General features: G+C 67.8%; 52 protein-coding genes (1 of these 52 running past the window's edge). 27 read left to right on the forward strand and 25 right to left on the reverse strand.

Translation table 11 applies throughout. The features are described from left to right. Positions 1–84: 84 nt before the first annotated feature. Entirely contained in the window at positions 85–1,233 is a 1,149-nt protein-coding gene (locus tag TMO_RS28515) for a sel1 repeat family protein (protein ID WP_145978537.1), read from the forward strand. A gap of 41 nt (positions 1,234–1,274) precedes the next feature. On the opposite strand, the gene arr is transcribed toward TMO_RS28515, so the two are convergent. Genes arr through TMO_RS28530 form a run of 3 tightly spaced genes read right to left on the reverse strand, consistent with a single transcriptional unit; the run spans position 1,275 to position 3,391 of the window. Next, on the reverse strand, positions 1,275–1,691 hold the full coding sequence (gene arr, locus TMO_RS28520; protein WP_041608237.1) for an NAD(+)--rifampin ADP-ribosyltransferase: 417 nt from the start codon (positions 1,689–1,691) through the stop codon (positions 1,275–1,277). A 10-nt stretch (positions 1,692–1,701) separates the two neighbouring features. Then, positions 1,702–2,205: a VOC family protein gene (locus TMO_RS28525; RefSeq protein ID WP_014748544.1), complete on the reverse strand. Its 504-nt coding sequence runs from the start codon at positions 2,203–2,205 to the stop codon at positions 1,702–1,704. Positions 2,206–2,254: 49 nt separating this feature from the next. Next, positions 2,255–3,391 carry a DJ-1/PfpI family protein gene (locus TMO_RS28530; protein WP_014748545.1) on the reverse strand — a complete coding sequence of 379 codons (1,137 nt, stop codon included), beginning with the start codon at positions 3,389–3,391 and terminating at the stop codon, positions 2,255–2,257. A 103-nt stretch (positions 3,392–3,494) separates the two neighbouring features. On the opposite strand from TMO_RS28530, the gene TMO_RS28535 reads away from it, so the two are divergent. Continuing rightward, the gene (locus TMO_RS28535; protein ID WP_014748546.1) at positions 3,495–4,505 is read left to right on the forward strand and encodes a GlxA family transcriptional regulator; all 1,011 of its coding nucleotides are present in this window, start codon (positions 3,495–3,497) and stop codon (positions 4,503–4,505) included. A gap of 191 nt (positions 4,506–4,696) precedes the next feature. Here the strand turns inward: TMO_RS28535 and TMO_RS30125 are convergent, their stop codons facing one another. After that, positions 4,697–6,703 (reverse strand): sensor histidine kinase, encoded by a 2,007-nt coding sequence (locus TMO_RS30125; RefSeq protein WP_014748547.1) that lies wholly within the window; start codon positions 6,701–6,703, stop codon positions 4,697–4,699. 119 nt (positions 6,704–6,822) lie between these two features. Beyond that, a complete protein-coding gene (gene ruvX / locus TMO_RS28545; RefSeq protein ID WP_014748548.1) occupies positions 6,823–7,431 on the reverse strand; it encodes a Holliday junction resolvase RuvX in 609 nt (202 codons plus the stop codon). Between the two features lie 215 nt (positions 7,432–7,646). On the opposite strand from ruvX, the gene gatC reads away from it, so the two are divergent. The 7 genes from gatC (at position 7,647) to TMO_RS28580 (ending at position 12,803) form a co-directional block, all read left to right on the forward strand. Then, entirely contained in the window at positions 7,647–7,934 is a 288-nt protein-coding gene (gene gatC, locus TMO_RS28550; RefSeq protein WP_014748549.1) for an Asp-tRNA(Asn)/Glu-tRNA(Gln) amidotransferase subunit GatC, read from the forward strand. A 5-nt stretch (positions 7,935–7,939) separates the two neighbouring features. Next, positions 7,940–9,433 (forward strand): Asp-tRNA(Asn)/Glu-tRNA(Gln) amidotransferase subunit GatA, encoded by a 1,494-nt coding sequence (gene gatA / locus TMO_RS28555; protein ID WP_041608239.1) that lies wholly within the window; start codon positions 7,940–7,942, stop codon positions 9,431–9,433. After that, on the forward strand, positions 9,430–10,881 hold the full coding sequence (gene gatB / locus TMO_RS28560) for an Asp-tRNA(Asn)/Glu-tRNA(Gln) amidotransferase subunit GatB (protein WP_014748551.1): 1,452 nt from the start codon (positions 9,430–9,432) through the stop codon (positions 10,879–10,881). Before gatA ends, gatB begins: the two co-directional genes overlap by 4 nt. A 230-nt stretch (positions 10,882–11,111) precedes the next feature. Then, positions 11,112–11,450, forward strand: a complete 339-nt coding sequence (locus TMO_RS28565; RefSeq protein WP_014748552.1) for a hypothetical protein — start codon at positions 11,112–11,114, stop codon at positions 11,448–11,450. A 54-nt stretch (positions 11,451–11,504) separates the two neighbouring features. Continuing rightward, positions 11,505–12,014, forward strand: coding sequence for a copper chaperone PCu(A)C (locus TMO_RS28570; RefSeq protein WP_014748553.1), 510 nt, complete (start codon positions 11,505–11,507; stop codon positions 12,012–12,014). A 27-nt stretch (positions 12,015–12,041) separates the two neighbouring features. Continuing rightward, positions 12,042–12,503: a GNAT family N-acetyltransferase gene (locus TMO_RS28575; RefSeq protein WP_014748554.1), complete on the forward strand. Its 462-nt coding sequence runs from the start codon at positions 12,042–12,044 to the stop codon at positions 12,501–12,503. Between the two features lie 24 nt (positions 12,504–12,527). Next, entirely contained in the window at positions 12,528–12,803 is a 276-nt protein-coding gene (locus TMO_RS28580; protein ID WP_014748555.1) for a type II toxin-antitoxin system HicB family antitoxin, read from the forward strand. Between the two features lie 167 nt (positions 12,804–12,970). Here the strand turns inward: TMO_RS28580 and TMO_RS31465 are convergent, their stop codons facing one another. Then, positions 12,971–13,165 carry a hypothetical protein gene (locus TMO_RS31465; RefSeq protein WP_145978538.1) on the reverse strand — a complete coding sequence of 65 codons (195 nt, stop codon included), beginning with the start codon at positions 13,163–13,165 and terminating at the stop codon, positions 12,971–12,973. 31 nt (positions 13,166–13,196) lie between these two features. Here TMO_RS31465 and TMO_RS28585 point away from each other — a divergent pair, with 31 nt between their 5' ends. Further along, entirely contained in the window at positions 13,197–20,768 is a 7,572-nt protein-coding gene (locus tag TMO_RS28585; RefSeq protein ID WP_416069017.1) for a neuraminidase-like domain-containing protein, read from the forward strand. A 59-nt stretch (positions 20,769–20,827) separates the two neighbouring features. On the opposite strand, the gene TMO_RS28590 is transcribed toward TMO_RS28585, so the two are convergent. Both TMO_RS28590 and TMO_RS28595 read right to left on the reverse strand, forming a co-directional pair. Then, the gene (locus tag TMO_RS28590) at positions 20,828–21,511 is read right to left on the reverse strand and encodes a methionine ABC transporter permease (protein WP_014748558.1); all 684 of its coding nucleotides are present in this window, start codon (positions 21,509–21,511) and stop codon (positions 20,828–20,830) included. Beyond that, positions 21,495–22,547 (reverse strand): methionine ABC transporter ATP-binding protein, encoded by a 1,053-nt coding sequence (locus tag TMO_RS28595; protein ID WP_145978544.1) that lies wholly within the window; start codon positions 22,545–22,547, stop codon positions 21,495–21,497. The genes TMO_RS28590 and TMO_RS28595 overlap by 17 nt, the downstream gene beginning before the upstream one ends. Positions 22,548–22,910: 363 nt before the next feature. On the opposite strand from TMO_RS28595, the gene queE reads away from it, so the two are divergent. From queE to TMO_RS28615, 4 genes are read left to right on the forward strand one after another with little or no spacing between them, the layout of a single operon-like run. Then, positions 22,911–23,543: a 7-carboxy-7-deazaguanine synthase gene (gene queE / locus TMO_RS28600; protein WP_041608277.1), complete on the forward strand. Its 633-nt coding sequence runs from the start codon at positions 22,911–22,913 to the stop codon at positions 23,541–23,543. Then, entirely contained in the window at positions 23,543–23,929 is a 387-nt protein-coding gene (locus tag TMO_RS28605; protein WP_014748561.1) for a 6-pyruvoyl trahydropterin synthase family protein, read from the forward strand. Before queE ends, TMO_RS28605 begins: the two co-directional genes overlap by 1 nt. Then, complete coding sequence (gene queC / locus TMO_RS28610) at positions 23,926–24,669, forward strand: 7-cyano-7-deazaguanine synthase QueC (protein WP_014748562.1); 744 nt, start codon at positions 23,926–23,928, stop codon at positions 24,667–24,669. Before TMO_RS28605 ends, queC begins: the two co-directional genes overlap by 4 nt. A 31-nt stretch (positions 24,670–24,700) precedes the next feature. Continuing rightward, entirely contained in the window at positions 24,701–25,204 is a 504-nt protein-coding gene (locus TMO_RS28615; RefSeq protein ID WP_187297903.1) for a TrmH family RNA methyltransferase, read from the forward strand. Between the two features lie 275 nt (positions 25,205–25,479). On the opposite strand, the gene TMO_RS28620 is transcribed toward TMO_RS28615, so the two are convergent. After that, entirely contained in the window at positions 25,480–26,973 is a 1,494-nt protein-coding gene (locus TMO_RS28620) for a class I adenylate-forming enzyme family protein (protein ID WP_014748564.1), read from the reverse strand. A gap of 79 nt (positions 26,974–27,052) precedes the next feature. Further along, the gene (locus TMO_RS28625) at positions 27,053–27,631 is read right to left on the reverse strand and encodes a TetR/AcrR family transcriptional regulator (RefSeq protein WP_267021811.1); all 579 of its coding nucleotides are present in this window, start codon (positions 27,629–27,631) and stop codon (positions 27,053–27,055) included. A gap of 383 nt (positions 27,632–28,014) precedes the next feature. Between TMO_RS28625 and TMO_RS28630 the strand changes: the two genes are divergently transcribed. After that, positions 28,015–28,827 carry a thioesterase family protein gene (locus TMO_RS28630; RefSeq protein ID WP_145978540.1) on the forward strand — a complete coding sequence of 271 codons (813 nt, stop codon included), beginning with the start codon at positions 28,015–28,017 and terminating at the stop codon, positions 28,825–28,827. A gap of 26 nt (positions 28,828–28,853) precedes the next feature. Here TMO_RS28630 and TMO_RS28635 read toward each other — a convergent pair whose 3' ends face one another. Further along, the gene (locus TMO_RS28635; protein ID WP_187297904.1) at positions 28,854–29,663 is read right to left on the reverse strand and encodes a DeoR/GlpR family DNA-binding transcription regulator; all 810 of its coding nucleotides are present in this window, start codon (positions 29,661–29,663) and stop codon (positions 28,854–28,856) included. A gap of 120 nt (positions 29,664–29,783) precedes the next feature. On the opposite strand from TMO_RS28635, the gene TMO_RS28640 reads away from it, so the two are divergent. From TMO_RS28640 to TMO_RS28660, 5 genes are all read left to right on the forward strand, one after another. Beyond that, positions 29,784–30,428: a DNA-binding protein gene (locus tag TMO_RS28640; RefSeq protein ID WP_014748568.1), complete on the forward strand. Its 645-nt coding sequence runs from the start codon at positions 29,784–29,786 to the stop codon at positions 30,426–30,428. A 170-nt stretch (positions 30,429–30,598) separates the two neighbouring features. Next, positions 30,599–31,381 (forward strand): ABC transporter permease, encoded by a 783-nt coding sequence (locus TMO_RS28645; protein ID WP_014748569.1) that lies wholly within the window; start codon positions 30,599–30,601, stop codon positions 31,379–31,381. Between the two features lie 4 nt (positions 31,382–31,385). Beyond that, positions 31,386–32,417: an ABC transporter ATP-binding protein gene (locus TMO_RS28650; RefSeq protein WP_041608245.1), complete on the forward strand. Its 1,032-nt coding sequence runs from the start codon at positions 31,386–31,388 to the stop codon at positions 32,415–32,417. 77 nt (positions 32,418–32,494) lie between these two features. Then, positions 32,495–33,592: an extracellular solute-binding protein gene (locus TMO_RS28655; RefSeq protein WP_014748571.1), complete on the forward strand. Its 1,098-nt coding sequence runs from the start codon at positions 32,495–32,497 to the stop codon at positions 33,590–33,592. Positions 33,593–33,704: 112 nt separating this feature from the next. Next, positions 33,705–34,526, forward strand: coding sequence for an ABC transporter permease (locus tag TMO_RS28660; protein ID WP_014748572.1), 822 nt, complete (start codon positions 33,705–33,707; stop codon positions 34,524–34,526). Positions 34,527–34,625: 99 nt separating this feature from the next. On the opposite strand, the gene TMO_RS28665 is transcribed toward TMO_RS28660, so the two are convergent. From TMO_RS28665 to TMO_RS28680, 4 genes are all read right to left on the reverse strand, one after another. Continuing rightward, positions 34,626–35,714 carry a TRAP transporter substrate-binding protein gene (locus TMO_RS28665; protein ID WP_041608248.1) on the reverse strand — a complete coding sequence of 363 codons (1,089 nt, stop codon included), beginning with the start codon at positions 35,712–35,714 and terminating at the stop codon, positions 34,626–34,628. Positions 35,715–35,790: 76 nt separating this feature from the next. Next, positions 35,791–37,113, reverse strand: coding sequence for a TRAP transporter large permease (locus tag TMO_RS28670; RefSeq protein WP_014748574.1), 1,323 nt, complete (start codon positions 37,111–37,113; stop codon positions 35,791–35,793). Then, positions 37,110–37,622, reverse strand: a complete 513-nt coding sequence (locus TMO_RS28675) for a TRAP transporter small permease subunit (RefSeq protein WP_041608250.1) — start codon at positions 37,620–37,622, stop codon at positions 37,110–37,112. Before TMO_RS28675 ends, TMO_RS28670 begins: the two co-directional genes overlap by 4 nt. Before the next feature lie 67 nt (positions 37,623–37,689). Continuing rightward, the gene (locus TMO_RS28680; protein ID WP_014748576.1) at positions 37,690–38,445 is read right to left on the reverse strand and encodes a DeoR/GlpR family DNA-binding transcription regulator; all 756 of its coding nucleotides are present in this window, start codon (positions 38,443–38,445) and stop codon (positions 37,690–37,692) included. A 188-nt stretch (positions 38,446–38,633) separates the two neighbouring features. On the opposite strand from TMO_RS28680, the gene TMO_RS28685 reads away from it, so the two are divergent. From TMO_RS28685 to TMO_RS28695, 3 genes are read left to right on the forward strand one after another with little or no spacing between them, the layout of a single operon-like run. After that, a complete protein-coding gene (locus TMO_RS28685) occupies positions 38,634–40,082 on the forward strand; it encodes an NAD(P)/FAD-dependent oxidoreductase (protein WP_014748577.1) in 1,449 nt (482 codons plus the stop codon). Further along, positions 40,079–41,329 carry an NAD(P)/FAD-dependent oxidoreductase gene (locus TMO_RS28690; RefSeq protein ID WP_041608252.1) on the forward strand — a complete coding sequence of 417 codons (1,251 nt, stop codon included), beginning with the start codon at positions 40,079–40,081 and terminating at the stop codon, positions 41,327–41,329. The genes TMO_RS28685 and TMO_RS28690 overlap by 4 nt, the downstream gene beginning before the upstream one ends. Further along, a complete protein-coding gene (locus TMO_RS28695; RefSeq protein WP_041608254.1) occupies positions 41,329–42,756 on the forward strand; it encodes an FGGY family carbohydrate kinase in 1,428 nt (475 codons plus the stop codon). Before TMO_RS28690 ends, TMO_RS28695 begins: the two co-directional genes overlap by 1 nt. On the opposite strand, the gene TMO_RS28700 is transcribed toward TMO_RS28695, so the two are convergent. The 4 genes from TMO_RS28700 to TMO_RS31470 all read right to left on the reverse strand — a co-directional run bounded on the left by TMO_RS28700 (position 42,732) and on the right by TMO_RS31470 (position 45,871). Then, positions 42,732–43,607, reverse strand: coding sequence for a DMT family transporter (locus TMO_RS28700; RefSeq protein WP_014748580.1), 876 nt, complete (start codon positions 43,605–43,607; stop codon positions 42,732–42,734). The genes TMO_RS28695 and TMO_RS28700 overlap by 25 nt on opposite strands. Positions 43,608–43,917: 310 nt before the next feature. Beyond that, the gene (locus TMO_RS28705) at positions 43,918–44,778 is read right to left on the reverse strand and encodes an HpcH/HpaI aldolase/citrate lyase family protein (protein WP_041608256.1); all 861 of its coding nucleotides are present in this window, start codon (positions 44,776–44,778) and stop codon (positions 43,918–43,920) included. A gap of 104 nt (positions 44,779–44,882) precedes the next feature. Then, positions 44,883–45,512 (reverse strand): helix-turn-helix domain-containing protein, encoded by a 630-nt coding sequence (locus tag TMO_RS28710; protein ID WP_228382396.1) that lies wholly within the window; start codon positions 45,510–45,512, stop codon positions 44,883–44,885. 146 nt (positions 45,513–45,658) lie between these two features. Further along, on the reverse strand, positions 45,659–45,871 hold the full coding sequence (locus TMO_RS31470; RefSeq protein WP_145978541.1) for a hypothetical protein: 213 nt from the start codon (positions 45,869–45,871) through the stop codon (positions 45,659–45,661). Here TMO_RS31470 and TMO_RS28715 point away from each other — a divergent pair. The 4 genes from TMO_RS28715 (at position 45,870) to TMO_RS28730 (ending at position 49,658) form a co-directional block, all read left to right on the forward strand. Continuing rightward, entirely contained in the window at positions 45,870–46,616 is a 747-nt protein-coding gene (locus TMO_RS28715; RefSeq protein WP_014748584.1) for a substrate-binding periplasmic protein, read from the forward strand. The two genes, TMO_RS31470 and TMO_RS28715, sit on opposite strands and share 2 nt — an antisense overlap. A 127-nt stretch (positions 46,617–46,743) precedes the next feature. Next, positions 46,744–47,400 carry an amino acid ABC transporter permease gene (locus tag TMO_RS28720; RefSeq protein ID WP_041608259.1) on the forward strand — a complete coding sequence of 219 codons (657 nt, stop codon included), beginning with the start codon at positions 46,744–46,746 and terminating at the stop codon, positions 47,398–47,400. Beyond that, positions 47,397–48,128 (forward strand): amino acid ABC transporter ATP-binding protein, encoded by a 732-nt coding sequence (locus tag TMO_RS28725; protein WP_014748586.1) that lies wholly within the window; start codon positions 47,397–47,399, stop codon positions 48,126–48,128. The genes TMO_RS28720 and TMO_RS28725 overlap by 4 nt, the downstream gene beginning before the upstream one ends. 258 nt (positions 48,129–48,386) lie before the next feature. Further along, on the forward strand, positions 48,387–49,658 hold the full coding sequence (locus TMO_RS28730) for an NAD(P)/FAD-dependent oxidoreductase (RefSeq protein WP_041608260.1): 1,272 nt from the start codon (positions 48,387–48,389) through the stop codon (positions 49,656–49,658). Here TMO_RS28730 and TMO_RS28735 read toward each other — a convergent pair whose 3' ends face one another. The 6 genes in view from TMO_RS28735 to TMO_RS28760 are tightly spaced (at most 44 nt apart) and all read right to left on the reverse strand, a layout consistent with a single transcriptional unit that may run on beyond the window. Next, complete coding sequence (locus tag TMO_RS28735; RefSeq protein ID WP_014748588.1) at positions 49,659–50,018, reverse strand: bleomycin resistance protein; 360 nt, start codon at positions 50,016–50,018, stop codon at positions 49,659–49,661. Positions 50,019–50,062: 44 nt separating this feature from the next. After that, complete coding sequence (locus tag TMO_RS28740) at positions 50,063–50,845, reverse strand: ABC transporter ATP-binding protein (protein WP_014748589.1); 783 nt, start codon at positions 50,843–50,845, stop codon at positions 50,063–50,065. After that, positions 50,845–52,485: a cyclic peptide export ABC transporter gene (locus tag TMO_RS28745; protein WP_014748590.1), complete on the reverse strand. Its 1,641-nt coding sequence runs from the start codon at positions 52,483–52,485 to the stop codon at positions 50,845–50,847. The genes TMO_RS28740 and TMO_RS28745 overlap by 1 nt, the downstream gene beginning before the upstream one ends. Next, the gene (locus TMO_RS28750) at positions 52,482–53,240 is read right to left on the reverse strand and encodes a siderophore-interacting protein (RefSeq protein ID WP_014748591.1); all 759 of its coding nucleotides are present in this window, start codon (positions 53,238–53,240) and stop codon (positions 52,482–52,484) included. The genes TMO_RS28745 and TMO_RS28750 overlap by 4 nt, the downstream gene beginning before the upstream one ends. Then, positions 53,237–55,216 carry a Fe(3+)-hydroxamate ABC transporter permease FhuB gene (fhuB, locus tag TMO_RS28755; RefSeq protein ID WP_014748592.1) on the reverse strand — a complete coding sequence of 660 codons (1,980 nt, stop codon included), beginning with the start codon at positions 55,214–55,216 and terminating at the stop codon, positions 53,237–53,239. The genes TMO_RS28750 and fhuB overlap by 4 nt, the downstream gene beginning before the upstream one ends. Further along, on the reverse strand, positions 55,213–55,742 hold the 3' portion of the coding sequence (locus TMO_RS28760; protein ID WP_014748593.1) for an ABC transporter substrate-binding protein. Its footprint extends 361 nt past the window's final position; 530 of the gene's 891 nt are visible here — the last part of the coding sequence; its start codon lies beyond the right edge, outside the window; its stop codon occupies positions 55,213–55,215. Before TMO_RS28760 ends, fhuB begins: the two co-directional genes overlap by 4 nt.

The following is a 55,742-nucleotide window of genomic DNA, read 5'->3' on the forward strand; positions in this document are numbered from 1 at the left end:
ATGACACGCCAGCTTCTCGCAATCCTTGTTGCGATGACATGCCTCTTTGCGGTGCAGCCCGTGGATGCGCGGGCTGAGGAGACTGTGCTGACATGCCGGATCGAGGGGCATGATCGCGAGGCTTCGGTAGCCATTGCCGGGGACAGCGCCGTCTATCGCTACGGCCCGCCCGGCGGGCAGGCCGAGCTGACCCTCACCACGCCGCTGGCCGATCTCGACTACCGCCGCAATAGCGGGGCCGGCGACACGATCGACGAAGTCGTGACCTTCAACAACGGCAACACCGCCTATCGTGTCGCCGCCGGCTTCCGGGACGGGCTGGCGCCGGATCCGTCTGCCCTTGTTCCTTTCGGCAGGCTGACCGTCTTCCGCAACGGCAAGAGCCTTGCCCGGCTGACATGTCGCCCCGACAGCGTCAGGCGCACGCACGATCTGTTGCTCTCCCGCATGCGGGCCATCGGGCGGGAGCAGACCTCGGATGGCGAACCCTTTCCGAACTATCCGATCGACTATCCGGCCCCTGCCGACCAGTCGCCCCCCTGCGAGGCGCAGTCCAATGTCGACAGCTGCTGGAGCAGGGGGGTGGCGGCCGCGCGCGGCGGGGATCTGCGTGCGGCGCTCGGCCATTACGACATGTCGTGCGATGCCGGCTTCAACGATCTCGGCTGCTACGAGGCCGGGAAGATCTATCTTCACAGCCGGGCGCTGCGCGATTACGCCCGCGCCACGGCGCGATTGACGCGGGTCTGCGAGGGGGATGATCCGGGACAGGGGCCCTATGCCTGCAAATATCTGGGCTGGATGTCTCTGACCGGCACCGGCACGGCGCGCGATCTGGATGGCGCCTGGGACAGGCTGGCGAAAGCGTGCTTTCTGCACAACGGCATGATCACCATCGACCCCGAAGGCTGCCATTTCCTGGCCGAGACCATCCGTGCCGTGCAGAAGACCCCCGTGCCGGGATTGCCCGACAGCGATTTCCTGGCCTATGTCGCCCTTGCCCAAGGCTGCACCGACGATGCCGAAACCGTCTGCGACGAGGCCCGGACGTTCTACGCCACCGCAGCCGCGCGCGGCGCGACATGGATTACCAGCTGCGACGAAATCGTGCGCGCCCGCAATCTCTTTGACTCCTGCAGGCAGATGACGGCGGCACCGGCGGATTACGAGGAGATGATGGCGTTGCGCCGCAAGCTTGTGGCGGTCTTCCGCGAGGAACTCGACGTGGAGTGATCGGGGGAGAGTAATCGGGAGGTGGCGGGGCGGCGGAGGTTTCAGTCCTCGATCGCCTCAATCCCGCGATGCTTGAGGTCTTCAAGGTGATCTTTCATTGCCTGGAGCCGATCGGCTGGATGACCGCTCCAGGTTGCAACCTCTCCGGTCACGCGCAAGGGGGCGCGGGTGCGGTACGACCTGGTCGGATTGCCCGGAAATTTCTGGTCGGTGAGGTTGGGATCGTCCTCGAACGGTCCTGTCGGCTCGACCGTACAGATCCGGCCGGGCCCGTCTCCAATCGCCAGCTCCGCACCCCAGATGGCCGCGTCCAGCGTGGCGGTCATATAGACAAAGGCCGCTGTCCTGCGCTGCCCGAAGTTCGACGCAAAACCTGGCCTGATCAGGTCGCCCGGTTTCAGATCGACCTTCGTCCCGTGATAGAGCACCGGCACCGGGCCGGTCTTGTCGATGGTCATCGGCTGGGGCTCACCCGGGTTGTTCATCCGCACCGCCGGCGGATGCGGCAGCTTCGAGTGTCGCAATGTCGATCTTCTTCATCGTCATCATCGCCTCGAAGGCGCGCTTCGCCGTCCGGGCGTTCGAACCGGTGGTGAGCTCCAGCAGCAGCCGGGGCGTGATCTGCCAGGAATGCCCCCAGAGATCCTTGCACCAGCCACAGGCGCTTTCCTGCCCGCCATTGTCGAGGATGGCATTCCAATATCGGTCGGTTTCCTCCTGATCCTCGGTGATGACCATGAAGGACACGGATTCGTTGGGTGTGAAGATCGGGCCGCCGTTGAGGCCGACGAATTTACGGCCGAGCACGGTGAACTCCACCGTCAGCTCGGTGCCTTCCCTGCCACCCGGATAATCGGCGGCGGCCAGGTTTATCCGGTCGATATGGCTGTCGGGAAATGTCGCGGCGTAAAACGCCGCGGCCTTCCGGGCCTCGCCATGGTCGTACCAAAGACAGGTCACGAGACTGGTCATGTCGGGTCTCCTTCATTCCGGCCCTGCCGGGGTTCAGGCGGGGACGTCGTTATCTCGGATATTCCAGCTGCATCGCGACGACATTGGCCGTCGCCTCCCCGTAGCGGTCGGTGATGGTCTCGAGCGCCCGGTCGAGTGCGTCGGCGGGGCGCTCGTCCGGGCTGATCGGGAGCCGGCGCTCTGCCGGCCAGCCGTCATGCCCGCTGTCCGGCAGGATATGGATGCCGTTCAAGCTTTCGACGGCCGCGGTGTTCCCCGACAGCGTGACCGCCTGCGAGCGGTAGGTGCGCGACCAGGCATCGGCTACCAGGGCGAGCGAGACCTCGTCCAAGCCCGGCAGCAGGTCGATCCCCCAGCTGTCGCGGTTCCACATCGCCAGACGGTTGGCGAGCACGGTGATCGCGAAGGGGCGGGTCATGGCGAACGCCGCGCTTGCATGGCGGGCGTCCCAGCCGTCCACCCCAAGATCGCGGGCGACGGCTTCCGCCTTCGACCGGCCGCCGATGGCCTCGATCAATGTCAGCATCATCGGCATGACTGCGGTGATGCCGGTGGTGGTGACGACCTTACCGTCGAAGACCATGCGCCGGTTCGCGGCATAGTCGATGCCCGGGTTGCGTTCAAGCATCTCGGCCCGATAGTACCAGTGCGTCGTGGCGCGCCTGCCGTCGAGCAGACCCGCGGCCGCGACCACCTTGGCGCCGGCGCAGACTGCTATGATCCGGGCGCCCTTGCGGAACTGATCCTGCAACCATGCCATCACCACCGGGTCGTCGTCGCGGCTCATCGCCGGCACGATGACGTAATCGGCTCCTTGTGGATGGTCGGCGTCGAATGCGGCGATGGTCGCATCGGGCTGCACCCGAAGGGCGGGATAGAGCCGGACAGCGCCCGGGCCGGTCGCCAGCATGACGACATCGGCGATATCCGCGCGCCGCAGGATGCCGGTCGTCGCGATGTAGTCGTTGGTTTCTGTGGCGTCGTTGAGCCCGACCACGGCGATGACGGGCCGGTCGTCGCCTTCCTGGCGCAGAACGGCCAGCATGGCGGCGGCTTCTTCCGGCGGGACCGCCGGCGCTTCGGCTGTGAGCGTGGCGGCAGGAAGACTGAAGATCCAGCCCGAAAAACCTGCCAGACCGAGCAGGGCGAGGGCAAGACCGCCCCGGATGGCACCGGATATCGACATGGCTGCTGCCTCCAATGCACATGACCGGTTGCGGCGCGCGACAGATGAACCCTATCTGTGCTCCGGCCTGGCAGACATGACAAAAAGGCGGTAATTTCTGCCAATGCATCATGTGGTCTTCATCACCTATCCCGGCTTCGAACTGCTCGATGTGTCGGGGCCGGCATCGGTGTTCAACGGCGCCAATCATGCTCTTGGCCGGCAGGGACGGTCTGCCTTCTACAAGGTCGGTCTGGTCTCGGCCAAAGGAGGCGGCATCGAAAGCAGCAGCGGCATCGTCGTCGACACGATGCCGATCGCCGATCTGCGGCCCGGTGACAATCAGCAAAAGGGGGACGATCAGACGATCCTGGTTGCGGGGGCGGAACGGGCGCCGCTGCTGGCCGCCCTGGCCGATCCGGCCTTGCGGTCGGCGCTTCCGGCCTGTGTGGCGACGGCCGGGCGTTTCGGCTCGGTTTGCTCCGGCGGCTTTCTGCTCGCCACGCTGGGGCTTCTCGATGGCCATCGCGTTGCCAGCCATTGGGACGCCTGCAAGCCGCTGGCCGAGAGCTTTCCAGCGGTCACCGTCGATCCCGATGCGCTTTACGTGGTCGACGGGCGGCTTTGGACATCGGCCGGTGTCACCACCGGCATCGACATGGCGCTGGCCATGATCGCCTGCGATCTGGACAGGATGATTGCCGGGGACGTCGCGAAGCGGCTGATCCTTTATGCGCGCCGCCCCGGCTATCAGTCGCAGTTCAGCCCGGTATTGCAGGCGCAGGTCAGGGGCGACAGCCCGTTTGCCGAACTGATCGGCTGGATTCAGGCCAATCTCGACGCACCGCTGGACGTCCCCTCTCTGGCCGAACGCGCCGGGTTGAGCGAGCGCAGCTTCCACCGGAAGTTCGTGGCGGCGACGGGCGAGACGCCGGCCCGCTTCGTGGAGACGGTGCGGCTCGATACCGCGCGCCTGTTGTTGTCGCGTGGCTTGCCGCTTAAATTGGTTGCGGCAAAGGTGGGCCTCACTCCGGTTGCGCGCCTGTCGGACGCCTTTGGGCGACGGTTCGGCATGGCGCCGAGGCTGTTCCGCTATATGCATGCCGGGACGCCCGGGCACGACGTTGCGTCATGAAGACGTGCAGCATTCAAAGGGCATTTGAAATTCTGGTGGAGCGTTTCGGAGTCCGGATTCCCCCCCTCGGCCAGGTCAACTTCCGGCGTGTCGCAGGGGCTGAGAACGAAGCAGATCCTCATGCCGGATCAAAAGCCTGAGCGGCGTCCGGACATCCTGTACAACGATGAAGGGTTTAAGAGGCGCTCGCCTCATTGACGATTGCCATCGCCAGCACTCATGGATGAGACCGAATCGACGAGGACAGTTCTCCGGGCAGGCAGATGGCAAGTGACGCGCGTGCCGTCGCCGGGACGGCTTGCGATGTCGAGCGTGCCGTCGTGCAGGCGGATGAACGAGGCCACGATCGCGAGACCCAGACCGGTGCCCTCCTTCCGCCGGACCAGCGGGTCGCTCTCCACCCGGCGGAACGGCTTCAGGGCCTCGGGGATCTCCTCGGGGCGCATTCCCGGGCCGTTATCCGTGACCGTGAAGGTCAGCGACCGGTCGGGCATCAGCCGCACCACCAGAGAGATGCGGCCACCATCGGGCGTGAACTTGACCGCATTGGTCAGCAGATTGATCAGCACCTGACGCATCTTGCGGCTGTCGCACGAGACCGCGACCGGCCGGGAGGGCGTCATCAGGTGAAGCACATGGCCGGCCTTGCGGGCGCGGGCCGAGACGATCGCGATTACCGGACGGACGATGTCGTCCACTGATACGGTCTCTTCGTCGAGCGTCGCTTCACCGGCCTCGATCCGGGCCAGATCCAGCAGGTCGTTGATCAGCTCCAGCAGGTGACTGCCGGCACCTGCGATATCGCCCGCATATTCCATCTGCTTAGGCCCGAGCGGACCGAACACCTCCGCCTTCAGCGTCTCGGCCATGCCGATGACCGCGTTCAGCGGCGTGCGCAGTTCATGGCTCATATGGGCCAGGAAGGCGGTTTTGGCGAGATTGGCGGCCTCGGCCTCGTCGCGTGCCGCGGCCAGATCCTGCCGTGCCCGGTCCAGCTCCTCGACGCGGAGCGCCAGTGCCGTGCGGTGGTGGCTCAACCGACGGAGCATCCGGCGATGCGATTCGAAAGCGCCCAGGATCATCATCAGCAGCAGGGTGGCGAGGGCCTCGGGCCACATGGCCGTCAGCACGGTGGTCTTCAGCCCCGACATCGCGTCGATATGGATCAGCGACCAGGGCGTGCCGGCGATGCGGGTGTGGAAAAGCGCAGCCGCGCCTGCCGGCTTCAGAACGCCGCGGGCCTGCGCGTCCATCCGTGCCGCAAGGTCGCCGGTCCCGCCGGCCGCCTGCCAGATCCGGTCGGGCATCCCGGTATCGTCCACGGCCGGCAGATCGCCGTCGCGGGCCGACAGGGCGATCACATGGCCGGCCTCGTCAATCAGCATCTGGGTGCCGTCGGGCAGGTCCATGTCGTCCAGCATCCGGGCGAGCGCCTGTTCGGTCAGGTCGATGCCGATGACGCCGCGAAACCCCGCCGGTAATGTCGCGCCGGCGGCGATCACCGGCCGCACGATCGACACGATCCGCCCCTTGCCCCCCAAGTCTTCATAAGGCGCGGTCCAGAAGGTCCGACCGGTCGGGTTGGTGTCGGGCCGCGCGCGCACCATCAGCTCGGCCGACATCAGCGCGTCGCTGTAGCGGGCAGCATCTCCGGCACCGAAGGGATAGAGCAGCAGAAAGCGCCGCGCAGACATGTAGTAGATCCAGGCGCTTTCCGGCAGCTGGCGCAGGGCGCCGAGCACGAAAGGCTCGATCGTCGCCACCGCCGCCATTTCGTCGAGCAGGGCGGGCATCGTCGACGGATCGTCGGGCAGGCGTCCCGTCAGGCGACCGGTCATGCCGGGGCCGGGCGGCACCTCGAAACGGTCGTTCTCGCGCAGGAAGGGCAGGCGGAGCACCGGTGGGCGGTCCATGGCTTGCGCCGCCGCCGTGCCCAGGGCATCGATCTCGGCCGCCGCCACCCGGGCCGTGGTCGTAATCACGTCGCCACCGGTCCGCAGACGGGCCTGGCGCAGGTCGATCTGATGGTTCAGCCGGTCCTGATACTGAACCATCAGCCCGGCGCCGGCCGCCCCCAGAACCAGGGCATAGGCGGTCAGCGCCACCCAGCCGGTCATCGGCCGTCGCAGCCGCCGGATCGGGGGGACTGCCGGCCCTGCGGCCGGCGGGTCGATGTCGCTGGACGTCTCGCTCGCCATGCCGAGACGCTACACGACACCCGGGTTCCCGTCATCGGAAATGGCGGAGAACAGCCGGTGTCCGCAGCCTTTGCGCCACTTCGCGCACCGGGTGTCGCAATGCTGCCGCAGTCGCGGGCTCAGGTGTCGCCGGCGTCCTCGTCCTCCTCGCGCGCCCAGATCGGCGGCGGGCGGTTCATGGCGTCGAGCGCGCCGTCCAGGATGTAGCCGGCGGCGGCCTTGTCGACCAGTTCGGCACGGCGCTTGCGCGACATGTCGGCATCGATCATGTAGCGCTGCACGGCGGCGGTCGACCAGCGCTCGTCCCAGAACATCATCGGCAGGTCGATGCCGTCTGCGGTCAGGAACTGGGCCAGATTCTCGCGGAACTGGCGGATCGACTGGCAGCGCGGGCCTTCGGTGCCGTCCATGTTGACCGGCAGGCCCAGCACCACCGCCACCACGCCGCGTTCGCGCACGATCGCGGCCATGCGCGCGGCATCGACCCGGAACTTGGTGCGGCGGATCAGCTCGATCGGCGTCGCCACCCGGCGCAGTTCGTCGGAGACCGCGATGCCGACCGTCTTGGTGCCGACGTCCAGACCCATGATCCGGCCCTTCGCGGGCAGCATCCGGGCCAGCTGCCAGGGGGTGAGATCGGGCTTGGGGGCGGGCTTGGACGGCGCCTCCGGTCCGGCCCCCGAATCTGCCTCGGAATCGGCCTCTGAGGCGGGGTTGCGGTTCGTCATAACGGGTGTTACCTTGCGGCCTCGCTGCCGCTGAACGGGTGTGTCGAGAGCCGCCATCTGGCCGCTTTTCCGCCAGGAATGTCAAGCACGGGGACCTGTGCCTGCGCGAAGGTGCACGGGGTGCCCGTCGACCGGCCCGGGAAGCGGCCGTCGTCAGATTGACTGCCGGTTCTCGCGAAACCGGCCGCCGGAACCATTGGAGTGGGGCAGCGACGATGACGCTCGATCGAGCCGCCGTCAGGAAGATCGCCACCCTCGCCCGTCTGGATGTGCCCGAAGACGAACTCGACGGCTATGCCCGCGAGCTGGGCGGCATTCTCGACTGGGTGGAGCAGCTGCGCGAGGTCGACACGCAAGGGGTGGCGCCGATGACCGGTGCCGCCGACAAGGGGCTGCCGCAGCGCCCCGACGTCGTGACCGACGGCAATTGCCGCGACAAGGTGATGGCCAACAATCCGGCCGGCGACCCCGTCTTCTTCGTCGTCCCCAAGGTCGTGGAGTGATCGACATGACCACCAGACCGACGGATTTCACCATCGCCGGTGCCGCCGAGGCACTGGCGAAGGGCGATATCTCTTCGCGCGAACTGACCCGGGCGCATCTGGATGCGATGGCGGCGACCCGGTCGCTCAACGCCTTCGTCGTCGAGACGCCCGAGATTGCGCTCGCCCGTGCCGACGAGGCCGATGCCCGTCGCGTGCGCGGCGAGGCCCTGGGCCCGATGGACGGCGTGCCGGTCGCGATCAAGGATCTGTTCTGCACCGAGGGCGTGGCCACCACCGCATCCTCGAAGATCCTCGACGGCTTCGTGCCGCCCTATGAATCGACCGTCAGCGCGAACCTGAAGGCCGCGGGTGCGGTGATGCTGGGCAAGACCAGCATGGACGAGTTCGCGATGGGCTCGGCCAACATCACCGCGGCGACCGGGCCGGTGCGCAACCCCTGGGGCCCCGAGGGCGATGCCTTCCTGGTGCCGGGCGGCTCGTCCGGCGGTTCGGCCGCGGCCGTCGCCGCCCGCAGCGCGATCGCGGCCACCGGCTCCGACACCGGCGGCTCCATCCGCCAGCCGGCCGCCTATTGCGGCCTGGTCGGCCTCAAGCCCACCTATGGCCGCTGCTCGCGCTGGGGCATGATCGCCTTTGCAAGCTCGCTCGATCAGGCGGGGCCGATCACCCGCACGGTCGAAGATGCGGCGATCATGCTGGGGACCATGGCCGGTCATGACCCGAAGGATTCGACCTCGGCCGATATCGCCGTGCCGGATTTCCGCGCTGCGGTGAACCGGGGCGTGAAGGGGCTGAAGATCGGTATCCCGAAAGAGTACCGGGTCGACGGCATGCCGGCCGAGATCGAGAAGCTCTGGGCCGACGGCGTCGCCATGCTGAAGGCGGCCGGTGCCGAGATCGTCGATATCAGCCTGCCGCATACGAAATACGCGCTCGCCACCTATTACATCGTGGCGCCGGCCGAGGCCTCGTCGAACCTCGCCCGCTATGACGGCGTGCGCTATGGCCACCGCACCAAGGCCAATGTGTCGAGCCTGGCCGAGATGTACGAGAAGACCCGCGCCGAGGGTTTCGGCCGCGAGGTCAAGCGCCGGATCATGATCGGCACCTATGTGCTCTCGGCCGGCTATTACGATGCCTACTACCTGAAGGCCCAGCAGGTCCGCACCCGCATCGCGGCGGATTTCGCGGCGGCCTTCGATCAGGTCGATGCGATCCTGGCACCGACCGCGCCGTCTGCCGCCTTCCGCTTCGGCGAGAAGATGGACGATCCGGTGCAGATGTATCTGACCGACGTGTTCACCGTGCCGGCGAGCCTGGCCGGTCTGCCGGCGATTTCGGTCCCCGGCGGCATCGGCGAGAGCGGGCTGCCGCTCGGCCTTCAGGTGATCGGCCGGTCCTTCGACGAAGAGACGGTGCTGGCCGTCGGCCGCGCGATCGAGGAAGCCTCGGGCTTCGACGGCGTGCCGGCCATGGTGCGGGAGATGCGGGGATGAGCCTGATCCGCGGCAACACGGGTGACTGGGAGATCGTGATCGGTCTCGAGGTCCATGCCCAGGTGTCGAGCAACGCCAAGCTGTTCTCGGGCGCTGCCACCGCCTATGGCGCCGAGCCCAATACCCAGGTCTCGCTGATCGATGCGGCCATGCCGGGCATGCTGCCGGTGATCAACGAATGGTGCGTGGCCCAGGCCGTGCGCACCGGCATCGCGCTGAATGCGCAGATCAACCGGCACTCGGTCTTCGACCGGAAGAACTATTTCTATCCGGACCTGCCGCAGGGCTATCAGATCTCGCAGTTCAAGCAGCCGATCGTCGGCGAGGGCCGGATGGTCATCGATCTCGACGACGGCGAGACCATGACCGTCGGCATCGAACGCCTGCATCTGGAACAGGATGCCGGCAAGTCGATGCACGATCAGCGCCCCGGCGAGACCCTGATCGACCTGAACCGGTCGGGTGTGGCGCTGATGGAGATCGTGTCGAAGCCCGACATGCGCTCGCCCGAGCAGGCCGGCGCCTATATGCGCAAGCTGCGCACGATCCTGCGTTATATCGGCTCGTGCGACGGCAACATGGAAGAGGGGTCGCTGCGCTGCGACGCCAATGTGTCCGTGCGCCGTCCGGGCGGGCCGCTCGGCACGCGCTGCGAGATCAAGAACCTGAACTCGATCCGCCACATCATGCGGGCGATCGAGTTCGAGGCGCATCGCCAGATCGGCATCATCGAGGATGGCGGCTCCATCTCGCAGGAGACCCGGCTCTACGACGTCAACAAGGGCGAGACCCGGACCATGCGCTCCAAGGAAGAGGCGCATGACTACCGCTACTTCCCGGATCCGGATCTGCTGCCGCTGAAATTCGACGAGGCCTTCGTCGAGACCCAGCGCGCGGCGCTCCCCGAACTGCCCGATGCCAAGAAGGCCCGCTTCCAGGATCAGTACGGGCTGTCGGCCTATGATGCCGGCGTGCTGGTGGGTGAGCAGGTCTCGGCCGATTTCTTCGAGACCGCGGCGAAGGGCCGCGATGCCAAGCTGGTCGCCAACTGGATGAGCACCGAGCTGTTCGGCGCGCTCAACCGGCTGTCGAAGGGCATCGAAGAGAGCCCGGTTTCGGCCGAGGCGCTGGGCGGTCTGGTCGATCTGATCCAGGACGGCACCATCTCGGGCCGCATCGCGAAGGAAGTCTTCGCCGAGATGCTCGAGACGGGCGAGACCGCCGGCCAGGTGGTCGAGCGCAAGGGGCTGAAGCAGGTCTCGGACGAAGGCGCGATCGCCGCCGCCATCGATCAGGTCATCGCCGCCAACCCGGACAAGCTGGCCGAGTACAAGGGCGGCAAGACCAAGCTGGCGGGCTTCTTCGTCGGCCAGGTGATGAAGGCGACCGGCGGCAAGGCGAACCCGCAGGTGGTCAACAAGCTGCTGAACGACAAGCTGAACGCCTGAGCCCAGGATCGTTCGGCACGCCGGCGCATGATCAGGGCCCGGTCTCCCCAGGGAGGCCGGGCCTTCATTCTGCGCGACCGATGCGCGCGGGGCGGCACTGCCGCTTGCCAACGCCGCCGTGACGGGCGATGGTCCTGATCCAGGTCATCCCAACCGCAGGGCACCGCCCCCGACTGCTCCGCCATTCGCCCCGTACAGCCCCCCGTCGATCGCGCCGCAGAGCGGCGGCGGTGACGGTGCTGCTCTGTGCGGCGCTGGCCCAGGTGCTGGGGCTGATCGTGCATCTGCCCATGGCGATCGCCATGGAGCTGGCGCCAGGGCAGGTGCAGGAGATCTGCTCGCCCACCGCCCCCGACACCCGGCGGGATGATCGCGGGCCCCTGCCGGGCATGGTCTGTCACGATTGCCTGGCGGCGCAGATGGCGATGCCGCCGGCCGATGTCCCGCCGGTGCCGCTGCGCATCGGCAGCTTCATCCTGCCCTCCATGCTGCCGCCGGCGGGGCTGCCCGCCGTGACGGCCGCGGTCTCGCCGGTGCCGGCCCGCGCACCGCCCCTGTCCGAAAGCTGATCCCGACAGGCTTCCCCCACAGGATTCCATGCTTTCGAACAAGGACCAATCTCCATGTCGATCATCTCGCGCACGCTCCGCACCGGCCTTGCCGCCGCCGCGCTGATCATTGCCGCCGGCACCGCCTCCGCCCATGAATACAAGCTGGGCGAGCTGCATATCGGCCATCCCTGGGCCCGCGCCTCGGTCAATGTCGGCGGCACCGCCGGCGCCTTCCTGACCGTCGAGAACAACGGCAGCACCTCCGACCGGCTGGTCGCGGTCTCGACCCCCGTCGCCGAGGTGGCCGAGATCCACGAGAGCTTCGAGGACAAGGGCGTGATGCGCATGCGCCGGGTCGAGGGCATCGAGATCCCGGCCGGCGGCGAGGCCAAGCTCGCCCCCGGCGGCTATCACATCATGCTGATCAAGCTGAAGCAGGCGATCATGCCGGGCGAGAAGGTCCCCGCCACCCTGACCTTCGAAAAGGCCGGCACCATCGACGTCGAACTGGCGATCGAAAAGCCGGGCGCCGGTGCCGATATGGGCCATGACCATAAGAAGATGGATCATTCGGCGCATTGATCCGATCGCGACGGCACGGAGGAGATCATGACTGCTGATGCGCTGACAATCCGGCAGGCCGGTGCCGGCGACGCCGAAGCGATATCCGCGGTCATCCTCCGGGCCCTGTGGGAAACCAATGCGGCTGACTATACGCCCGAGATCATCTCAGCCGTGGCCGCCGGGTTTTCGCCTGAGGCGATCACCCGGCTCATGGCCGGGCGCCGGGTTCTGGTTGCCGTATATGCCGCCGACGTCGTCGGCACGGCCAGCCTTGATGGCAATGTGGTGCGCAGCGTCTTCGTATCGCCTGATTGTCAACGGCGTGGTATCGGGATGGCCCTGATGACCGCCGTTGAGGCGCTTGCGCGGGCGGTGGCATCTCCCCGATTGCTCGTGCCCTCGTCGGTCACGGCGGAAGGCTTCTACGCCAGGCTGGGCTTCATTGCCTTGCGCGACGAATGGCATGGCGCGGAACGCACGATCGTCATGGAGAAACCACTGGCCTGATCACATTCCCCGGAAAGGCGCGCCATGCAGTATCCGGTTCTGATCGAAGACGGTTCGGAGACCACGGCCTTCGGTGTCGTGTTTCCGGATCTGCCCGGCTGTTTTTCCGCCGGGGATACGTTGGGGTCAGCTCTTCTGGCGGCGAGAGAGGCGGCGGCAGCCTGGATCGAAGCGGCGGTGGAGGCGGGTACCGCCATCCCGGCGCCCTCCGGCCCTGGTGACGTTCGGAACCTGGCGGACGGCAAGGGCTGGACGCTTCACCTGATCGATCTCGACCGGCCTGACGACGGTGTCCGATAAAAGGGGCAGGCGTTGGAGCCGGCCTGTCACGCGTCTTCAGCGGAGAGTGATCCGAAGGACCACTCTCCGCCCCCGACGCCCGGCCCTTGCCGATGCCGCTTGTTTATTCACCGCTTGCGCGATCCGGTCGCCGGCCGACCCGGATGATGGTCGTCTGCGCCTTATGCTCAGACCGAGGTGATCGACCCATCACCCGGACGACAATATTCGTTGATGTCGTCGTCATCCGGCTTGGAAAGTGATTGCCGCTTCGCAGCAGTCTTGTTGAAATTTCTGTCCAAAATGACTTCTGCCGTGAAATTCTGCAACCATTGCATTAGGCTTGATCCATCATAATCGCCTGAAAGCGGATGGATTGCCATGAACAGCCCGATCGGGACTCCCGAGCGCCATATGGCGCGTTCGGCCGTCGAGACTGCGTCGTCGCCTCGGCGATATCAGAGCCGGGCGGCCAGGGTCGCCGAGAAACGGGCGCTGCGCCAGAGCGGTCTGAAGGTCTCGCAGGCAATTCCTTTCGCCGAGATGGCCACGGATCCGCTCTATCAGCGGATCGCCGCGGCCACCTGTCCGGAGGCTCTGAAGGCAGATCTCGCACGGTTCGGCCTGGAGAACGCGGCCGAGGTCGCGGCCTGCACCTCGCTCCCCGGCCTCAACAGGCTTCTGTCGCGCCGGGCTGGCAAGGGAGAGGTGCCGGCCAAGGGAGAGGTGCCGGGCGCGGCGACGCAGGCGTTTTTCGACCGGGCCCGAGGCGAGGCGATCCGCAGCTATCGGCTGATGCGGCATATCCTGGCGGTCAAGGACCCGATGAACCTGGGGCTGCGCCATACCGGCTCCGATCTGCCGGTGGAGATGGAGCAGGTGGTGCGGTCGGCGGGCGGGCAGGTTTATGCCAGGCCGTCGAGCCTGCAATCGAGCCAGTCACCCGCTGCCTATCTGCGCTATCTCTATCGCATCGCTATGGGGCTGAATCAGGAGATCGGCATCACGCCGCCGGAGCGGGGCGCCCGCCGGCTGGAGATGCGGCGGCCGGATCTTGCCCGGCTCGTGCTGAGCGAAACCAGCCTCAAGCAGGAAATCGCCACCATCGAGCTGGTCGACGAGGTGTTGGCGGCGGGGCTGGGCGCGATCGATATCCGCATGACCTTTTATCCGATCGCGCTGCCCTTCGATGAACCGGCATCGGCGACGCGGGCGGCGCTCGGCCAGATCGGCGGCACGACGCTCAACGACATTGCCGCGCGGACGTCCCGAAGCGTATTCCCGCTCCGCGCCGATCTCTGCCTCGCCAGCGATCAGGCGGGGCTTCTGGGGTTGACCGGTGCTGTGGACGAGGCATCGGGCGGCGGCAGCGAAATCGCCCTGCTCACCGAGGATACCGGCATTCCTCCTGAGAGCCACCCGACCACTCTGAGCGGCCTCTACGGCGTGACGAACGAGTTGGAAACCAGTACGGCCGTCAAGCTGATGGCGCGTCTCGATCTGGATTTCGACCGGCTCGTTCAGTTGCTGGGGCTTTATGTCGTTCACCAGGAAAATGGTCGGCCGGTTGCCCAGAAGGATTATGCGACATCATTTTTCGACAACAAGGCGCCGTTCCAGCTCATCACCCGGGGCGGCCATACCTATGTCTATCTGAGCAGCATCGATGTGGCACCGCCCGAACTGCGCGGGTTCAACTATCTCGCGCGCCTGCATCACGCGACCGGGCTGGAGTTTCATCACCTCAACTGGCTGCTGGCCTGTCCGGGTGTGAGCGAGGCGGGCAATCCCGGAGCGGCGTGGGACAGGGCCGCCCGCCGGCATCTCACCGCGACCGGCCTGCGGGTGCTGGCCGGCTGGCGGCTCTACCGGGATGCCTTCGATCTGGGGCCGGAGGCTTATGCGGCGCTCTTCGGCGAGATCTGCCCCTTCTGGCGGGCAGACATGGTGGTCGCCGGCGCCGAGGGCGTGACCCCCGGGCTGGAGCAGACCGAAATTTCGTTCCTGCGCACGCTGTTCGGGGAGGACGCGCCCGCCCTGCATCAGACGATCACCGAGGCAGCGACCCCGATCGACGACACCGGCCTTGCCGATATGGTGTGCCGCGGGCTCAGGCTTTCCGCGGTCGAGCTGGACGCGCTGGCCGATGCGCTCGACGCCGATTTCGCCCTGAAAACGGTCGTCGACGCCCGTGGCCTGGGCGCGCTGTATCGGCTTGCGACGGTCTTTCGCATGGTCGGATGGCCGCTGCTGTCCGGTCTGCGGCTGGTGACGCTGGTGAGCGGGCAATCGACCCCGGACAACCAGCTCCTGCGCGGCCTGACGGTCAGGAACGAGACCGCCGACGGGACCGCGCGTCTGTGTACGGCCCTTGACCAGATCATCGAACTGGCCCGCTGGATGACGGAAGCGGAGCTGTCGCCGGATGCGCTGCTGGCGCTGCTGACGCCGGCCACCACCGGCGGCCCGCGGGCGAGCGAGGCCGACCGCAGGTGGCTTGACGATCTGGCCGCGGCGGTCGCGCCGGTGCTCGGGCGCGCCGACAGCTTTCGTGGCTTCGAGACCTGGGACAGCAGGGATGCGCCCGCGGTCACCATCCCCGGCGAGGCCTGGCACGAGCACATGCGGACGGCGGGCGCCCTCTATCGGGAGGCGGGCGTGTTTTATCCCGACATGGACCGCGCGGCCATGTCGGCGATCTGCCGCGATTTTCTGCGAGACGGTCACGCCGTCGATCCCGATCTGGACGGTAACATCGTCCGGCTGGACCGGCTGCTCACGCGTCTTGAGAAGGCCCGTGACGCGCAGGCCCTGACCCTTGAGCGTGCCCTCAGAACGTTCGGCACCACGCTGACCGCTTCGGGCGCCGGCGCCCTGGTGATCTGGGCGCAGACAACGTCGCTGGATGCCCTTGATGCTCTGCTGGCCGGTGCCGACGACATCAACGCGCAGCTCCGGCTGCGGGAATTGCAGCGCCACGCCGCGGCGGTCGATGCCCTGGCGCTGGGCGATGTCGACTTGCAGATCCTCGCCTGGCGGCCGGATTGGCTGGCGCCCAAGGCGGCTGAGAGCGGAGCTGACCGGCAGCGCCCCCGGGCGCTCTGCCTTGAACAGCTCGTGGCATGTCACCGCTTCGCCACGCTTCAGGTCGGTGCCGCGACGGATGATGCCTGGCTCGGCTATCTGACGGTCGCGCGTGACGGCCGGCCAGGGCCTGAGGCCACGGCCGAGGATATTGCGATCTGGCGCACGGCCTGCAACGACATGCTCGCGATCCTGCTCGGCTGCCCGGCCGTGGATGTCCTGGACTATCTGGCGGTCCTCGCCGGCCCGGACGGCGTGGCCGACGACCTGGAGACCGTCGACGCCGTGGCGCGACACGCCCGTCTGGCCGAGGATCTCCGCATCGGCGGCGCCGATCTGGTCGTGTTCAGGGAGGTGGGCAGCCCGCGCGCATGCGGCGACTGGATGGCGGCCGCGACCGCAGCGCAGGCCGGACTGGCGCGCTTCAAGGGCGGCAGCCAGATGGCCGGCTTTCGCCGGGCCCTTGCCGAGGTCAAGCGCGATGCGCTGGTCGCGGCCTATATGTGCACCACGATCGCCGCCGATCCCGACCTTGCGGCGGAGGTCACCGACCGCGAGGCCCTCTACGGCCATCTGTTGCTCGATGTGCAGGTGACCAGTGCCGTCCCGACCAGCCGGCTCGTCGAGGCGACCAGTGCCTTGCAGCTCTATATCAGTCGCGCGCTCAACGGGCTTGAGCGTGGGGTCGGCTTCGTCGACCGTCCGGCCCTGGCCGCAGAATGGCGCCTGAACAGGTATTACCGGCAATGGGAGGCCAACCAGAAGCTGCTGCTCTATCCGCAGAACTATATCGAGCCGGAGTTGCGTCAGATCACTTCACCGGAATTCGACGATCTGTTGCGCGCCATTTCGGGCGGCGATGTCAGTGAGGACGGTGTCGAGGCGGCGGTGACCGCCTACATGACGGGGCTTGCCGACTGTTGCGATCTGAGCCTGTGCAGCATCTATGTCGAGCGCGGGGGCGGAAGCACATCAGGGCATGCCATCTATCATTTTCTCGCCACGGCCCATTGGGAATCGGGGCGCTTCTTCTATCGCAAGCTTACGGTGGATTACACGGCAATCGCCGCATTGGCGGGGCCGTCGCAGTATCTCAAGGCACTCGACTGGACATTCTGGCAGGAAGTCACCGTTCCGAAGACCCATGATCTTCTCTCCGATGTGACACTTTGCTTCTTCCTGAACAGGTATTACCTATTCTGGCTGGAGATTGAGGAACGGAAAGGCGAGGCCAGCGACAGCGATGCGGTTTCCTGGCGGATACACCCGCGCTACATGCGGTGCGATGCGAATGCCCTGACCGGCGTGACCCATGCGCCGGGTCTTTTCATCGACGGTGACACAGCCGGCGGCACCGAGCTGCTGATCATCGACGGCGCGTTCCACTGGCAGGGCCAGAAGCCCGGGCTCAACGGCACCTATCAGCCGCTGGGCCTGCCCAACGTGTTCTCCTATGGCGTCCTGGCGGCCGAGGCCGTCGATGGCGAGAGTGGCGCGATTCTGGTCAGCTTCGGTGTCAGCCTTGCGGATGACCCGATGTCGGACGCCCCGCAGACTGTCCGGCAGACCGTGCTTCACATGCGCCTGACCGAGAAATGGGCGGATGCCATTCTCGTTCTGGACGATGACATCGATACGATGTTTCAGGATGCGGCACCCGCCGGATATAAGAGTATCTATCCCCGCATCGCTGCCGAAGATCCGGTGGTCGCCGATCAATATACTGTGACGAACACCTATGAGGGCGCTCAGTTTCTTGGTAATTATTATGAATATAACAGACCTGCCGGACAGCCTGTCGCTCTTGGCGTGGTCATTAATTACGGTGGATCGAAAGATGTCATCGTAACCACGAATTTTTCACCAGCCCCGCTGGGCAGCTCGACGCTCGGCACGGTCAGGGTGAGTGCTTATCTGGGGCACCGCAGATATCTGAGGCGGGTCTACAACTCGACGGCGCAGGACAGCAGCTGGACGGCGCTGCGGGAAACGCGTCCGGCCGAGATCCACATGAAAATGACGATGACATATGAGGTTCCGGGGGCGCCGCCAAAGACGTTTGAGAGCGACTGGCTGGGCGGACCCACGGCGCTCTACAAAGATGATTTCCCCGACATGCCGTTCAAGGACATGGCGACGGCGGAAACCGAGCATGTCCGCGACGAGACGATTGAGGGCATCGCGGCGCTGCCTTCCGAATGGTCGTTCGAGACTGCGACGAACGCCGTGCTGACCGTGAATGTGACGATCAGAATAATACCCGCTGACCTGGTGTTTTCGCTGCTTGTGAAGGGGGAGCCGGTCAATCTCGTTCGTTCACCCTCATCGGAATTCTCGTATCTCGACGTCTCTGCCGGAAAATTCAACCTTCGTCCGGCCGAGGGCAAATCAAACACCGGCTGGGCGCTCGGTGACGCCCATGGCGGCCACAACTTTGTCCATATCATGGATCGGGAAGACACGCCGAACGCCGGGACACTGCTTCTTCTGAACGCATCGCCGGCGCTCCGTTCCCTGGCGGAGACGATGCCCCGGCCCGGCGGCTGTGCCAGCCTGTTCACCGCCGGCAATCAGGCGCTTTCGGAAGACCTCGGATCCTTTGTCGAGGCGTTCGGCCAGACCCTGCGAGAGGCCTATCCCAAGGACGCGACGTCACTTGATCCGGCCCGCACGCCCGCGCCCCTGTTCGACTTCGACGGCGCCTATGGCGGCTATGGCTGGGAAATCTTCTACCATATTCCGTCGGCCCTGGCCGCCGGCTATGTGAACGACGGACAATATGACAAGGCCATCGGCTGGCTGGAAAAGATCTTCGATCCTGGCGCGGGCCAGCCCTGGAGAGTGGCACCACTGATCGGTGCCTCCATGCCAGCTGATCATTCAGCCTTCGACACCGGTGATGTCATCGTCGATCCGGATCGGATCGCCACCGATTATCCGTTTTATTATCAGCAGGCGGCGATCCGCCATTACCTGGAGGCCATGCTTGCCGACGGTGATGCGGCCTATGAGCAGCAAAGTCAGGAGACCCTGCAACAGGCAAAGGCTATCTATGTCGCGGCGAAGCAGCTCTTCAACGAGAGGCTGCCCGAGATCCTGGATGCCGTGACGAACAAGCCATGGACCAATCCGACCCTGGGCGAGGTTTCGGTCAATGGCTATGGTGGTTTCCTGCCGCCGTATAATCAGGCGCTTCGCGACCTCTATGACGCGATCGAGGCGCGCCTCGCCAATCTCAGACAGTGGCTCGACATCGACGGCAATCCGCTGAACGTCCCCCTGCTGTCGGCGCCGATCGACCCCCGGGCGCTTCAGAAGGCGGCGAAAGCCGCGCTGACCCTGGGCCAGCGCGACAGCCAGGAGGAGGCGGAGCAGGACCCTCGCGTCGACTTCACCACCCTCGCCAGATCGGCCAAGCTGTATATCGGCAATCTGCAAACCACCAGCAATCGCCTGCTGGCCGCGCTGGAGAAGCTCGATGGCGCGACGGTCGGCCGGGCCGAGAAGGATGTCGAAGAGAAGAAGATCCTCAGATCCGCCGCCATACAGGATCTGACGCTGGCGGCGGCAGAGAAGGAGGTTCAGATAAAGCAGGCCAATCTGGGCGGCGCCAACAGTGCGCTCGCCTTTCATCTGGGATCGGTTCTGGTGTCATTGGGGGCGCTGAATTCCTTCGCGGCCATCGATGCGGGGAAGAAGAGCGTCGAATTCGTCTACGGCAAGGCAAAACTTCGATACGACATGATCAGGGCGGTGGTGTTTTCAAATTTTCCGAATATCTATGGAACGGCAGCCGGCGGGCGACGGGCTGAACAGGGGGCGATCGCGAATATACTCGGGATGCTGACGAGCGAGATATTGTACGACTCGAAAAAATCGGCCATCGATAAATACAAGGAGAGCAGTCAGAAAATCATCGACCAGGTGAAAAATACCACCGATCTGACCACGAAGGTAGCTTCCGCTTCCCTGGAGCTTCAGAAGGCGAAGGATGCTCGTGATGAGCAGAGCAAGAAGCGAGAGGCGCTGGATGCCGACCTTGCCGACCTCGAGGATATCCGGACGGTGAAGGCGAATAGTTTCGCCAATCTCGATTTCTACAAATGGCTGGTCGACGACCTTAAATCACTCTTCGAGGAGGAATGGGCGACGACACAGGATTTCTGCAAGCTGCTGGTGAGGCTCTACGAATATGAGACCGGAGAGACCAACGGCCCCAGCTTCATCAAGACGACGAGTTTCGGCGGCGACTATCAGCGCCTGAATGCCCCCTATTGGCTGGCCCTTGATGTCGAGCGGCTTGAGGCCGCCTATTTCCGCTCGATCCTGGATCAGCAGAGCCAGAGTGCCACGATGCGCATCGCGATCAGCGAGCTTCCGGCGCCTGGCGGCGATGGATCGGCGTTGACCACGCTGATCGAACAGGGCGAGACCTATTTCGAGCTCACCGACGAGATGTTCGACGCGCTCTATCCAGGCCAGTATGACCGCCGTATCCAGAGCCTGCGCGTGCGCTTTCCGGGGCTTGAGAGCGCCGGCCTCAGCCCGCATGCCCGGCTGACCCAGATCGCCAACACACGCTATGCCACCCGGGAGCGCGACCCGAGGCGCGGGGGCCGGATCCGCAAGGACAGATATGCCTTGCAGAGCATCGTGATCAGCACGCCCACCATCGACACGGCGACGCTGGATTACCCCGAAGGCAGCCTGAAGCGCTTTCAGAACACCGGGGTCGAATCGCGCTGGCATCTCGTGCTGCCGGCGGTGCTTGAACTGAGGCGCCACAAGAACGGCGCCGGCCGGACCAGGGCGTGGCATGAGGCTGCGAGCCGGCATGTCCAGGCCCTGAGGCCGCATCTGGACGATGTCGTGTTCGAGGTGACCTTCTCGGGCCGCTGGTAGGCGGTTGCGAACGCCCGGCCCGGTCAGGAGTGGCCACCTGACCAGGCGGGGCGTGCCCGTTACCGGTGCCGCTTGTTCACCGCCCGCGCGATCCGGTCACCCACCGACTGCACCAGCTGGACCAGCACGATCAGCAGCACCACCACCGCGATCATCATCTCGGGCATGAAGCGCTGATAGCCATAGCGGATGCCCAGATCACCGAGCCCACCGCCGCCGACCGCGCCGACCATGGCCGAATAGCCGATCAGCGACACCACCGCCAGCGTCAGCCCGTGCACGATGCCGGGCATGGCCTCGGGCAGCAGCACCTTCAGCACGATCTGGATCGGCTTCGCCCCCATCGCCTGTGCCGCCTCGATCAGGCCGCGATCGACCTCGCGGATGGCACCCTCGACCAGTCGGGCGATGAAGGGGATGGCGGCCACCGTCAGCGGCACGATCGCGGCCGAGGTGCCGATCGAGGTGCCGGCGACCAGCCGGGTGAAGGGGATGATGGCGACCGCCAGAATGATGAACGGGATGGAGCGGGTGGCATTGACCACCGCGCCCGCGATCCGGTTCCAGGCCGGTGCGCCGTAAAGTTCGCCCCGGCCGGTGACCGCCACCGACACGCCGATCGGCAGGCCGATCGCAGTGCCGATCAGGGTCGCGACCGCCACCATATAGGCGGTCTCGCCGGTCGCGCGCAGCAGCAGGTCGATGAGCTGGGGCGGGAAGAGCTGATCAAGCCACTGGAACATGAGCCGTAATCCGTGCATCGAGGCCGAGGCCGTTGATGAAATCCACCACCGAGGCGCCGGCGGCCTCGCCGCCCGGCACCTCGACCAGCATCAGGCCGAAGGGCTTGCCCTGGATGTATTCGATGCGGCCATGGAGGATGTTGACCGCCACCCCGCGTTCGGTCGCGAGCCGGGCGATCGCCGGCTCGAAGGCGGCAGCCCCCTTGAACACGATCCGCACCACCGCATTGCGGTCGCCACCCGTGGCGGCGCCCTCGTCGAACCGGCGCTTCAGCCCTGAGGGGATGGCAAGGTCCACTTCGCTCGACACGAAGCTGCGGGTGGTCGGGTGTTCGGGCGCGGTGAACACGTCGTAGACCGGGCCCTGTTCGATCACCCGGCCGGCTTCCATCACCGCCACGCGGTCGCAGATTTCGCGGATCACCCCCATTTCATGGGTGATCGCCACCACCGTCAGCCCCAGCCGCCGCTTCAGATCGGCGATCAGGGTCAGGATCTGCTGGGTGGTCTCGGGGTCGAGCGCCGAGGTGATCTCGTCGCAGAGCAGCAGCCGGGGCTCGTTCGACAGGGCGCGGGCGATGCCGACCCGCTGCTTCTGGCCGCCCGACAGTTCCGACGGGTAGCGCCCGGCCTTGTCGGCCAGACCCACCAGCTCCAGCAGCGGCTCCACCTTGCGGCGCCGCTCGGCCCTGCCGACTCCGGCGAGTTCCAGCGGCAGCGCCACATTGTCGAACACGGTGCGCGACGAGAGCAGGTTGAAATGCTGGAAGACCATGCCGATCCGCCGCCGGGCCTTGATCAGCCCGGCATCGTCGAGCGCGGTCATATCGGTGCCGTCGACCGTCACCCGGCCCGTGCTCGGCCGCTCCAGCAGGTTGATGCAGCGCACCAGCGTGCTCTTGCCGGCACCGCTGCGCCCGATGATGCCGAAGATTTCTCCGGGCTCGACCCGAAGATCGATCCCGTCCAGGGCTGAAACGGCGGTCGCGGTGCCGCGGGCGGCATAGGTCTTCGCGACAGCTTCCAGCGTGACCATGGCGGTCATGCGCGCATGTCCTTCCGTCATCCGTTGCGCGGATCGGACGGCAGGCGGCCGCAATGCCCGCGACAGGATACGGAAAACCCGCGGGCGGAGCGGCTGCCGGCGGGTCGATCCGCCTCTCTTTAGCGGCATTTGTATGGGCGCCCCGCAAGCTGAAGCCTCAAATCGGCGCCATTGGCCGGAGGATAATCAGCGTTCTTCGATGTTGAAAGGAAAGAATGCGCATGAGCGGCATGTGAATGCCGCATGGTGGACCGCGGGGGCCGGATGTGCTTCAACTCCGCCCATGGGCAGCCGGAGTCACCGGCGCGCGATCCAGAGGATCGCATCGCTGACGCCCGCAGCAACGAGGACAAGATGAGTTACACGGTCAAGGAGCTGTTCCTGACCCTGCAGGGCGAAGGCGCACAGGCGGGTCGGACCGCCGTGTTCTGCCGCTTCGCGGGGTGCAATCTGTGGTCGGGGCGGGAACGGGACAGGGCAGGGGCCCTCTGCCGGTTCTGCGACACCGATTTCGTGGGAACCGACGGCGACGGGGGCGGACGCTTCCGCGACGCACAGGATCTGGCGGCGGCCATCGAGGGCTGCTGGGGCGGCGGCCGGGCGCGCCGCTATGTCGTCTTCACCGGCGGCGAGCCGCTGCTGCAGCTGGACGAGGCGCTGATCCACGCGGTCAAGGCCCGGGGTTTCGAGATCGCGGTGGAGACCAACGGCACCATCGCGGCCCCCGAGGGCATCGACTGGATCTGCGTCAGTCCCAAGGCGGGAACCGAGCTGGTTCAGCGCCGCGGCCACGAGCTGAAGCTGGTCCACCCGCAGGCGGGGCTCGATCCCGCCGCGCTGGAAGCGCTCGATTTCGGGGTGATGTGGGTGCAGCCCATGGACGGGCCGGACCGGGCGGTCAACACCGAAGCCGCGGTCGCCTGGTGTCTCGCCCATCCGCGCTGGCGCCTCAGCCTCCAGACCCACAAGCTCATCGGAATCCCCTGATGTTCGAGCTTTCCAAGCAGTTCCGCTTCGAGGCGGCGCACACCCTGCATCGCGTGATCGATGCCGAGCCCAGCCGCCGCATTCACGGCCATTCCTACCGCGCCGAGGTGGTCATCCGCGGCCGCCCCGACCCTGTGACCGGCATGGTGCTGGATCTGGGCCTGTTCGAACGCGCCCTGGCCGGCGCCCGCGACGGGTTGGATCATCGCCTGCTCGACGAGGTGCCGGATCTGGGGCCGGCGACCATGGAGAACCTGGCCGCCTGGATCTGGCGCCGTCTCGCCGGCCAGCTGCCCGGCCTCGCCCGGGTGACCGTCCACCGCGACAGCACCGGCGACATCTGCACCTGTTTCGGCCCGGATGCCGGCAGCGGGGTGGCGGCATGACCGGGTCTCCGCGGAATGCCGGCGCGCTGGTCCTGTTCTCGGGCGGGCAGGACAGCGCCACATGCCTCGCCTGGGCGCTGGACCGGTTCGACCGGGTGGAGACGCTGGGCTTCGACTATGGCCAGCGCCACCGGGTCGAACTCGATTGCCGCGGCACCCTGCGCGAGCGGATGGCCGCACTCGACCCGCGTTGGGCGGCACGGCTCGGCCCCGATCACACCCTCGATCTGGGCGTGCTGGGCGCGATGTCGGAAACCAGCCTGACCCGCGAGGTGGAGATCGGCCTGCGGGAGGACGGCCTGCCCGACACCTTCGTGCCCGGCCGCAATCTGCTCTTCCTCACCTTCGCGGCCGCCCTCGGCTTCCGGCGCGGGCTCGACCATGTCGTCGGCGGCATGTGCGAGACCGATTATTCGGGCTATCCCGACTGCCGCGACGATACGATCAAGGCGCTGCAGGTGGCGCTGAACCTGGGCATGGCGAAACAATTCGTCCTGCACACGCCGCTGATGTGGCTGGACAAGGCGGAAACCTGGGCCTTGGCCCAGCGGCTGGGCGGTGCGGCGCTGGTCGATCTGATCGTCGCCGAGAGCCATACCTGCTATCTGGGCACGCGCGGCGAGTTGCATGACTGGGGCCATGGCTGCGGCAGCTGCCCGGCCTGCCGCTTGCGCGCCCATGGCCATGCGCGCTATCGGGAGGCCCTGACTTTGGATGGCCGGATGCCGGCCGCAGGATGACGGAACGACCGGAAGGGTGACGGAGATGGAGATGCGGGGCTTCTTCGCGATCGGGCTGGAGGCGGTGACGCGGCCGATGAATGCCGGCACGCTGTTCCGCGCCGCCCATGCCTTCGGTGCCTCCTATGCCTTCGCCCTCTCGGACGACCGCCTGGGAAGGCGGGCCGCCCAGGCCGACACCTCGGCCTCGGCCCGTCATCTGCCCTTTTTCCGCTTTGCCTCGATCGACGCTCTGCCGATGCCCGAAGGCGCGCTGCTGATCGGGTTCGAGATCGACGACGCGCTCGACACCATGCCCTACATCCCCCATCCCGATCAGGCGGTCTATCTGATCGCGCCGGAAGTGGACGGGCTTTCGGCGGCCGCGCGCAGCCGCGCCTCGGCCGTCATCCGCCTGCCCGGCCGCCTCGCCCTCAACCCGGCCATGGCCGGCGCGCTGGTCATGTACGACCGGATGCTGATCCACGGCCGCTCGGCCCCCCGCCCGGTGGCATCGAGCGCGGTGCCGGGGCGGCATGGGCCGCGTCGAGAGTGATGGCTGTCCGCATGCAGGGCCTTCCTCTCCTTCCATCCTCCTGATGTTCTTGGTATGTTTTCGATCTAACGTAAAACGTTCATTTTGTCCGGAGGCATCGCCCATGTCGGAAGCGGAATGGCGCAGGGCAGCGGTGAAGGACTGCCGCACCAGACTGGCAGCCGCCATAGAAGAGGGGCTGGAGGACGAGCGCCTCGGCCGCCTGTACGATATTGAGGAGGTTCTTGAGGAATTGCTGGCACACTACGACGCCATGATCGCCGCTCGCATCCCCCTCACACCCCCTCCCGCAACAGAAACTTCTGCAGCTTCCCCGTCGGCGTCCGTGGCAGGCTGTCGACCAGGCGGATAATCCGCGGGATCTTGTAGCGGGCGAGGGCGGCGGTGCAGTGGGCGGTGACCGCCGCTTCGTCGAGGGCGGTGTCGGCCTTGGGCACGATGAAGGCGGTCACCGTCTCGCCCCATTCCTCGTGAGGGGTGCCGATCACCGCCGCCTCGGCAATGGCGGGATGGGCGGCGAGCACATCCTCGACTTCCTTGGAATAGACGTTCTCGCCGCCGGTCACGATCATGTCCTTCAGCCGGTCGACGATGAACAGATAGCCGTCGTCGTCGATCCGGGCGAGATCGCCCGAGCGGTACCAGCCGTCATGGAAGGCGGCGGCGGTGGCCTCGGGGTCGTTGTGATAGCCCAGCATCATCGACTGGCAGCGCATCCAGATTTCGCCGGTTTCGCCGGGGCCGGCCTCGGTCACCTCGTCGCGCATGACCTTGAGGTCGGCGCCTGCCACGGCATAACGGCCGATCGAGCCCGCCTTGGCGACCTGTTCCTCCGGATAGAGCGCCGTGCCGGTCGGGCCGGTCTCGGTCATGCCGAAAACCTGGTAGAATCGGTCCGACCGGTAGCGCTCCGCCAGCATCCGGGCGGTGACCGCATCGATCGGCCCGCCGCCATAGATCCAGGCCCGGACGTGGGAGAGATCGAAGCTGTCGAAATGCGGCAGCATGCGCGGCGGCATCAGGAAGGCGATGGGCGCCCCGAAGAACAGGGTGCAGCGCTCCTCCTGCATGGTCTGGACGAAATGCAGCGGATGGTATTCGGGCAGCAGCACCACCGCCGCCCCCACATAGACCGAATTGATCAGCATGTTGTTGAGCGGGAAGCTGTGCCAGACCGGCATGGCCAGCAGCACCCGGTCGGTGGGGCCCAGCCCGTAAACCAGGCTGGAGCCCGTGCCGGCGAGCAGTACGTTCGCATGCGAATGCAGGCAGCCTTTGGGCCGCCCCGTCGTGCCCGAGGTGTACAGGATCTCGACCGGCTCTCCGGCATCGAGCGCGACCGGCGCCGGTGGCGCGGCCGGGGCAGGGCCGGCGAAGAGCCCGCCGTCGCCGTCATCGAGCATCAGCATGCGGGCAGCTCCCGCCGCCGAGCCGTCGCCGGCCAGATCGCGATCCACCAGCCAGAGCGTCGCGCCCGAATGCTGCAGGATATAAGCGGTCTCTGGTGCCGCCAGCTTGTGGTTGACCGGCACGGTGACCGCCCCTGCGCGCACCGCGCCGAAGAAGGCCACCACCCACTCGACCGTGTTGCGGCCATGGATCGCAACCGCATCGCCCTTCGTGATGCCCGCCGCCTGCAATCGGGCGGCGGCATCGTCGGCCGCGGCGTCGAGATCGGCGAAGCTCAGCCGCCGACCGCCGCCGACCAGGGCTTCGCGGCCGGCAAATTTGCGGGCGGCGCTCCGCAGCACATCGTCCAGCGTCCACATTCTTGCGTTTCCTCCGGGGGGCGGCCGTTCGGGCCGTGATGATCGGGACAATGTCCTCAAGGGACGCGACAGCGCAGGCTCAACCGGCACCGCTGTGTGGATGGGGTCCCAATGCCTGAACGCAGAAGCGCGCAATCGCTGCGCCCAGCCGGGCGTCTCTTTCCGGGTCTGCGGCCGATGCTTCCGGGGGCTGGGTCAGGGGGCCGGCCATGGCCTCGGCAATCGCACCGACGATCGCGGCAGCGACGATGTCCGCGTCCTGTGGTGCAATCTCACCGCTGGCGATCCCTTCACGCACAAGTTGTGCAAATATATCGCGATAGGGCTGGCGATAGCGCAGCCGTTCCGCTTCGATCGCCGGATCCACCGGCTCGGCGAGCAGGGCCCAGGCGAGGCGTGGTCCCTTCAGGGCCCGTCGTGCGAAGGTTTCAACCACGCCGGCCAGTCGCTCGCGCGCGGTTCCCGGCTGGGCTGCGCGCCTTGCGCAGGCATCGATCTCGCGCTGACTGGCCCTGCGGAACACCTCTTCGAACAGGTCGGCCTTGGAGGGAAAATACCGGTAGAGCAGGCCGGTCGACACCTCGGCCCTGGTGGCAATGGCCGGCATGCTGGCAGCCGCATAGCCGCCCGACGCGACCAGCGCGAGGGCTGCGGTCACGATCTCCTCCCGGGTGCGGGCAAGCCGCTCCTCCATCATTTTTGTGCGCCGGTATGCCATTCTTAAAAATTGAACCACCTTTCATTTCTTATTGCAAGCGCCTGAGGCCGTGCTCTATGGTTGCTGAAATTATAACGAAAAGAAGAAATGCATACGAGTTGACGAAACGATCGCGTTCGTATGCAATCAAGTCGAATCCGGTATGTACGGATGGTGTGTCGGGCGGGAGACGTGCCTCGCCGTCCCATCTGATGATCGTCAAGGGCATCCGCCCGACGCGATCGGCGGGGGGGGGGGAGCGTCTCCCGCTCTCCGGGTCAGGCCCGCGAAGCCCGCAGGGCCGGGCCTGACATGCCGTCGTCAAAGTCATGGACATCGCCGACATGCTCGAATCAGTCGATGGCGACAGTGTCTTCCTGTGGCGTGGGGAAGGCGAGGTGCTGCCCACCATCCTCGCCCGTGGTCCATGGAGCGAGATGGCTCAGCATGGGGGCGCGCCGGCGGCCCTGCTGGTTCATGCTGCGGAAAGGGCCCTCGGGGAGCCGGGGTGGCTGCTCAGCCGCATGACGCTGGAACTGCTGCGCCCGGTGCCGGTGGCCCCCCTGCGTCTGGTGATCCGCGGCCGGCGCGGCCGGTCGGTGCGTCGCGCCGACATGGCGTTGATCGCCGACGGGTCCGAGGTTGCACAGGGCGTGGCGGTGCTGATGCGCGAGGAAGCCATAGACCTGGGGGATCCGGCCGTTGGCGGTCCGGGGCTGCCACTGCCGGCCAGCTGTACGGAGCCTGTGCGGATCCCGGGGATGCCGGACACCCGTTCATTTCATTACACGGCCATGGAATCGCGGGTGGCGGCAGGCTCGGTGGCTCGTCCCGGCCCTGCGGCGGTCTGGTTTCGTCTGGCGGTGCCGCTGGTCGAGGGGGTGGAGAACTCGCCAGCCATGCGGGTGATGGCAGCTGCGGATTTCGGCAACGGCATCAGCTGGGTGCTGCCGCCCGACCGGTTCACCTTCGTGAACACCGATCTGACCGTCCATCTCCACCGCGCGCCGGTGGGGGAATGGGTGGGGGTGGATGCGACCACCGTCATGCAGCCCCATGGGGTGGGGCTCACCACCTCGCGCCTGGTCGACGAGCTGGGCGAGATCGGCATCGCCATGCAGGGGCTGGTGGTCCGCCAGCGGGCGGCGGCGGCCTGACGATACGGTCAGCCAGGGTTCCGTCTTCAGGCGAGCACGATCCGGGTCCCGGCCTGTTCCGCCGCCTCGCTCAGATGGCGGGGTGGGGCGCGGTCAGTGACCAGCCGGTCAATCTCCGGCAGATCCGCGATCCGGACCGGGGCGCTGCGGGTGAATTTGGACGCCGCCCCCACCGCTACCACCATGCGGGCGGCGCGGATCATCGCCTGTTTTGCGGCCACCTTATGCAGGTCGAAATCCATCAGCGCACCGGTTTCGTCTATCCCTGAGAAGCCGATGATCGCGACATCGCAGCGGAAGCGCGCAAGCCCCGCCTGGGTGGTGTCGCCGATCAGCGATCCGTCGGGGCCGTGGATGCTGCCGCCGGTGACGAAGATTTCGGACCGGGGGCCGTTTTCCGGCCGGCCCGCCGCCAGCAGCATCGCCGCGGGCAGACTGTTGGTCACGATGGTCAGCCCGCCGCGCGCCGTCAGCGCGCGCGCCACGGCTTCCACCGTGGTGCCGACATCCAGGAAGACCGCGGCACCGTCGGGCACCAGTTCGGCCGCGCGCCGGCCGATCGCATCCTTGGCGTCGGTCTGACTCAGCTGCTTTTCGGCATAGGGCGGGCGGACCGCCGGCTCCACCACGCCGGCCCCGCCATGAAAGCGTTGCAGCAGTTTCAGCGCATCCAGCCGGATGATCTCGCGCCTTATGGTCTGGGCCGAGACGTCGAACTGCCGCGCCAGCGCATCGATGGTCGCGAAGCCCTGCTCGCGCACGATGCGCAGGATGTCGTACTGGCGCTGGCTCACCGCCTCGCCGCTGTCCAGGATCACGTTCTCTCCGGTCGGCACCTGCCGTGCATCCTTCGTCACCGATGGCGTCGCCACACTGGACGGCGACAGAATTGGAAGATAATTTACAACGACCCCCGCCGGGCCGCGAGCCCGGTTCCGTTCCGACCGGAGATCTTCATGGAACCGTCGCTCTTCGTGGCAGAAGGCAGGCTGTGGCGCAATGATGATGCGCAATGCCGGGTGTTCGACCCCTGGTCCCTGATCTGGCAGCCGGCCGATGCCCTGCCGGCGGGCGCCCGGGCGATCACGGCCGAGGCGGCGCTTGCCGAACTGGCTGCCGCCAACCGCATCCGCCGCCTGCCGGTCGCGGTGATCGGCCCGCGCGAACCGGTGGGCGATCAGGAAGCCGTGGCTGCCGCCATCGGGGCCGCGATCGCCTCGCTCGGCCTGGTTCTGCTCACCGGCGGCAAGGGCGGGGTGATGGCCGCAGCCAGCCGCGGCGCCGCGGAATCCGGTGGCCTGGTCCTGGGTTACGTGCCGGATGAAGACTGGCGGATGGCCAACCCCCATGTCGCCGTGCCGCTCGCCACCGGTATCGGTCCGGTGCGCAATGCACTGATCGCGCGCGCCTGCCCGGTGCTGATCGCGGTCGGCGGCGGCTATGGCACGCTGTCCGAAATCGCCTATGGCCTGCATTTCGACAAGCTGGTGCTGACCATCGCCGACGCGCCGGTGGTGGATGGCGCGATCATCTGCCGCGATGTGGCCGAGATCCGCGGCCGCATCGCCCGGCGCATGCTCGCCCTTGACGCGACGCTCTGACCGGCCCTGCCGCCGCGTCGCGCCCCCGTCGTCGTTCTGCCACCTGATCTGTAATCAAACGATCATTGGTGGCCGGAATGGAAGAAAACGATAATGCGCCGGTCTCGCCCCGCCGGTCTCATGTCCGGTGACCCGGGCGTGGCGGGGTTTCCCGGCACCGGACGGTTTCCATGGCGCTCGTCACCGCATGCTACCTGCTCTATCTGGCGGCGCCGATCGCGCTGCTGGTGCTGGGCTCGTTCGGCGACAGCTGGACCGGCACGCTGCTGCCCTCGGGTTTCACCACCCGCTGGTATGAAGATCTGCTCGCCGATGCCAGCTTCCGCCGCGCCTTCTTCACCAGCCTGAAGGTGCTGGCGGCCACGGCGGTGATCGATGCGCTGATCGCCGTGCCCGCAGCCTACGCCATCCATTCCGCCGCCAGCCGCGGCGTGCGCACCGCGGCGCGCATCGCCTCGCTGATGCCGGTGGCCGTGCCGGAACTGGTGCTGGGCTTCGGCTTCATCCTGGTGTTTTCCTCTTCGACCCTGCCATGGCTCGGCACCTTCGAGCTGCTGGTGGCGGCCCATGTGGTCCTGACCCTGCCCTATCTCATGAACACGCTTCTCGCCGACATGCAGACGCTCGGGCTCGCCCGGATCGAGGCCGCGGCGGCAACGCTCGGCGCCGGCTTCCGCCATCGCTTCGTCGATATCGTGCTGCCGTCGCTGCGTCACAGCCTGACCTCGGGGCTGGTGATGGTCGCCGCCCTCTCGATCGGCGAATTCCAGCTCTCCAACCTGGTCGCCGGCTTCCTGGACCGGACCTATCCGATCGTGCTGCTCCAGGCCTTCTACGGCGCCACCGGCTTTGCCTGTGCCGCGACCGTGGTGCTGCTGGCGCTGGCGACGCTGGCGGCCGGTGCCTCGGCACTTGCCGCCGCCGGCGGCCGGCGCGCCCGGGCGGGAGGGTGATCCCATGAGCGTGCATTTCGACGCCGTCTCCTTTCGTTATCCCTCAGGTGGTGCCGGTGTCTCCGACATCGATCTGGAGATCGGCGATGGCGAGCTGCTGGCGGTGATCGGGCCGTCGGGCTCGGGCAAGACCACTCTGCTGCGCCTGCTTTCGGGCTTCGTGGTGCCCGATCGGGGCCGGATCCTGATCGACGGCCGCGACGTCGCCCGGGTGCCGGTCAAGGACCGGGCGCTGGGCGTGGTGTTCCAGGCCTATGCGCTGTTCCCGCACATGACCGCGGCCGAGAACGTCGCCTATCCGCTGAAGCTGCGCGGGGTGGACCGTGCCACCCGCATGGCCCGCGCAAGTGAGGCTCTGGAGAAGGTCGGGCTCGGCGGTTTCGCGCACCGCCAGCCGGCCTCGCTGTCGGGCGGGCAGCAGCAGCGGGTAGCGCTGGCCCGGGCGCTGGTCTTCGGGCCGCGGGCCCTCCTGCTCGACGAACCGCTGTCGGCGCTGGATGCCGGGCTGCGGGCCGGCATGCGCGACGAGATCCTGCGCGTCCAGCGCGCGGCCGGCATCGCCACCCTGTTCGTGACCCATGATCAGGAAGAGGCGCTGTCGATGGCCGACCGGGTTGCCGTGTTGAAGGATGGCCGTCTGCTTCAGGTCGACACGCCCCGCGGGCTTTACGAGCGGCCGGTGGATGCGACCGTCGCGGGCTTCGTCGGCCATGCCAATCTCTGGTCCGGCCGGGTGGCGGCCGACGGGCTGGTCGAGACCGCGATCGGGCCGATCCGCACGGCCACGGGCGGTTTCGCCCCGGGCGATGCCGTCACCGTGATGATCCGCCCGGAAGAGGTCTCGGCCGAGCCCGCCGCAGATGCCGCCAACCGCTTCGCCGGCCGGATCGCGGCCGATCGTTTCCTCGGCAATCTCCGCCGCCTGGACCTCGAAGTTCCGGGTGGGCTGGTGAAGGTCGAGACCCGCCGTCGCGATGCGATCGATACGGTCGCCATCGCGCCCGAGGCCGTCCGGCTGTTGCCGGCCGGTCTCTGACCGTCACCGTCTCCCTGCACGCTGATCCCCCAGCACCCGCCCAACAGCACCAGTCGAACGGGACCGATCCGATGACCATGAGCTTCTGGAAGAAGACGGCCGCCGCCCTGATGATGGCGGCCGGCACCTTCGCCGCCACCACTGCCCTGACCCCGGCCTTCGCCCAGCCGCTGGATGGCGGCGAGCTTTATCAGGGCGAGCAGGCCCTCTACGACGCCGCGCGCGACGAGGGGCTGGTGGTCTCCTTCGACACCGGCCCGACCTGGGCGAACTGGGCCGCCCAGTTCAAGGCGTTCAAGGCCCGCTATCCGGGCGTCGAGATCGTCTATAACGATCTTGGTTCGGCCGCGACCGTGGTGGCGCTCGACAAGTCGCGCAACCGGCCGCAGGCGGATACCGCCTATTATTTCGCGGGTTCGGCCCTCGATGCCGCCGAGAAGGGCGTCGTCGCCGATTTCAAGCCGGTGAATTTCGACCGTCTGCCCGAACCCTTCCGTCATCCGGCCGGCCAGTGGTTCACCATCCACAGCCTGAACGTGGCCTTCCTGGTGAATACGAAGCTGGTCAAACAGGTCCCCCAGAGCTGGGCCGATCTGCTGGGCGAGGCCTATCGCAATTCGGTGGTCTATCTGGATCCGCGCACGGCCGGGCAGGGCCAGGTGGTGACCATCGCCGCCGCCTTCGGCAATGGCGGCAGCATGGACGACGTTCAGCCGGGCATCGACTATCTGGGCCGGTTGCACAAGGCCGGCAACGTGCTGCGCACCGTCGGCACCACGCCTTACGCCCAGTTCGTGAAGGGCGAGATCCCGATCTGGATCGGCTACGAGAATGACGGGCTGAAGGCCAAATATGTCGACGGCATGGGCGACGACGTCGCGGTGGTGATCCCCGCCGAGGCCTCGGCCGCGGCCCCCTATGCGATCAGCCTGGTCAAGGACGGTCCGAACCCGAATGCCGGCAAGCTCTGGCTGAACTACATCATGACCGACAAGGGCCAGACCACCTTTGCCGAGGGCTTCGTGCGCCCGTCGGTGCCGGGTGTGAAGCTGCCCGACGAGGTGCTGGCCAAGCTGCCCGAGGCGCCGCAGATCCGCCCGGTGGATGTCGCCAAGGCGCGTGACGCCAAGCCCGCCATCGATGCCGGCTGGTCGAAGGCCGTGCTCGGCCAGTAACCTGCCCGCGCAACCTGCCCGCGCCCTCACGCCTGATGCGGCACGGTGCCGGCCGATCCGGTGCCGTGCCCGCCGGCGTTTTCAACCGTCTCTCTTCTTCAGGACCAGCCCCATGACCTTGCCGCCCCGGCTCCTGATCCTGCTGTCGCTGCCGGCGCTCGTCACGATGGCGGTGTTTTTCGTGCTGCCGCTCGCCGTGCTGGTGGGGGAGACGGGCGAGGGGGGCGGTGCCGCCTATCTCAGGCTCGTCGACGATCCGGTCTTCTGGCAGGGGCTGAAGGGTACGCTGGTGCTGGGCACGGTCGCCCCGGCGCTGTCGGTGGTGGTCGGCTTCTGCGTGGCGCTGCATCTGGCACGCCTGCCCGAGGGCAGGCGCCAGGGGCTGCTGTTTCTGCTCTCCCTGCCGCTCACCTTCTCAGGGCTCATCGTCGCCTATGGCTTCATCCTGGTCTTCGGCCGCGCGGGCTTTTTCACCCTGCTGCTGGCCGAACTGGGCGCCGATCCGGCGGTGGTGGGGGCGATGATCTTCACGCCGGCGGGGCTCGGCTTCGCCTATTGCTATTACCTGATCCCGCGCGTGGTGCTGGTGATGCTGCCGGTGCTGGTCAATTTCGACACGCGCCAGATGGATGCGGCCGAAAGCCTTGGCGCCGGCCGCTTCGCCGCCTTCCGCGACGTGCTGCTGCCCCAAGTGACCCCGGCGCTGATCGCCGCCTTCTGCCTGACCGCGGCGGTGGCCATCGGTGCCTATGGCACGGCGCTCGCCCTGGTCGGCACCCAGGTGCAGATCCTGCCGCTGCTGCTGTTCTCGAAGATCTCGGAAACCGGCGCCGACCTGCCGGCGGCGGCCGCGGCTTCGGTGGTGCTGATGGCGGTCTGCTGTGCGGTCATGGGCCTGGCCGAAGCCCTGGGCGGGCTCCGGCGCAGGGGGTGATTCGTTTGTCCCTCTGCCCAAGCGGGCGCTGGCGCGCCCTTGGCCGCCGCCGCAATGGCGGCTTGCACCAGCCACCCTCGGGTGGCTGGTGCGGAACGATCAGCGATAGGGGAAGCCGGCCTTCTCCATCAGGGCCGAATAATCCTTCAGGATCTTGACCACCTTGCCGGCGCGCGGGCTGGTCGCGGCGATCTCGTCCCAGAACTGTTCGGCGTCCTTTTCGACCTGCGACCATTCCTCGCGCGGGATCGAGGTCAGCTCCATCTTCTTGCCGTTGACGCGCAGATCGGCCTCGCCGCCCCAGTACCAGACCTGGCGGTAGTAATGCGACTGGTCGATCGTGGTCAGGAACAGCTGCTTCAGATGCGGCGGCACCTTCTCCCAGCTCTTGCTGTTGGCGAAATAGGACCCGCACCAGGCGCCGCAGATATTGTTGGTCAGCGCGTAATTGCAGACATCCGCCCAGCCCACCTCATAGGCCTCGGTGAAGCCGCACCAGGCGACGCCGTCCAGCTGGCCGGTCTGGATCGCGACCTCGACATCGTCCCAGGGCACGGTCACCGGGATCAGGCCGTAGCGCGACAGGAACTTGCCGGCGGTCGGCACGCCGAAGACGCGCTTGCCGCGCATATCGGCCAGCGAGCGGATCGGCTCCTTGGTGAAGACATGCAGCGGATCCCAGGCGCCGGCCGACAGCCATTCCACGCCGTCGATCTCGTCATAGGCTTCTTTCCAGATCTCGTTCAGCCCATAGCGCTGGAACAGCACCGGCAGGTCCAGGCTGAAGCGGCAGGAGAAGGGGAAATAGCCGCCGAACACCGCCACATCGGCGGGCGAGGCCATGGTCGCGTCATCCGACTGCACCGCATCGATGGTGCCGTTCTGCAGCGCGCGGAACAGTTCGGCGGTCGGCACCAGCTGGTCGGCGTAATAGAGTTCGATCTCCATCTCGCCATTGGCCGCCGCATTGAAGGCCTCGATCTGCGGCTTGATCACATGGGCGCCAAGCGGTGCGCCCGAATAGGTCTGCAGCCGCCAGCGGATCTTGGACTGGGCATGCACCGCCGGGGCGGCGAAGGTGGTGCTGGCCGCCAGCGCCGCGCCGCCGATGCCGGCGGTCTTCAGGAACTGTCGCCGGCTTCCCGCGACCGGATCGGCCGAGGACGTCTTCTTCTCGATGTCGCTCATGTCGTTCGTCTCCTGGAAGCGGTGCGCATGTCTCCCCATGCGCCCGCCATGGCCGTGTCGGGGGTGTGGGTGAAGACTACTTTCCGTAGACGAGGTTCGGCAGCCAGAGCGCGATCCCGGGGAAGACCATCAGCAGGGCGATGGTGATCACCATCATGATCACGAAGGGGATGATCGACTTGTAGATGTCGATCAGGGTGATTTCCTTCGGCGCCATCGCCCGCATCAGGAACAGGTTGTAGCCGAAGGGCGGGGTGATATAGGCGATCTGGCAGGTGATGGTGTAGAGCACGCCGAACCAGATCACGTTGAATTCCAGCGCCTTGACCAGCGGCACATAAAGCGGCGCCACGATCACCAGCATGGCGGTGTCGTCCAGGAACATGCCCATCAGGATGAAGGAGGCCATCATCATCGCCATCACCTGCCAGCGGGTCAGTTCCCAGTTGGTGATGAACAGCGATTCGATCGCCCGCGCCGCGCCGATGCCGTCGAACACCGCCCCGAAGGCGAGGGCGGCCAGGATCAGCCACATGAACATGCACGAGATCGACAGCGTCTTTTTCGACGTCTCCTTGATCAGGCGCCAGTTCAGCCGGCCCTTCAGGGCGGCGGCGATGGTCGCACCGGTGGCGCCGATCGCCGAGCTTTCGACCAGGCTGGTATAGCCCATCACGAACAGCCCCATCATCGTGAAGAAGATCACGAAGGGGATGAGGCCGGCGCGCAGCAGCTTCAGCTTCTGCCCGATCGGCATGTTCAGTTCGTCGTCGGTGACGGTGGGGGCGAGTGCGGGGTTCAGCCGGCAGCGCACCACGACATAGGCGGTGAACATCGCCGCCATCATCAGCCCCGGCACCATGCCCGCCAGCCAGAGCTGGCCCACCGGCGCCCGGGCGATCATGCCGTAGAGCACCAGCACCACGCTCGGCGGGATCAGGATGCCGAGCGAGGATCCGCCCTGGATGACGCCGGTGATCAGCACCTTGTCATAGCCCCGGCGGAGCATTTCAGGCAGGGCGATGGTGGCGCCGATAGCCAGTCCGGCTACGGAAAGCCCGTTCATGGCCGAAATCACCACCATCAGCACGATCGTGCCGATGGCGAGCCCGCCCCGCAGCCTGCCGAACCAGACGTGGAAGGCCTTGTAGAGATCTTCTGCGATGCCCGCTTCCGACAGGATGTAGCCCATGTAGATGAACAGGGGCAGCGTGAGCATCGGGAACCAGTTGAACAGCTTCAACGTGGCATTGAACGGCATCTCGACGGCGCCGTTGCCGTAGAGCAGCAGGGCGGCACCCGCCGCCACGAAGCCGATCGCGCCGAAGACCCGCTGCCCGGTGAGCAGCATCAGGGCCATCGTCGCGAACATCAGGATCGCGATCAGTTCATAGCTCATACGGCATCCACCCGGCGGATCGTCGCGATGTGTTTGAACACCAGCGACAGTGTCTGGAGCAGCATGATCACCAGGCAGACCACGAGCAGCGCCTTGATCGGGATCATCGACGGGTTCCACATCGAGAACCGGCGCTCATTGGTCTGGATGGCGTATTGCAGGCTCGACACCGAGCCGATGGTCATGACCACCAGGTAGAACATCAGGCAGGCCGAGGTGATCAGGTCCAGGATCGCCTTGCCGCGCGTGGAAAGATGCTGATAGATCAGGTCCATGCGGACGTGATCGTCATTCTTCAGCGTCATCGCGCCGCCCATGAAGAAATAGGCGAGCAGCGTGAACTGGGCGACCTCGACACACCAGTGCAGCGGGATGTCGAGCGCGTTGCGGGTGATCGCGTCCAGCAGCAGGACGCCGATCATCACGAAGACCAGAGCCATCGCCACGATGCCGACATAATCGGACAATCGGTCGACGACCCGCACATACCATCTGATTGCAGCCGGCATCGGCCAGTCCGTCCCCCGTCTCGTCAGGCGGCCGCCCCCTCCCCAGTGGCCGGCCGCCCGGGTTTGTCTAGATCAGCTCGGCTCCCGCCGCTCTCAGGGCGGCTTCATGTATCGCGCCGGGCGGCGCATCGGTGACGACGGTGTCCACCTCGTCCAGGCCGCAGACCCGGAAGGCCGCCTTGCGCCCGAACTTGGCCCGTGCCGCCACCAGGATCAGGCTGCGCGCATTGCCGATCATGGCGCGCGCGACCTGGGCTTCGTCGAAATTGGAATCCATGGCCCCGACTTCGGCATCAATCGCCGCCACCGTCAGGATGGCGTGATCGGCCTGGAAGTCGCGGATCTGCTCGATCACCAGCGGGCCGACCGTCTGGTCGTTGTCACCCATGAAGGTGCCGCCCAGCAGATAGACCCGGCCCGGTTGCGGCGCCGCGCCGAAGACCCGGGCGATGCGCAGCGAATTGGTAATCACCGTCAGCCCGCCGATGCCCGCCAGCGCCTCGGCGCAGGCGAGGGTTGTGGAGCCGGTGTCGATGAACAGCGTGTCGCCGGGCTCGATCAGCGGCACCAGCCGGCCTGCGATCACCTGTTTCGCCTCGGCCTCTTCGGCCATGCGGTCCTTGAAGCTGCCCTCGGCATGAAGCTTGGGCCGGCGGGCACCGCCATGGACCTTCTGGAGCACGCCGTCACTGGCAAGCCCGGCCAGATCGCGGCGGATCGTTTCCGCCGAAACCTCGAAAGCCTGGGCGAGCGCGTCGACCGACATCTCGCCCTGCTGCCAGATCATGTCCGCGATCCGCGCCTGCCGTTCCCTGCGTCGCATTCCCGTCCTCCGTTCATCAAAGTAGGACATCGGCCAATGCCCGAGTCAAGGTGCATGTGCCGGCATGAATGCCCGAACGGTCATAATTTTGTGGTAAAGTTGACCGTTCGGGCATTTTAGGGCAGGCTGATCGCAGGAAAGACGGCCCTGACCCGCAGGAGAAAACCCTGAACCGCAGGAGGACAGGCATGGCCCCGGCCGGCGACGCATTCCCCAACGGACATGCGGATGGCACCTTCGACGTCGCGATCATCGGCGCCGGGGTGATCGGCTGCGCGCTCGCCCGCCGCTTCACGCTGGAAGGCGCCCGGGTGGTGCTGATCGAGAAGGCGGCCGACGTGCTCGACGGGGCCTCCAAGGGCAACAGCGCCATCCTGCATACCGGCTTCGACGCCCCGCCCGGATCGGTGGAGGCGGCCTGCATCGCCGCGGGCTATCGGGAATATCTTGAGATCCGCGCGCGGCTGAACCTGCCGCTGCTGCAGACCGGCGCCCTGGTCGTCGCCTGGACGGATGAAGAGGCGGCAACCCTGCCCGATCTGATCGCCCAGGCCCGGGCGAACGGCGTCGACGATGTCGAGCCGCTGACGGAAGCCGAGGCCCGCCGGCTGGAGCCGGCGCTGGGGCCGGGGGTGCGCGCCGCCTTCCGGGTGCCGCGGGAATATGTGATCGACCCCTGGTCCGCCCCCCATGCCTATCTGCGCCAGGCGGTGGAGAACGGCGCCCGGCTGATGACCGCGGCCCCCGTCACCGCCGGGGTGTTCGACGGCAGCACCTGGCGCCTGGAAACCCCGCGGGGTGCCGTGCGGGCCGGGCTGGTGATCAATGCCGCAGGCCTCTGGGGCGACCGGCTGGACGATCTGCTGACCGGGACCACCGATTTCACCATCCGGCCGCGCAAGGGCCAGTTTGTGGTCTATGACAAGCCGGCGGCGGCCCTTGCCGGCCACATCCTGCTGCCGGTGCCGAACAAGGTGACCAAGGGCATCGTCGTCTGCCGCACCGCCTTCGGCAATCTACTGGTCGGCCCCACCGCCGAGGAGCAGGAGGATCGCGAGCGCGCCGGGCTGGTGCCCGAAACCCTGGAGGCGCTGATCCGCCGCGGCACCGAGATCCTGCCGGCGCTGAAGGATCACGAGGTGACTGCGATCTATGCCGGGCTCCGCCCCGCCACCGAATTCAAGGACTACCGGATCCGGGTGGAGGCGGCACGGCGCTATGTGACCGTCGGCGGCATCCGCTCCACGGGGTTGAGTTCGGCACTCGGCACCGCCGCCCATGTCCATCGCCTGGTGGCCGGCCTGCTTGCGGGCCACCAGGCGATCGCCGATCCGGTTTGGCCGCGCATGCCGATGCTGGCCGAGCACGAGACCCGCGACTGGCAATGCCCCGGCAATGGCGGCGTGGTCTGTCATTGTGAGCGGGTGACGCGGCGCGAGATCGAGGCCGCCCTTGATGGCCCGACCGGCGCCCGCAGCCTGGCGGGGCTGAAGCGGCGCACCCGCGTGACCATGGGCCGTTGCCAGGGTTTCTACTGTTCCGAGGCTCTGGCGGCGATCACCGCCGGCCGGCTGGCGGTGCCGATGACGGCCGATCCCACGACCGCCCCACCTGCAGCTGCGGGAGACGAGGCATGACCGCGGAGCATTGGGATGTGGTGGTGATCGGTGCGGGCCCGGCCGGGCTCGCCGCCGCGACCGAGCTGCGCCGCCAGGGCGTCGACCGGGTGCTGGTGCTGGACCGCGAGGCCGAGGCTGGCGGCATTCCGCGCCATTGTGCCCATTCGCCCTTCGGCCTGCGCGAATTCCGCCGGCTGATGACCGGCCCCGCCTATGCCCGTCGGCTGATGCGCACCGCCGCGGCCGCCGGGGTCGAGATCCGCACCCGCGTGACCGTGGCCGCGATCCGTCCGGGCTCCGGGGCTTCCGGCCCTGAACTCGACGTCTCGACGCCGGACGCGGGGCTGGGGGTGATCCGGGCCCGGCGCGTGCTGGTGGCAACCGGCGTGCGCGAGACCAGCCGCGCCCAGCGGCTGATCGGCGGCACCAAGCCCGGCGGCGTGCTCTCGACCGGCGCGCTTCAGGGGCTGGTGCATCTGGACCATCTGAAACCCTTCAGCCGGCCGGTGGTGCTGGGCACCGAACTGGTCTCGTTCTCGGCCCTGATCACCTGCGTCCAGGCGGGCATCCGGCCGGTGGCGATGATCGAGCCCGGCCAGGGCACCGTTGCCCGCTGGCCGGCCGGTCTGTTGCCCCGGCTGCTGGGGGTGAAACTGCTGACCGGGACTGCGCTTCGGACCATCGAGGGGCGGGACAGGGTCACCGCCGTCACCCTGCGCGATGCCGACGGCGCTGAGCGGGTGATCGAGACCGATGGCGTCGTCGTGACCGGCGGCTTCCGGCCCGAGGCGACGCTGTTCGCCGGCAGCCATCTTGCCCGTGATCCCGCGACCGGCGGCCCGGTGATCGACGAGTTCGGCCGCTGCTCGGATCCCGCGGTCTTTGCCGCGGGCAACCTGCTGCGCCCGGTGGAAACCGCGGGCTGGAGCTGGAAGGAAGGCCGTCGCACCGGCCGGGCGATCGCGCTCGACCTGGCCGGCCGCCTGCCGGCCGCCGGCGGGCTTGCGGTGGTCGTTGCGGGCGCGCCGCTGCGCTTTGCCCTGCCGCAGCTGATCGCCGGTGGCAGGCCGGGCCTGCGGGTTCACGACCATATTCAGTTCCGGGTCGACAGCCGGGTGGCGGGGCGGCTGGTCCTGACCGATGATGGGCGGGAGATCTGGTCGCAGCGTCTGCGCAGCCGGCCGGAACGGCGGATCCTGGTGCCGATCGACGCCCTGCCGGTCGTGCGGTCGGGCCGCTACACGTTCGGCTGGGACGCGCGGTGATGACCATTCTTGCCATCGATCAGGGCACCACCACCACCCGCGCCGTGCTGGTCGGGCCCGATGGCGGGACGCGGATCGTGGCGAGCCTGCCCCATCGCCAGATCCACCCGGCCCCCGGCCATGTCGAGCACGACCCGGAAGAGCTGATCCGGAACCTCCGCAGTTGCCTCGATGCAGCCCGGGCGGCGGGCGCGCCGCTTGCGGTCGGCATCGACAATCAGGGGGAAAGCTGCCTCGCCTGGGATGCGGCGACCGGCGAGGCCATCTCTCCGGTGCTGGTCTGGCAGGATGACCGGACCCGCGACGTCGTTGACCGGCTGCGCGCCGACGGGGCCGAGGATATGGTGCTGTCGCGGGCCGGCCTGCCGCTCGATCCTTATTTCTCGGCCTCCAAGCTTGCCTGGATCCTGCGCGAGATCCCTGCGGCGCGGCGGCTGGCGGGGCTGGGGCGGCTCCGCCTCGGCACCACCGATGCCTTCTTCCGCGACCGGCTGACCGGACGGTTCGAAACCGACGTCACCACCGCCTCGCGCACCGCGCTCATGAATCTCGACAGCTGCGACTGGGATCCTGAGCTGTGCCGGCTGTTTGGCGTGCCGATCGAGGCGCTGCCGCCGATCGGGCCCAGCACCGGCGATTTCGGCACCCTGGCCGGCACCGGCCTTCGCCTGACCGCAAGCCTGGTCGACCAGCAGGCCTCGCTTTACGGCCATGGCTGCCGGCAGGCGGGCGACGGCAAAATCACCTTCGGTACCGGCGGCTTCGCCCTGGTGGTGACCGACCGGCGGATGGCAGCGGGGCGAGACGGCCCCTTGCCCACCATCGCCTGGCAGAAGGCGGGGGAGGCGCCGGTCCATGCGCTGGAAGGCGGGGTCTATTGTGCCGCCTCGGCGGTGAACTGGGCGCAGGGGCTGGGGCTGTTTGCCGGCCATGACGATATCGGCGCCTTCGACGGCGCCCCGGCCACGCTCGACGGGCCGGTCTTCGTGCCGGCGCTGGCGGGGCTCGCCTGTCCGCATTGGGACCGGCGGGCGCGCGGCGCCTGGCTGGGGCTGGGGCTCGATACCGGGCCGGGCCGGATGATGCAGGCGCTGCTTGAAGGCATCGCGCTCCGCATGGCCGAAGTGGTGGCGGTGATCGGCCGCCATCAGCCGCTCACCGACCCGGTACCGATCGATGGCGGCATGGCGGCCAATGCCTATTTCTGCCGGATGCTGGCCGATTGTCTGGAACGGCCGGTGATCGTCTCCGACGAGCCGGAGCTGACCGCGGTCGGCACTGCAGCCCTGGCCGCCGAGGTGGCGGGGGTGGCGGTCGCCACCCCGCGCCGCGGCCGGAGGATCGACCCCCGGCCGCTGCCGTCCGGTCTGCGCGCGCGTTTCGATGCGGCGCGCGCGGCGGTTCAGGCTTTTGCCGCCGCCGGCTGACCGCGACCGAAGACCAGCCCGATCCCGCCCAGGATCGCCGCCATGCCGCAAAGCGCGAGCGGGGCCGGCACCGTGCCGAAGACCGCGAAATCGAGCAGCACGGTCCCGGCCGGCACCAGATAGAACAGGCTGGTGACGTTGACGAGATCGCCTGCCCGGATCAGCCGGTAGAACAGCAGCTGGGCACCGACCGAGATCACCAGAGCGAGCCAGAGCAGCGGCAGTACCACGGCCGGCACGGCGTCGAACCGCACCGCTTCTGTCGGCAGGACGATCAGGCAGAGTGCGAGGGCGGCCAGATACTGCACCGGCATGGCCGTGAGCGGGTCGATGGTGGAACGCTTCTGGAGCAGGGCACCTGCGGTCATCGCGGCCAGTGCTGCGAGAGCGAGGCCGGCGCCTGCCGGGGTGAGGCTGGCGGCGGCCAGGCTCTGCCAGACCACGGTGACGAGCCCCGCGAGGGCGAGTACGAGCCCCGCAACCCGGCGCCGACTGCGCGCGCCCCCGGTCATCACCAGGGTCAGCACCGGCTGCAGCCCCATGATGGTGGCGACGGCGCCGGGCGTCATGCCCTGATCCATCGCCGCCATGTAGCAGACGGCATAGGCGCCGACCAGCAGCAGGCCGGTGGCAAGCAGCCGCGGCCAGGCCTGAAGCCGCGGCCAGCGCTGCCCCTGAAGGCGCAGGATCATCGTGATGGCGAGCAGGGCCAGCGCAAAGCGCAGGCTGAGGAAGGCAAGCGGGCTCGCATGATCGAGCCCGAGCCGGATGAAGATGGCGCCGCTGCTCCACAGGCAGACGAACGCCGCCGTCGGGCCGAAATGGCCCGCGGCACGAAGGAAACCGGTCATCGGATCTGGAAAAACCGTCTTTGCCGGATGTCACGACAACCCTGCCGGCCCGGCTGCATCAGCCGTCAGCCGGGACCGATCGAACCGTATGGTTCAGGATCCGAGGGGCGGGGTCGTGAAAAGGCGGCCGCCGGTCAGGCGGCGGCGCGGCCGGCGGGCGGCGGCGGGGTGCCGGCCCGGGCAATGGCCGGCGGGGGGACGACGCAGGACATCATGTGCGGCACCATGGCGGTCATGATCGGTCGCCCCCTGGACGGTTGCAGGATCGGGTGAAGTATTCGGCCAAGTATGGCGGCGCGCGGGCCGTGCATCAACCCCGTTGCGCGGCTTCCCAGGTGTTGACGATCCGGGTCATGCTGCGCAGCACCGGCTTTTCGATCAGCTTGCCGTCGACCACCAGCAGGCCACTATCGGCGGCGGCGAAGGCGTCCAGCACCTTGCGGGCATGGGCGACGGTGGCGTCGTCGGGGGTGAAGACCCGGTTGATGTGCGGGATCTGCTTCGGGTGGATGGTGCCCTTGCCCGAAAAACCGAGGTCGGCCGCGGCCTCGGCCTCGCGGATCATGCCGGCCTCGTCTTCCAGGTCGAGCCAGGGCACGTCGATGACGTCGACACCGGCGGTGGCCGCCGCGTGGACGACGCGCGAGCGGGCATAGAGCAGGGCGTTCCAGACATTGCGGCAGCGCAGATCGGCGGCCATGTCGACGCCGCCGAAAAACAGCGCCTCGATCCGCTCGCTGGAGGTCGCGATCTCGACCGCGGCTTCCAGGCCCTCATTGGTCTCGATGATCACATGCAGCCGGGTGGGGCGCTGATACTCGTCCAGCAGGTCGGCGAGGTTGCGGACCTCTTCCGGCCCTTTCACCTTGGGCAGCATCACGGCAGGCGCCGGGCGCTCCGCCTCGATCAGCGCCTTGACGTCGGCCATGCCTTCGGGCGTGCGCAGGCAGTTGATGCGGATGATCCGCTCCACCCGCGGGTCGCCTTCGGTCACCGGCACATAGGCGAAAGCCCTGTCGCGCGCCTCGGGCTTGTCCTTCGGCGCCACCGCATCCTCAAGATCGACGCAGACGATATCGGTGCCCGAGGCCAGCGCCTTGGGGAACATGTCCGGCCGGGTGCCGGGGGTGAAGATGAAGCTGCGGCGCGACTGGATGCGGGCGGGGGACATGGCGGCTCCTGACGGGATGGTCGGGCGATCATAGGCGCGGGCGCAGACCACCGCAAACCGGCGGTCCGTGACGTGAACCCCCTGCACGCCCTCTTGTGCCCCCGTCACCAGACCGGCGGGGTGGTGATCCAGAGAATCCGGGTGCGGCCATTGGCGAGGTTGCGGAATTTGTGCGGCGAGGCGCTTTCGAAATGGAAGGCGTCGCCCTCGCCCAGGCGGTAGACCGCACCGTCGACATACAGCTCCAGCCGGCCTTCCAGAACCACGCCGCATTCCTCGCCTTCGTGGTTGTAGGCATCCTCGCCTGATCCGCCATCGGGATCGAGGGTCAGCTCCATCACCTGCAGCATGCCCTGGTCGTGGACGGTCAGGAATTCCTTCACCATGCCCTTGTCGCCGAAATCGACCCGGCGGCGCTGGCCGGCGCGGACGATGCGCCGGGCCTCGTTGTTCGGATCGCTTTCGCCGCCGCCCAGCAGTTCCAGCACCGGCACGTCCAGAATGGCGCAGATCGCCCTGAGCGCGCGAACCGAGGGCGAGGAGATCCCGCGCTCGATCTGGCTGAGAAAGCCCACCGACACATTCGCGGCATCGGCCACCTGTTTCAGCGACAGCCCCCGCGCCTGACGCGCCCGGCGCACGGCGAGGCCGAGGCTGAGATCGTCCTCTTCAGTCAGTGGCTCGACGACGGGCATCTCGGGGATCGACGCCGGGGGCGACTCAGGGGGTGTCATCGGTGGTGGATACCTTCAGGTTCACTCTGTTGAAAGGAGGGCCATATTTTTTCACGAATTTCCAGCCCGACCATGCGTTCCGCAACGCCCCGACCGCCGGTGACCACCGCGGCAGGCGAACGGAATCGCCTGTCGTGCAGGCCTTTTCACGAAAATGAAATCGGCTGACCAATTTCATTGCGCCCCTCGATAATTTCACTACGATGAAAATCAGTCAACGCCGAAGCCGATCCGCATCGCAGGGCGGGGGTCTGCGCCACCAGCACGGGACTGCCGGTGGTGTGCGTGGTTGCCGGGGGGAGCCCGGCGCCGCGCTGCCCTGCGATGGTCGGCAGGACAACGAACAGGGGAAGTTTCATGAGGCTGAAGACGCTTGCTGCCGCAATCACGGCACTGGCCATCGGCGCCGTGGCGCCGGCTTTCGCAGCAGAGACGGTGAAGGTGGGCGTGACCACCACCGGCGTGCCCTTCACCTTCGTCGACACGTCGAGCCAGAAGCCGACCGGCGCGATGGTCGATCTGGCCCAGGCGATCGGGGCCGAGGCGGGGCTTGCCACCGAATTCGAGGTGGTCGCCTTCTCGGCGCTGATCCCGTCGCTGACCACGGGCAAGATCGACCTGATCTCGGCCGGCATGCTCGCCACCGACAAGCGGCGCGAGGTCGTGGATTTCTCGGCCCCGGTCTACACCTATGGCGAGGCGATGTTCGTGCCGGCCGACGAGCCGGCGAACTACACGCTCGACGATCTGAAGGGCGCCACCATCGGCGCCCAGGTCGGCACCACCTTCGCCGACGCGCTCAACGCCCGCGGCACCTTCGGCGAGGTGAAGCTCTATGACAGCATCGCCGACATCATGCGCGATGTGAAACTGGGCCGGATCAAGGCCGGCTTCGGCGACAAGCCGATCGTGGCCTATCAGATCGCGCAGAACCCCGGGATCGGCCTGCGCCTGGTCGATGGCTATCAGCCGCTGAAGGCCGGCGATGTGGCGCTCGCGGTCTCGAAGGAGAACCCGGGTCTGCTGGAGAAGGTCAACGCCGCGATCGCGAAGCTCAAGGAGAGCGGCGAGCTTGCGAAGATCTTCGCAAAATACGGGCTGTAAGCGCCAGGCGTTGCGAAGATCTTCGCAAACGCGATCCGGACGGGTGCCGGGCGGTGCGGCAGGGCGGCTCTCCGCCTGACCTTCCTCCCGCTCCGGCACGCCACTCCCCACCACCCAGGGATCTTCGATGAGCGACTTCCTCAGCCGATCCGCCGACTACATGCCGCTGCTGTTCGAAGGCATGTGGCGGACCGTGGCGGTGACCCTGCTGGCGCTGTGCCTCGCCACCCTGCTCGGCCTGGTCTGGGCGCTGCTGCGGACCTCGGGCGTCCGGGTCCTGGCGGTGCCGACCCGGATCCTGGTCGAGTTCGTGCGCGGCATCCCGATCCTGGTCATCCTGTTCTACATCTATTTCGTGATGCCCGAGATCGGCCTGGATCTCACCGCCTTTCAGGCCGGGGTGATCGGTCTGGCGCTCACCTATTCCTGCTATATCGGCGAGACCTTCCGCGCCGGTATCGAGGCGGTGGACAAGGGCCAGATCGAGGCTGCGAAATCGATCGGCATGCGCCGGCCGCTGATGATGCGCCGGGTGGTGCTGCCCCAGGCCTTCCGGATCGTGGTGCCGCCCTATGCTAACAATCTGGTCATGCTGCTCAAGGACAGCTCGCAGGTCTCGGTCATCTCGGTGGCGGAGCTGACCATGCAGGGCAAGATGCTGGCCTCGTCCACCTTCGACAACATGACGGTCTTCACCCTGGTGGCGCTGCTCTATCTGTGCCTGACCATCCCGTTGAACATGGTCATGCGCCGGGTCGAACTTCGGATGGGGAAGGCGCGATGATCCGCTTCGAGGACGTGCACAAATCCTATGGCAGCCACGAGGTGCTGAAGGGCATCGATGCCGAGGTCGCCAAGGGCCAGGTGGTCTGCCTGATCGGCCCGTCGGGTTCCGGCAAATCGACCCTTCTGCGCTGCGTGAACGGGCTCGAAACCTATCAGCGCGGCCGGATCACCATCGACGGCGCCCTGGTCGATGCCGAGGGGCCCGCCATTCACGGGCTGCGCACCCGGGTGTCGATGGTCTTCCAGCGCTTCAACCTGTTTCCCCACCGCACCGCGCTCGAAAACGTGATGGAAGGCCCGATCCATGTGCTGAGGGAGCCTGCATCCGAGGTGCGCGCCCGGGCCGAGGCGCTGCTGGCGCGGGTGGGGCTGGCCGACAAGTTCCACGCCTATCCGGGCGCACTCTCGGGCGGGCAGCAGCAGCGTGTGGCCATCGCCCGGTCGCTGGCGATGCGGCCCGATGCGATCCTGTTCGACGAACCGACCTCGGCCCTCGACCCCGAAATGGTCGGCGAGGTGCTGCAGGTGATGCGCTCTCTGGCCGATGAGGACATGACCATGCTGGTCGTGACCCACGAGATCCAGTTCGCCCGCGAGGTTGCCGATGCGGTGCTGTTCCTGGATGGCGGGCGGATCGTCGAGCAGGGCCCGGCGGCAGAGGTGCTGCGCAATCCGCGCCATGAGCGCACGCAGGACTTCCTCCGTCGCGTCACGCACCCTGTTTGAGAGTCTGTATGGCCCTCGCCGGGCGGGTGCTGGCGCACCCTTGGCCGCCGCCTCAATGGCGGCTTGGCGCTGCGCGCCGGGGAGTCTGTATGGCCTTCGCCGGGGGGCTGCCGCACCCTTGGCCGCCGCCTCAATGGCCGGAGTCGTTTAGGCCCTTGCCGGGCGGGTGCTGCCGCACCCTTGGCCGCCGCCTCAATGGCGGCTTGGTCCCGCACTGGGGTGCGGGACGAGATTGTTGTCTGAGCATCGGGGGCATCCATGCCATCCTTCTCTCCTGCCGCTTCCGTCTGGGCTGCCACTGCGGCGTCGGGGCCTGATCTGCCTGCCATTACCGGCGAGCGGCGGGCCGATGTCGCGATCGTGGGTGCCGGTTTCACCGGGCTGGTCGCGGCGCTGACCCTTGCCCGGGGCGGGGCCTCGGTGATCGTGGTCGATACGGTCGAGCCGGGCTTCGGGGCCAGCGGCCGCAATGGCGGCCAGGTGATCCCCGGGCTCAAGGACGATCCCGACACGCTCGACCGGGTGTTTGGCGAGGCGACCACCGCCTTTGCCGGCGGCACCGCCGATCTGGTGTTTTCGCTGATCGACGAGCTTGGCATCGACTGCGACCCGGTGCGTGGCGGCTGGATCCAGGCCAGCGTGAAACATCTGCACCTGCCGCGGCTGGAAAGCCGGATGGCGCAGTGGCGGGCGCGCGGGGCCGCGGTTGAGATGCTCGATCCCGCGGGCATGGCGGCTGCGACCGGCGGGCGGGGCTTCGTCGGCGGCTGGATCGATCGCCGCGGCGGCAGCGTGCATCCGCTCGCCTATGCCCGAGGCCTGGCCCGGGCGGCGCTCCAGGCCGGGGCGGAGATTTTCCGCGATGCGGAGGCCGTGTCGATCAAGCGGGGCAATGGCGGCTGGGTTCTGGGTTTCGCAAGCGGTGCCCGGCTGACCGCGGATCAGGTGGTGATCGCGACCAATGGCTATACCGGCCGGCTCTGGCCCGGGCTGAAGGCGACGGTGATCCCCGCCAACAGCATCCAGGTGGCGACGGCGCCGCTGCCCGACGACCTTCGTGCCCGCATCCTGCCGGGCCGGCCGGTGGTCTCCGACAGCCGGCGGATCGCGAATTATTTCCGCATCGGCCCCGAGGGCCGGCTGATGATGGGCGGGCGCGGCGCCTTCCGCGAGCCGCGGGATGCCGCCGACTACCGCCGGATCGAGGCGGCGCTCGCCAGCTTCTATCCCGAGGCCGCACGCCTGCCGATGGGTTTTCGCTGGGCCGGACGGGTCGCGATGACCCGCGATCACCTGCCGCATATCCACCAGCCGTCGGCGGGCGTCACCATGGCGCTCGGCTATAACGGCCGGGGTGTGGCGCTGGCGAGCGCCATGGGCCGGGCGATCGGCGCTCATCTGCTGGATGGTGCCAACCCGCTGCCGCTGGCGCTCTCGGCCATCAAACCGATGCCGGTGCACGGCCTGCACCCGCTTTATGCCACCGCAATGATCGAGGCATACCGGGTGCGGGACATGCTGGAGCGCTGATCAGCCGCGCAGCTCGCGGGTCGAGCCGCCGAAGCGCAGCAGGTTGCCATGGGGATCGTGGATGTGGAATTCGGTCATCCCCCAGGGCTTGTCTTCGATCGCCGACAGGCCCGGCACGCCGCGGGCGCTGAATTCGGCATGCAGGTCCAGGATCTCGCCGCCGCGGATATAGCAGGAGGTGTTTTCCGGATAGCGACGATCGTCGGTCAGCCAGAAATGGATTTCCATCCGGTTGCGGCGGACGAGCAGATAGTCGCCATGGCGTTCGGCGGCGAAGCCCAACTGGTCCTGATAGAAGACCTGGCTTTCGGCAATGTCGAGCGAGGCCAGGACGGGGATGCAGATCGCGGCGTCGGTCATCTTGCCTCCGCGGATGGGTGGGGGGACAGGATAGCCGGGTGCGCTCAGGCCGCGAAGGCCCGGATCCTGCCTGCGGCCGAACGGGTGACCTCCATCTCGATACCATAGATCGCCCGCAGCTGTGCCGGGGTCATGATCCGCGCCGGTATGTCGTCGGCGATCACCCGGCCGGAGTGGAGCGCGACGATCCGGTCGGCATGGTCGGCGGCCATGTTGATGTCGTGCAGCACCAGCACCGCCGCGAAGCCACGCGTGCGGGCCAGATCGCGGATCAGCCCCAGCACCTCCGCCTGATGGGCGATGTCGAGCGCCGAGGTTGGCTCGTCGAGCAGCCAGCAGCTTGCGTCCTGGGCGATCATCATCGCTACCCAGACGCGCTGGCGCTCGCCCCCCGACAGGGTGTCGACCTGGCGATCGGCGAAGCCGCCGATACCGGTGAGGGCGATGGCCTCGTCCACCGCCCGGCGATCGGCGGCGGAGAACCGGCCGAGCGCGCCATGCCAGGGGAAGCGGCCGAGGGCGACCAGCTCGTGCACCAGCAGGCCCGGCGCGGCCGGGGTCGCCTGCGGCAGCAGGGCGAGATGTCGGGCGAGATCGCGGGCCGGCCAGCGGTCGAGCGGCCGGCCGGCGAAGCGCACCCGCCCGGTGGTCGGCGCCGTCTGCCCTGACAGGATGTCGAGCAGGGTGGATTTGCCGGATCCGTTATGGCCGATCAGCGCGGTGAGCCCCTCGCATGCCAGATCGAGGGTGATATCGGCCAGGATCGGCCGGCCACCGGCGGTGAGGCCGACGCCGTCCAGGGTGAAGCCGCTGGTTCCGGCTGCCATCAGCCATCCCTCCGGGGCGTGGTGAGGTCGACCATCTCGGTCACCCGGCCGTCCTTCATGCGGATGATCCGGTCGGCGGTGTCGAAATAGCGGTCGTCATGGGAGATCACGATCAGGGTCCGGCCCTCGGCCTTCAGCGCGGGCAGCAGCTCGGTGTGAAAGACGTGACGGAAACCCGGATCCTGATCGGCGGTCCATTCGTCGAACACCACCACCGGCCGGCGGTCGACCCAGGCATGGATCAGCGCCAGCCGCTTGCGCTGGCCGGTGGAGAGTTCCGTCGTGGAGAAGCGGCCGTTCGCAACCTCCACCTTCGTGCCGAGACGCAGGCGGTCGAGATGTGTGCCAAGCTCCTCGTCGCTGACCCGGGCCCCGGGCATCACCTCGTCGAAGAGGTGATAATCGGTCAGGATGGCCGAGAACATCTGCCGGTAGGCATCGCGCGTGTCATCCTCCACGGGCCGGCCACCGACGACGATCCGGCCGGCATCCGGGCGATAGAGGCCGAGCAGCAGCTTGATCAGCGTCGTCTTGCCCGAGCCGTTATCGCCCACGATCATGGTGATCCGGCCGGGCGCGAAGCCGAGATCGAGCGGCCCCAGCCGGAAACCGGGACCGTCTTCCGTGGAGGGGAAGGCGAAAGCGAGACCGTCGAGGCGGATCTCGACCGGTTCCGCCGGCATCGCCGCCGATGCGGTGGCGCCGGGCTCGGCCGTGGCGAAACGGCCCGACAGCTCGTCGATCCGGCGGAGCGCGATCTGCATCCGGGTGATCGCCGGCATCGAGGTCATGATCTGCTCCACCGGGCCGCGCAGGAACAGCAGCAGGATGAGGAAGCCGGAATAGACGGCGGGATCCTCGGGGCTGAAGGCGGCCCAGGCCAAAAGCACCCCGATCACCGCGAAGACCAGCGCCGAGCCCAGCGCATTGGCGATGACGAAGATCGCGATCGCCCGGCCGTTGATGCGGCGGATGTCGGCGATGGTCGTCAGAATGTCGCCATGGATCTTCTCGCGCCGGGGCTTGTAGATCTTCAGCTCCTTGGCGCCGCCGGTGATGGTGGCATAGGCGGCATGCAGCCGGTCCTCGCCCTCCCGCGCCTCGTCGAAACCGCGCACCGCCCGCCGGCGGGCGCGGTACTGCAGCCAGCCGCCGGCGGCCAGCACCAGGATCACCGCGGCAGAGAGTGCCGGCGACAGCCAGATCAGATAGGCGAAGGCGCCGATCACGGTGATCGCCGAAATCGCGAGCGGGGCGGCGACGAAGGCCACATCGCTGATCATGTCGACATCGTGGTTCAGCACCGGCAGAATCCGGTTCCGGCCCCAGCCTTCCAGCGCCGGCACCGGTGCATCGATGATCCGCCGGGCGAGCCTTGCGCGCAGATCCGCCACCACAGCCTGGCCGGCGGCGTTGGTCGCCAGATCGGATGCGGCGCGGGCCGCGAAGGTGACGGCGGCGAGCGCCAGGAAACCGGTGACGAAGCCCGCGGGCAGCACGAAATCCCGTGCGATGGCGTCGTTCACCCGGTGGAGCAGCAGGATGGTCCCCGCCGCGGACAGGCCACCGGCCAGGATGGCGAGGGTGAGGCGGCGCCAGTGGCTGGTGACGAGGCTGGCGAACAGGCTTCCAGAGGTCATGAGCGGGTCTCGGATCGGCGCCAGTAAGGCACGCAGAGCTGACGGGCCCGCGGCAGGGTGGCGAGCAGGGGTTTGAGGGTCTGGAGCTGGTCGAACTCACCCGCGATCCAGACGAAATCATCCGCGCGGTCAAAGCCGGGCAGCAGGGGCCCGAGGGCAGCGGCCAGCGGATGGCGGCCGCCATCGCGGCGGACGATCCAGCTGACGGCCAGCCCCGGCGGGTGATCGAAGGGCAGTATGTCCTCGGGGCCTTCCACCTCGATCAGGGCGAAGCCGGTGGCGTCGGGCGCGAGCCCCTCGGCGATGCGGGCGATGGCGGGCAGGGCGGTCTCGTCCCCCGCCAGCAGCAGGCGGCGGGCGGGCGGCACGCCGCGGCCGCAGGGGCCCGACATGCCGCAGGTGGCACCGGGCACCGCCCGGCGGGCGAAATCCGCGCCCGGGCCGGCGGCGTCGTGCAGCACGAAATCGACCTCCAGCCAGCCGGCAGCCGCATCGATCCGGCGGATGGTGTAGTAGCGCATGGCACCCGCCATGCCGCGGGCGCCCCCCAGCGGCCGGCCGTCGGGGCCGAGCTTCGGGCGCGGCGGCGGCGCTCCGGCTTCGGCCGGAAGCCAGAGCCGGACATGGAGATCGTCATCCGTCGCGAAACGGGCAAGATCCGGCCCTTCCAGCCTGAGGCGGCGCAGATGCGGCCCGGGATCGGTGATCGCGGTCACCCGGAGCAGGCGGTAGCCGTCATCGGGGGTGTCGGTCATGCACGGCGTCCGATCAGCAGCAGCAGCACCGGCCCGCCGATCAGGGCAGCGAGCAGGCCTGCGGGGATCTGGTAGGGGAAGATGACCACCCGGCCGGCCCAGTCGGCGGCAAGCAGGGTGAGCCCGCCGAAGAGTGCGGCACCGACCAGCTGTTCCGCCGGCCTGACCAGCCCGGCCAGACGGGCGAAATGCGGCCCCATGATGCCGACGAAGGCGAGCGGGCCGACCAGGATGGTGGCACTGGCGGAGAGCAGGGCGACCAGGAGCAGCAGCCCGGCATTCACCCGGGCGACGGACATGCCGAGCGTGCGGGCAAACCGGCCGCCCAGCGGCAGCAGGTGCAGCCAGCGCAGCATCAGGGGGGTGAGGGCCAGCGCCGCGAGGCCGAGACCGAGCGCGAGCAGGGCTTCCGGCATCGAGGTGGCATAGGTCGAGCCCGACAGCCAGGCGAGCAGCTGGCCGAGACGCGGATCCTGGAAGGTCTTGAGCACGGCGACGACCAGCCCGGTGATCGAGCCCATGGCGATGCCGGCCAGCAGCAGGCGCAGGCCCGAGAAAGCCTGACGGCGGGTCAGCGCCAGGATCAGCGCCAGCATCAGGACGGCGCCCGCGGCACCGCCGGCGATCTGCAAAGGCCGGGTGGGGCTTGCCGCCAGGAACATCACCGCGATGATGCCGAGCATGGCGCCCGAGGAGATGCCGAGCACTTCCGGGGCGGCGAGCGGGTTACCGGTCATGCGCTGCAGGATGGTGCCGGCAATGGCCAGCGACAGCCCGCCGGCGAAGGCGGCGAGCGCCCGCGGCAGGCGATAGGCCAGGATTTCGTCCCAATGGCCGGCGACCGGCCCTGTGGCATCGCCGGTGGTCAGCAGCGCGCCGGCAAAGATGATCAGGGTCAGGCCGGCGATCAGGGCGACCAGCCGCCAGGGGCGGGCGGCCCGGTGGACGGGCGCATGGCGGCGCAGCGCCGGCGGCTCGGCCGCCGCCAGCCGGGGCAGCAGGATCAGCAGCAGCGGCGCGCCCAGGATCGCGGTCATGGCGCCGGTCGGGAAGGCGCGATAGGTGGTGGGCAGCAGCAGCACCAGCTGATCTGTGATCAGCAGCAGCAGGGCGCCGATCACCGGGGCCGCCACCAGCTGGGCGACCGGGCGCCGCGCCCCGGCCAGCCGGGCGATCGCCGGGGCGGCGAGCCCGATGAAGCTGATGATGCCGACCGCGGCCACGATCACCGCGGTCAGCGCGACGGCAGCCCCCATCGCCGCCAGCCGGAACCAGGCGACATTCAAGCCCAACCCGCGCGCGGCACGATCATCCAGCCCAAGCAGGGTGATCGGCCGGATCAGCAGCAGGGTGAGCAGGGCCAGCGGCAGCACCTGGCCGACCAGGCTTCGTGTCGTCTGCCAGTCGCCCTGATCCAGATAGCCGGCGCCCCAGAGGAACAGCCCGATCAGCAGATCGTGGTTGAACAGCGTGACCACGGCTGCGGCCATGCCGCAGAACAGGCTGACGATCAGCCCGGCCAGCGTGACCGAAACGGGGGAAAGCCCGCGTGCGGCGGACAGCACCAGCACCAGGCAGAAGGCGAGGGCGGCGCCGAGCAGGGCCACGCCCTCGCGCCCGATCGCAAAGGCCCAGGGCGCCTGAAGCGTGGCGAGGGTGAGCGCCAGCTGCGCCCCGGCGGAAATGCCGAGGGTGGCGGGTTCCGCCAGCGGGTTGCGCAACACGTATTGCAGCATCGCCCCCGCCAGCGCCAGTCCGCCGCCTGAGAGCAGCGCCACGCTCACCCGTGGCAGGAAGGCGTAATGGGCCAGAACCTGCATCGTGTCGGCAGGGGCGGGGGCGAGCAGCGCATCGGGCCAGAGGGCGGGCGGCACCAGGGCGGCAAGATTGGTTCTGACCAGCAGCAGCGCCGCGACCGCAAAGCCGGCGATGGCGAGTGGAAGCAGGATCGGCGGCCGGCGGAAGGGGGCGGTCATGCGGCATGCTCCGCCTGCAGGGCATCGGTCAGCAGATGCAGGAAGCGCAGCGCCGCCGGGATGCCGCCATAGAACAGCACCTCGGGCAGCAGGGTGACGCGGCCGGCCCGGATGGCGGGCAGGCTCGACAGCACCGGCTGGCGCATGGCCAGCGCCGCGCGCACCAGCGGCACATGACCGATATTGATCAGCCGCGCCTCGGGCCGGGCGGCCAGCTGGTCGAGCGTGACGGTCAGATGGCCGAAGGCCGATCCCGTGCCCGTCCAGGCATTGGCGATGCCCAGCCGGTCCAGCACCGCCTGGAACAGGCCGTCGGCCGTGAAGACCAGGCAGCGGCGGCCATCGATCAGGCTGATCACATAGGCCGGCCGCCGATCGATAGCCGGCAGGCGGGCTGCGCCATCGAAGGCGGCTTGCGCCCGGGCCAGATAGTCGTTCACCTGCCGCTCCAGCCCGACCGTGCGCCCCAGACCGTCGAGCGCCGCCATGCCGGTCGCGATCTGGTCGCGGCCGTCGAAGGCATGGG

It is taken from the genome of Tistrella mobilis KA081020-065, assembly GCF_000264455.2.
Classification (GTDB): domain Bacteria; phylum Pseudomonadota; class Alphaproteobacteria; order Tistrellales; family Tistrellaceae; genus Tistrella; species Tistrella mobilis.

Excerpts from the sequence above, each read along its gene's own strand:
- arr (WP_041608237.1), bottom strand. The coding sequence starts at position 1,691 with ATGACCATCGACAAGACCGGCCCGGTGCCGGTGCTCTATCACGGGACG.
- TMO_RS28525 (WP_014748544.1), bottom strand. The coding sequence starts at position 2,205 with ATGACCAGTCTCGTGACCTGTCTTTGGTACGACCATGGCGAGGCCCGG.
- TMO_RS28530 (WP_014748545.1), bottom strand. The coding sequence starts at position 3,391 with ATGTCGATATCCGGTGCCATCCGGGGCGGTCTTGCCCTCGCCCTGCTC.
- TMO_RS28535 (WP_014748546.1), top strand. The coding sequence starts at position 3,495 with ATGCATCATGTGGTCTTCATCACCTATCCCGGCTTCGAACTGCTCGAT.
- TMO_RS30125 (WP_014748547.1), bottom strand. The coding sequence starts at position 6,703 with ATGGCGAGCGAGACGTCCAGCGACATCGACCCGCCGGCCGCAGGGCCG.
- ruvX (WP_014748548.1), bottom strand. The coding sequence starts at position 7,431 with ATGACGAACCGCAACCCCGCCTCAGAGGCCGATTCCGAGGCAGATTCG.
- gatC (WP_014748549.1), top strand. The coding sequence starts at position 7,647 with ATGACGCTCGATCGAGCCGCCGTCAGGAAGATCGCCACCCTCGCCCGT.
- gatA (WP_041608239.1), top strand. The coding sequence starts at position 7,940 with ATGACCACCAGACCGACGGATTTCACCATCGCCGGTGCCGCCGAGGCA.
- gatB (WP_014748551.1), top strand. The coding sequence starts at position 9,430 with ATGAGCCTGATCCGCGGCAACACGGGTGACTGGGAGATCGTGATCGGT.
- TMO_RS28570 (WP_014748553.1), top strand. The coding sequence starts at position 11,505 with ATGTCGATCATCTCGCGCACGCTCCGCACCGGCCTTGCCGCCGCCGCG.
- TMO_RS28575 (WP_014748554.1), top strand. The coding sequence starts at position 12,042 with ATGACTGCTGATGCGCTGACAATCCGGCAGGCCGGTGCCGGCGACGCC.
- TMO_RS28580 (WP_014748555.1), top strand. The coding sequence starts at position 12,528 with ATGCAGTATCCGGTTCTGATCGAAGACGGTTCGGAGACCACGGCCTTC.
- TMO_RS31465 (WP_145978538.1), bottom strand. The coding sequence starts at position 13,165 with ATGGCAATCCATCCGCTTTCAGGCGATTATGATGGATCAAGCCTAATG.
- TMO_RS28585 (WP_416069017.1), top strand. The coding sequence starts at position 13,197 with ATGGCGCGTTCGGCCGTCGAGACTGCGTCGTCGCCTCGGCGATATCAG.
- TMO_RS28590 (WP_014748558.1), bottom strand. The coding sequence starts at position 21,511 with ATGTTCCAGTGGCTTGATCAGCTCTTCCCGCCCCAGCTCATCGACCTG.
- TMO_RS28595 (WP_145978544.1), bottom strand. The coding sequence starts at position 22,547 with ATGGTCACGCTGGAAGCTGTCGCGAAGACCTATGCCGCCCGCGGCACC.
- queE (WP_041608277.1), top strand. The coding sequence starts at position 22,911 with ATGAGTTACACGGTCAAGGAGCTGTTCCTGACCCTGCAGGGCGAAGGC.
- TMO_RS28605 (WP_014748561.1), top strand. The coding sequence starts at position 23,543 with ATGTTCGAGCTTTCCAAGCAGTTCCGCTTCGAGGCGGCGCACACCCTG.
- queC (WP_014748562.1), top strand. The coding sequence starts at position 23,926 with ATGACCGGGTCTCCGCGGAATGCCGGCGCGCTGGTCCTGTTCTCGGGC.
- TMO_RS28615 (WP_187297903.1), top strand. The coding sequence starts at position 24,701 with ATGCGGGGCTTCTTCGCGATCGGGCTGGAGGCGGTGACGCGGCCGATG.
- TMO_RS28620 (WP_014748564.1), bottom strand. The coding sequence starts at position 26,973 with ATGTGGACGCTGGACGATGTGCTGCGGAGCGCCGCCCGCAAATTTGCC.
- TMO_RS28630 (WP_145978540.1), top strand. The coding sequence starts at position 28,015 with ATGCTCGAATCAGTCGATGGCGACAGTGTCTTCCTGTGGCGTGGGGAA.
- TMO_RS28640 (WP_014748568.1), top strand. The coding sequence starts at position 29,784 with ATGGAACCGTCGCTCTTCGTGGCAGAAGGCAGGCTGTGGCGCAATGAT.
- TMO_RS28645 (WP_014748569.1), top strand. The coding sequence starts at position 30,599 with ATGGCGCTCGTCACCGCATGCTACCTGCTCTATCTGGCGGCGCCGATC.
- TMO_RS28650 (WP_041608245.1), top strand. The coding sequence starts at position 31,386 with ATGAGCGTGCATTTCGACGCCGTCTCCTTTCGTTATCCCTCAGGTGGT.
- TMO_RS28655 (WP_014748571.1), top strand. The coding sequence starts at position 32,495 with ATGAGCTTCTGGAAGAAGACGGCCGCCGCCCTGATGATGGCGGCCGGC.
- TMO_RS28660 (WP_014748572.1), top strand. The coding sequence starts at position 33,705 with ATGACCTTGCCGCCCCGGCTCCTGATCCTGCTGTCGCTGCCGGCGCTC.
- TMO_RS28665 (WP_041608248.1), bottom strand. The coding sequence starts at position 35,714 with ATGAGCGACATCGAGAAGAAGACGTCCTCGGCCGATCCGGTCGCGGGA.
- TMO_RS28670 (WP_014748574.1), bottom strand. The coding sequence starts at position 37,113 with ATGAGCTATGAACTGATCGCGATCCTGATGTTCGCGACGATGGCCCTG.
- TMO_RS28675 (WP_041608250.1), bottom strand. The coding sequence starts at position 37,622 with ATGCCGGCTGCAATCAGATGGTATGTGCGGGTCGTCGACCGATTGTCC.
- TMO_RS28680 (WP_014748576.1), bottom strand. The coding sequence starts at position 38,445 with ATGCGACGCAGGGAACGGCAGGCGCGGATCGCGGACATGATCTGGCAG.
- TMO_RS28685 (WP_014748577.1), top strand. The coding sequence starts at position 38,634 with ATGGCCCCGGCCGGCGACGCATTCCCCAACGGACATGCGGATGGCACC.
- TMO_RS28690 (WP_041608252.1), top strand. The coding sequence starts at position 40,079 with ATGACCGCGGAGCATTGGGATGTGGTGGTGATCGGTGCGGGCCCGGCC.
- TMO_RS28695 (WP_041608254.1), top strand. The coding sequence starts at position 41,329 with ATGACCATTCTTGCCATCGATCAGGGCACCACCACCACCCGCGCCGTG.
- TMO_RS28700 (WP_014748580.1), bottom strand. The coding sequence starts at position 43,607 with ATGACCGGTTTCCTTCGTGCCGCGGGCCATTTCGGCCCGACGGCGGCG.
- TMO_RS28705 (WP_041608256.1), bottom strand. The coding sequence starts at position 44,778 with ATGTCCCCCGCCCGCATCCAGTCGCGCCGCAGCTTCATCTTCACCCCC.
- TMO_RS28710 (WP_228382396.1), bottom strand. The coding sequence starts at position 45,512 with ATGACACCCCCTGAGTCGCCCCCGGCGTCGATCCCCGAGATGCCCGTC.
- TMO_RS28715 (WP_014748584.1), top strand. The coding sequence starts at position 45,870 with ATGAGGCTGAAGACGCTTGCTGCCGCAATCACGGCACTGGCCATCGGC.
- TMO_RS31470 (WP_145978541.1), bottom strand. The coding sequence starts at position 45,871 with ATGAAACTTCCCCTGTTCGTTGTCCTGCCGACCATCGCAGGGCAGCGC.
- TMO_RS28720 (WP_041608259.1), top strand. The coding sequence starts at position 46,744 with ATGAGCGACTTCCTCAGCCGATCCGCCGACTACATGCCGCTGCTGTTC.
- TMO_RS28725 (WP_014748586.1), top strand. The coding sequence starts at position 47,397 with ATGATCCGCTTCGAGGACGTGCACAAATCCTATGGCAGCCACGAGGTG.
- TMO_RS28730 (WP_041608260.1), top strand. The coding sequence starts at position 48,387 with ATGCCATCCTTCTCTCCTGCCGCTTCCGTCTGGGCTGCCACTGCGGCG.
- TMO_RS28735 (WP_014748588.1), bottom strand. The coding sequence starts at position 50,018 with ATGACCGACGCCGCGATCTGCATCCCCGTCCTGGCCTCGCTCGACATT.
- TMO_RS28740 (WP_014748589.1), bottom strand. The coding sequence starts at position 50,845 with ATGGCAGCCGGAACCAGCGGCTTCACCCTGGACGGCGTCGGCCTCACC.
- TMO_RS28745 (WP_014748590.1), bottom strand. The coding sequence starts at position 52,485 with ATGACCTCTGGAAGCCTGTTCGCCAGCCTCGTCACCAGCCACTGGCGC.
- TMO_RS28750 (WP_014748591.1), bottom strand. The coding sequence starts at position 53,240 with ATGACCGACACCCCCGATGACGGCTACCGCCTGCTCCGGGTGACCGCG.
- fhuB (WP_014748592.1), bottom strand. The coding sequence starts at position 55,216 with ATGACCGCCCCCTTCCGCCGGCCGCCGATCCTGCTTCCACTCGCCATC.